The sequence below is a fragment of the Shewanella sp. BC20 genome (assembly GCF_003129585.1).
Taxonomy (GTDB): domain Bacteria; phylum Pseudomonadota; class Gammaproteobacteria; order Enterobacterales; family Shewanellaceae; genus Shewanella; species Shewanella seohaensis.
On sequence record NZ_NHRI01000015.1, the window covers coordinates 57672 to 115342 of the forward strand.

Below are 57671 nucleotides of genomic sequence, written 5' to 3' on the forward strand. Positions count from 1 at the left end.
GCGCATGGCCACTGCATCTAACCAACCTGGACGACGCTTACGACCGGTAGTTGCACCAAATTCATGGCCTTTAGTCCCTAAATGATCACCCACTTCACATAAGAGTTCAGTTGGGAAAGGACCAGCACCCACGCGAGTGGTATATGCCTTCATGATACCTAAAACATAGTCTAAATGACGTGGACCAAAACCGCTGCCTGTCGCCACACCACCTGCGGTAGTGTTTGACGAAGTCACAAACGGATAAGTACCGTGGTCGATGTCTAACAGTGTACCTTGTGCACCTTCGAACAGAATCGGTTCACCCGCTTTACGCGCGTTATCCAATAGTTCGGTTACGTCAACACACATGCTCTTCAGGTAGTCAGCTAAGGCCAACGCGTCGCTCAGTGTTTGCTCGTAATCTACGGCGTCAACTTTGTAGTACTCTGTCAGCATAAAGTTATGATATGCCATAACTTCTTTCAGCTTTTCAGCAAATAGTTCAGCATTGAACAGATCGCCAACACGCAGACCGCGACGGGAAATCTTGTCTTCATACGCAGGACCAATACCACGACCCGTAGTACCAATAGCTTTGTTACCGCGCGCTTTTTCGCGAGCGATGTCTAAGGCACAGTGGAATGGTAGGATCAGCGGACATGCTTCAGAGATCAGCAGACGTTCCTCAACTGGAATGCCGCGCTCTTTGAGCATTTTGATCTCTTTCATCAGGGCGTCAGGTGCAAGCACCACACCGTTACCGATAATGCATTTCACATTGTCGCGTAGGATGCCTGATGGGATCAGATGAAGTACGGTTTTATCGCCATTGATCACAAGAGTGTGACCCGCGTTGTGACCGCCTTGGTAGCGAACTACATATTTTGCCTGTTCTGTTAGAAGGTCGACAATCTTACCTTTTCCTTCGTCACCCCATTGGGTGCCGAGAACAACTACGTTTTTGCCCATTGTTTGCTGCAAGGTTGTGGTTAAAAATGGATTCTAACAGATTTTAAACCGCAAGTGGTAAGGCATTTATGAAAAAATAATCAAAATGACAAGCCCTGCGGTGACTAAAGAACCGCCAATTCGGCGTAAAACTTGCTGATTTTGATGGGAAAGTTCGTTTAAATATCGGCGCCATTTATTGGGAAATAACAAAGGCCCCACGCCCTCTAAAATCAGCACCAAGGCCACGGCCAGCATAAATAACTGTAAGCTCATCTTCCCCTCTCTTCGAACAGCCAGCAAAAAACACTTTCATTAACGCGAGCATAGCCAATTTTAGGCAATAAAAAACCCAGCATAAGCTGGGTTTTTTGAGATTCCAAAACGTATTAACGCTTAGAGAATTGTGGCTTACGACGTGCTTTACGTAGACCCACTTTCTTACGCTCAACTTTACGAGCGTCACGGGTTACGAAACCAGCAGAACGTAATGATGGACGCAGAGCTTCATCTAATTGCATCAGAGCACGAGTGATACCGTGACGGATTGCACCTGCTTGGCCAGTGATACCACCGCCCTTAACAGTTACATAGATGTCCAGCTTGTCAGTCATTTCAACTAGTTCTAATGGTTGACGAACAACCATACGAGCAGTTTCACGACCAAAGTATTGGTCCAAAGGACGTTGATTTACAACGATGTTGCCACTACCAGCTTTAGCGAATACGCGTGCTGTAGAGGTTTTGCGACGGCCAGTGCCGTAGTACTGAGTTGCAGCCATTTGCTTAATCCCGTTTAGATATCAAGAACTTGAGGTTGTTGTGCAGCGTGGTTATGTTCTGCGCCAGCGTAAACTTTCAGTTTACGGAACATGGCACGGCCCAGAGGACCTTTTGGTAACATACCCTTAACTGCTTTCTCGATGATCATTTCTGGCTTGTGAGCTTGCAGCTTTTCAAAGCTGATTTGCTTGATGCCACCAGGGAAGCCTGAGTGCGAGTAGTACGTCTTGCCTTGCGCTTTGTTACCAGTAACAGTAACTTTCTCAGCGTTGATAACGATGATGTAATCACCAGTGTCAACGTGAGGAGTGTATTCTGGCTTGTGCTTACCGCGTAAACGCAGAGCGATTTCGGTAGCGATACGACCTAAAGTTTTGCCGTCAGCATCAACGACGAACCAGTCACGAGTTACAGTTTCTGGTGTAGCAGTAAAAGTCTTCATTATTACAAAAACCCAAAGTTAATTTCTGTCTCACATGTTGCCTACAATGGTAAACAACACAAAATTGCCTTTCAGTACCCCTTCGAGTACTTAACTCGGCGTACAACTTCCACCTAGTTTGGTGGAGTAACGTGGGCAGGTGGCGGATTATAGACAAACGTGAGCTAAAAATCACCTGATATTTTGACAAAAATCATAAAAAATCGATCGGTGAGGCCGATTTTCACTGGGATGGATGGGGCACAGGAGGTTTGCGCAAAAAACGCGCTAACCTCCGATAAAACTCACTCGCTAACTTATGGTAAATGTTCTGATTTTAAGTAATCGTGGGATTGCATTTCGATTAAGCGAGAGCGGCAGCGTCTAAATTCAAAACTCAATAAGCCATCTGCATAAATCTCTTCCAGCGGCACCTGCGCGGAAACAATCAACTTAACGTTGCGCTCGTAAAACTCATCCACCATAGCTAAGAAACGTCTGGCGATATCATCCCCCGTTAAAAACGCGCCCATTTGTTCGATGCCACTCACCAACACGGTATGATAAATCCGCGCCAGCTCCATATAATCCCGCTGACTACGGGGACCATCACATAAGGCTCTGAAATCAGCGAGCAGCACGCCTTGCGCCTGTTGACGTATGCTGATTGCGCGTCCTTCAATCTCAATCGCGTCGGTTGATACTTCGGCCTCGGGAGCTAACTGACGGAAATAACGCAGCAAGTTAGTATCGGCCTCTTCATCGAGTGGATGGTGATAAATCTCGGCCTGCTCCAGAGTGCGCAGACGATAGTCGATGCCCGAATCCACATTGAGCACTTCACAATGTTGATTGATCAAGGCGATCGCAGGAAGGAATCGTGCCCGTTGCAATCCGTTTTTATACAAATCATCGGGAATGATGTTTGAAGTCGCCACTAAGACCACGCCTTCTTTAAAGAGGGCTTGGAATAAGGTGCCAAGTAGCATGGCATCAGTGATATCAGAAACAAAAAATTCATCAAAACAAATGACTCGGTATTTCGCGGCCATTTGTTTGGCAATCACTAATAAAGGATCGCGGGTGCCTTTAAGCGCATCCAGATCCAAATGCAGTTGATGCATAAAACGGTGAAAGTGTGCCCTTAATTTTTGATTACCTGGCAGCGCATCAAAAAAGGTGTCCATCAGATAGGTTTTGCCGCGACCAACACCGCCCCACAGATACAACCCCTTAGGCGCGACAGGTGCAGACTTAAGGCCGAAGGAGGTCAATAACTTGCCTAATAGTGAGCTTGGCGCTTCGGCAGCGGTTAAATCTTCGTAGACGCGTTGCAGCGCCTTTACGGCCATTTCCTGAGCGGGATCATGGGAAAAACCATCACGAGTAAGATCTTTTTGGTAATGCTGCCAAGGGCTTAACTGGGGCACGTTATAATTCTCTTTTATCCTTTGGAAAAACTGCGTCGATATTACCACGGCCTCCCACACAGGGCATATATTTATCCCCCAACAAGCTAAGGATGCTGGATTCCATTTTTAGACACTCGACGACGGAAAAGCCAAATTGGGCACGAAAGGATAAAAACTTATTTAGAAAGCGCTATGCTGTTAACTTATTTCACGCGACGATTGAAACATTTTAAGACTTGAAAAAGGCCTTAAAAGCCCACAGGTTTCACTTAAGTTACAGCCCATAAAATGCTGATAAAATAACCGTTAAGATATTAACCTTTGTTAATATTGATGAACTTTTTCAATGAGGTGCGTGTCCGAATGGTTACCTAGGCAAATAGCCGGTACCGATACAGATTCGATCTGGTGCGGACACAACTCACGACGCATTACATCCAGATCCTTGATCCCTTATTTGGAGTTATGAATAGATGAAAACGAAACTATCTGTACTTTCAGCCGCAATGTTAGCCGCAACTCTGACAATGATGCCCGCTGTCTCACAGGCCGCTATTCCGCAATCTGTTGAGGGTCAATCCATTCCAAGTCTTGCGCCTATGTTAGAGCGCACGACGCCCGCCGTGGTTTCCGTGGCGGTATCTGGCACGCACGTCTCTAAACAACGTGTACCCGATGTGTTCCGTTATTTCTTCGGCCCCAATGCACCACAGGAACAAGTGCAAGAGCGTCCTTTTAGAGGCTTAGGCTCAGGTGTGATTATCGACGCAGATAAAGGCTATATTGTCACCAACAACCATGTGATCGACGGTGCCGATGATATCCAAGTCGGTCTGCACGATGGTCGCGAAGTCAAAGCCAAGCTGATTGGTACCGACTCAGAGTCCGACATTGCCTTGCTGCAAATTGAAGCGAAAAATCTAGTCGCGATCAAAACCTCAGATTCTGATGAACTGCGTGTGGGTGACTTTGCCGTCGCCATAGGTAACCCCTTTGGTTTAGGTCAAACCGTCACCTCAGGGATCGTCAGCGCCCTAGGCCGTAGCGGTTTAGGCATTGAAATGCTTGAAAACTTTATCCAAACCGATGCGGCGATTAACAGCGGTAACTCGGGCGGCGCGCTGGTTAACCTTAAAGGTGAGCTGATTGGTATTAACACGGCTATCGTCGCACCAAACGGTGGTAACGTGGGTATCGGTTTTGCGATTCCCGCCAACATGGTGAAAAACCTCGTGGCTCAAATTGCCGAACACGGTGAAGTTCGCCGTGGCGTGCTGGGGATTTCAGGCCGTGATTTAGATAGCCAACTTGCCCAAGGCTTTGGGTTAGACACTCAGCACGGGGGCTTTGTGAATGAAGTCACTGCGGGCAGTGCTGCCGAAAAAGCAGGTATTAAAGCGGGCGATATTATTGTCAGCGTGGATGGACGAGCAATTAAGTCGTTCCAAGAACTGCGGGCGAAAGTCGCGACTATGGGCGCGGGAGCCAAGGTTGAACTGGGACTTATCCGCGATGGCGATAAGAAAACCGTGAATGTCACCTTAGGTGAAGCAAGCCAAACCACTGAAAAAGCTGCTGGCGCAGTGCACCCAATGCTCCAAGGTGCCTCGTTAGAAAACGCTTCTAAAGGGGTGGAAATCACCGAAATAGCCCAAGGCTCGCCTGCGGCAATGAGCGGCTTACAAAAAGGCGATGTGATTGTCGGCATTAACCGTTCGGCGGTGAAAGATCTGAAATCACTCAAGGAGCAGCTCAAAGATCAAGAAGGCGCTGTCGCCCTGAAGATCCTCCGTGGTAAGAGCTTGTTATACTTAGTGCTGCGTTAATCGGTACACCGCTCTGATCTTTATCCCATTATCAGATGCGGATCAGCATAGGGAACGCGGGTTCCCTATGCTTTAACTTGTTAAACATGTTAATCTAACTCACCTTTTTCAATACTTAGCCTGCCATGACAATAAAAGAAACCCTGTTATATCTCGGTAAAGCCGTGCTCTTCGGCCTTATCATGGCGGCCATGTTTTTGTTAGTTACACACTACTTCGACAATAAGAATCTCGGCAGCTCGTTACTGCAAAACCGGGGTAATAACACAGTCGAACTCTCCTTTGCTAAGGCCGTCCGCCGCGCTGCCCCTGCCGTAGTCAATATTTATAGCTTAAGTATCGATCAGAGTCGTCCGCTGAACTCTGGTTCCCTCCAAGGCCTAGGCTCTGGGGTGATAATGAGCAAAGAAGGCTATATTCTCACGAATTATCATGTGATTAAAAAAGCCGATGAAATTGTGGTGGCTCTGCAGGATGGCCGCAAATTCACCTCGGAAGTGGTCGGTTTTGATCCCGAAACCGATCTTTCCGTGCTTAAGATCGAAGGCGATAATCTTCCAACAGTGCCAGTCAATCTCGATAGCCCACCGCAGGTTGGGGATGTAGTATTAGCGATTGGTAACCCTTATAACCTAGGCCAAACCATTACCCAAGGCATTATCAGCGCCACGGGTCGTAACGGCTTAAGTTCTGGTTATTTAGACTTTTTACAGACAGATGCCGCAATTAACGCCGGTAACTCAGGTGGCGCCTTAATCGACACTAATGGTAGCCTGATTGGTATCAACACCGCCGCCTTCCAAGTGGGCGGCGAAGGTGGCGGCCATGGGATTAACTTCGCGATCCCGATTAAACTGGCCCACAGCATTATGGGTAAACTGATTAAAAATGGTCGGGTGATCCGTGGTGCCTTAGGGATCTCTGGCGAGCCGATTAACCCGGTGGTGGCGCAAATCCTCAACCTACCCGATTTACGTGGGGTATTAGTCACTGGTGTCGATCCTAATGGCCCAGCGGCACGGGCGCAGCTACAACCAAGGGATGTGATCATCAAATACGATGGTGAAGATGTGCCTGGGGTCGAAATGCTGATGGATAGAATTGCCGAAACTACGCCCGGCAAGAAAATCATGATGACGGTTATCCGCCAAGGCAAAGAGCAAGTATTGCCGGTGATTATCGATGAAAAGGTCGTCGTCGATAATTAAGCTCAGTAACTGACCTTGTTAATCTCAGAATGAGGCATGTATAAAACCTCATTCTGAGTCATCCTAAATCAACTATTACCTTATCCTCAAATGGCAGAGCTATTTATCTCGCATTGCCATTTTTCACCGACTTTTGCCCCAAATTGTATTTCGCAGTTCAAAAGGGGAATTGGACAAGTAAAGCTCTGCCTATAGACAAGTTGATGGTTCGACTTAGAAGTTATGTATCCCATCTTTTCGTAGCTTGAATGCTTTAATCAAAATCAAAGTCGTGGGGCTTCACCCCACACCCGACCAAGGAGGACTGCTCGTCCTATCCTCCTTGGATGCTCCAAGACGCCCCTGCGGAGTTGAAAGCTCCTTGTGCTCATTGACAAATTTGCTATCGCTTCCGAAGGATGCGTCCCTGCACCTGCGAAAGCTAGCTCGCCATCCGTGGCGAGACTCACGCAATTTGTCTATTCGCCCCGCGGCAACTCCGAGGGGGAGGTGTATTCCTTGGAGTTTTGAGTCGTTAGTTAGCGATTCATCAACAAAAAATAAGTGTGAAAGAATGAGAAAGCTAAAACAATATCAAGTAATTACCCATCAGACTGTATAAAAAACTGCTACCGCAAAAAAGAAAATTCCTATAGCATCATTTATACCCCCATTTACACGGATGTGGCAGCGGCCAAGTCCAACAAGCGATTTATGCCCTGCAAACAGCGCAGCGCATAAATACTAAGACGTTATGTCTTAATACATAGGGAAATCTGATTGAAAAATATTAGTGCTCATTTACAAGTGATTAGAGAGGCTACAGTTTTTGCCAGATACAAGTGCATGAATAATGACAATTTACTGATGATTCATGATCTGATGGATGCTATTCATAATACGACTGAGCACATCGAGAAAGATTATTGGAAGGATGAAGAGTATATCGCAATGTACTACCTACCTTATGATAAACAATGGGGTTCTAAAGGGCTTGTTTTAATCGATATTTATAAAAAAGCCTGCACCCCCCAATAGACATAACAATGCGTGGCACTTTGCGGCCTTCGGCCGCTGCGACGCTCACCAAGGTTCGCGCCCGTGCGCTTATAGTTATGTGGAAATCGTTGAGTAACGAGCATGGATGAACATTCCAAAATCGAAAAGTACATTGTGGCAAGTGATGTTGGCTCAGGTCGGGATGGGAGCGGAATAGAGGTTTATTCTGGCAACGACATGCTTCTGGAAGTCTTTCGCGATGACACTAAAAAGACCAGAGAAGTACCCCTTTACAAAATGGAACTCGATCTTGAGCTTGTAGAGCAAGCAATTGCGCTATTTAAAAAGGAAATCCCATGGGAATTTCAAGAATAACATCATCTTACGACTCGTAACTTAACAAGGTCCGGCAGCACGCAGCCTTTGGCTGCTGGACTCGCTACGATCGCCGCTGCGGGCAACGTTATCTCCACAGAAATTTTAATCCGAAACCTACAAATTAGAGCTTAGATTCTAGCTAGCTTCTGTCCCATTCCCTTTTACCTAAACAAATTGCGCTCAATAAAAAACCAGCACTAGGCTGGTTTTTTATTGGGAGCGAATCCTAAGCAAATGTTATTGCACACGCTCTACATGCGCGCCCAATCCTTGGAACTTCTGCTCGATATGCTCATAACCGCGATCTAAGTGATAGATGCGATCGACGATGGTTTTACCATCGGCAACTAAGCCTGCGATCACTAAACTTGCTGAAGCACGTAAATCGGTCGCCATCACCTGCGCACCACTCAAAGACTCAATGCCTTGGATGATGCAGGTATTGCCTTCAAGCTCCATGTTCGCGCCCATACGGATGAGCTCTGGCACGTGCATAAAGCGGTTTTCGAAGATGGTTTCGGTAATGGTCGCCGTGCCCTGAGCTAATACGTTGAGCACGCAGAACTGCGCTTGCATATCGGTTGGAAAACCTGGGTATGGCGCCGTCTTGATATTTACCGCTTTTGGACGTTTACCTTCCATATCGAGCTCAATCCAATCTTCACCTGTGGTGATCTTGGCGCCCGCATCTTCAAGTTTCGCAATAACAGACTCTAACGAAGCTGGATCGGCCTTTAAGCAACGGATACGACCACGGGTCACAGCTGCAGCAACAAGGAAGGAGCCAGTTTCAATACGGTCTGGCATCACGCGATACTCACAGCCCTGTAGACGCTCAACGCCTTGAATACGCAGTGTGGCACTGCCAACACCGGTGATCTTCGCGCCCATAGCAATCAGACAGTTAGCCAAGTCAATTACTTCTGGTTCACGGGCCGCGTTTTCAATCACGGTTTCGCCATCGGCAAGTGCCGCGGCCATCAATAGGTTTTCGGTCGCGCCCACGCTCACCATGTCCATGAAAATATGGGCGCCCTTTAAGCGACCATCGACACGGGCCTTGATATAACCTTCTTTCACTTCAATCTTGGCGCCCATCATTTCGAGGCCATGTAAGTGAAGGTTTACTGGACGAGCACCAATGGCGCAGCCACCGGGTAATGACACATCTGCGGTGCCATAACGGGCTAATAACGGGCCAAGGATCAGAATAGAGGCACGCATGGTCTTAACGAGATCGTAAGGTGCGCAGAACTCGTTGAGGTTCTTGGTCGAAATACGGATTTGGCCATTGCCTAATTCATCCACATCGGCGCCTAGGCAGCGCAGCAATTTGCAGCTGGTGCTTACATCGCGCAAATTGGGGACATTCGACACAATAAAATCAGTCTCGGCTAACACGCCTGCCATCAGAATCGGCAGCGCAGCGTTTTTAGCACCGGAAATAATCACATCACCAGCAAGCGGAGGGCTTGCTTGAATCGCTAATTTATCCACTTTTCCTCACTACTAGCTGTTGAAAATTTTCTCGCGTTTCCATTGAGTCGGCGTGAAAGTTTTAATCGTTAATGCATGTAACTCACCGCTGGCGATATAGCTCATCAGGGGTGCATAAATGGCTTGTTGTTGTTTTACGCGGCTCATGCCGTCAAAACATTCACCGACGGCGATCACTTTGTAGTGGCTGCCATCGGAGCTGGCGTGCACTTCATCCAGTGCTAACGCATCACGTAAAATTTGTTCTATTAAGCTGCATTCCATGAAATTCGGTACCTTTTCAATTCGCTTCTTCGATGAAGAAGGACTGTAAATCATATAAATCGATTAATTTTTTTAGCTGATCCGACGCTGAGCATAGCTGCAGTGGCGTGCCATGCTGGCGCACTAACGCCAGCAAAAAAGCCACGCCAGCACTATCGCTGTACTCCAGCTCAGTGAGCGACAAGATTTGGGTTTCTTGGCTTAACAGGCTTTGCCTTTGCGGCCATAGCGCGACCACTTGCTCCTGTGATAAACGCCCTTTTAGGTGGCAAATGTTACCCTGTTGCACAAATTCAACCACGGCGCTTACTTCCCTGCTTTAGGCTGTTTAGTCACTTTGTCTTTAGTGCGTTCTTCCAGCATCTTGATCACGGGATCAATCCCCTGTTGGCGGATAAGATTCGAGATTTCAGATTGCTTAGAGGACAGCAAACTCACGCCTTCGGCAACTAAGTCAAACGCCTTCCAAGAGTCATCCTTGAGGCGACGCACTTTAAACAACAGCTTAATCGGCGGACGACCCGCTTCGATAATCTGCACGTTTACATCGACAATTTTCTCATTGCTGAAATCACTACCGGGAGAAAACTCCACTTTTTGGTTAGTGTATTCGGTAAAAGCTTGGGCATAGGTTGAGACCAGGTAGCCTTCGAAGGCATCGACGAAGCGATTGCGCTGATCTTCGGTCGACTCTCTTAAATACTGGCCTAACACTTTATAAGAGGCGTATTTATAGTCGATATAAGGCATTAATTCTTCACGCACGATCACCTTTAAATGATCCGCATCGGCGTCGATCAAGGCTTTATCTTGATGAAAACGGTCGAAGGTTTTGTTGGCAACGGATTTCACCATGGCATACGGGTCCATAGTGTTAACAGTGGCATCATCCGCCAGTGCGGTCGTTGCAGTAAATATCCATACTAACGGCAGTAAAAAGCGCGATAAGCGTTTCAACATAGCGGTAACCCCTATTTATCCTTTGAACCCATACTATATAAGAACTGACCAATCAGATCTTCTAACACTAATGCGGAGCGAGTATCGTCAATCTTGTCGCCATCTTTAAGCATACTCACATCATCATCGACAAAGCCCGGTGTTAATCCGAGGAACTGCTCACCGAGTAAACCTGAAGTTAAAATAGCTAAGCTACTGGTTTCAGGGAATTTATCGTAACGTTTATCCATCACAATGGTGACCACAGCCACCAGTTTGACTGGGTCTAAGTCAATCTTACTCACGCGGCCAACCACTACGCCGCCGACCTTGACTGGCGAGCGTACCTTCAAGCCACCGATATTGGTGAAGTTGGCAGTGAGGGTATAACTGCTGTCGCTGGTCTGGACTTCGATGTTGGCGACTTTAAACACCAATACCAAAAAGGCGGCTAAGCCCGCTAAGAGAAACACACCCACTAATAATTCAATTTTTCGTGTCAACATGCTCAGTTACCACTCTGTTAATCCCTCTATCTGTATCCTTGGCGCTGCAATCCGTTAGCGGCCAAACATCAGGGCTGTTAGTAAAAAGTCCAATGCCAGTACGGCGAGGCTCGATTGCACCACGGTTGAGGTGGTTGCACGGCTGATCCCTTCAGGATTGGGCACCACTTGATAGCCGCGGTATAAGGCAATCCAAGTCACCACCACGGCAAATACGCCGCTCTTAATCAGGCAGTTCACTATGTCTTGGCGCCATTCGACCGAAGCTTGCAGAATCGACCAGAAAGCCCCGCTATCGATACCTTTCCATTCCACGCCCACTAAATGGCCGCCATAAATGCCTACCGCGGTAAACATCAGCGCCAACAGCGGCATGCTGATCACCCCAGCCCAAAAACGTGGCGCAATGATTTGCCTGAGCGGGTCAATCGCCATCATCTCTAAGCTGGATAACTGTTCGGTACTCTTCATCAAACCGATTTCAGCGGTCAGCGCCGAGCCGGCGCGGCCCGCAAATAATAGCGCTGTGACCACAGGACCGAGTTCACGCAGTAAGCTCAGGGCCACCATAGGGCCTAAGCTCTCCTCAGTACCGAAACCGACTAAGATGTTGTAGCCCTGCAGCGCCAACACCATGCCGATAAACAAGCCTGAGACCACAATAATGACCATAGATTGTACGCCGACCACATAGATTTGGCGCACTAATAATGGAAACCCCTTACGTACCCGAGGCCAGCGAACAATCGCGCCCCAGAGCATCAGGCCCGCACGGCCAAAACCGAGCACTAACTCGATAGCGCTGCGGCCGAGGTCGGCAATACTGTCGAATAACTTCACTTGCCAACTCCTTTAGCCATTAATTCTTGCTGATAATCCTTTGCTGGATAGTGGAAAGGCACGGGACCATCAGGCGCGCCCTGAATAAACTGTTTAAGTTGCGGATTATCCGCATGCTTTAGCTCCTCAGGCGTGCCATGGGCGATCACTCTTTTATCGGCCACTACATACACATAATCCGCAATCCCGAGCACTTCATCCACATCGTGGGACACCACAATCGAGGTCAGATTCAGCGCATCGGAGAGTTCGCGGATAAGCTTCACCAGCACGCCCATGGAAATCGGATCTTGTCCGGCAAAAGGCTCATCGTACATCACCATTTCAGGCTCAAGGGCAATCGCCCGAGCAAGGGCGGCACGGCGCTGCATCCCACCGGATAACTCGCTTGGCATCATCTGCGCGGCGCCACGCAGGCCAACGGCTTCGAGCTTCATCAATACGATTGAGCGGATAATCTCTTCGGGTAAGCCCGAGTGCTCACGCAGCGCAAAGGCGACGTTATCGAAGACGTTGATATCGGTGAATAAGGCACCACTTTGAAACAACATGCTCATGCGCTTACGCAGTTCGAATAATTGGCTACGACTCGCGGCGTGCACATCCTGACCATCGAACAACACTTGGCCGCTATCGGGCGTTAATTGACCACCGATAAGCTTAAGCAAAGTGGTTTTACCTATACCACTGGGGCCCATAATGGCGGTCACTTTGCCCCGAGGGATAGACAGGCTAATATCTTCATATATGACACGCTGGCCACGGCTGAAGCCCAAATGACGGATCTCAACCAACGGCGTTTGTTCTTGAGTCATGCTTGATTCCGATATTTGAAAAGAGGTGGCCTACGCTTCCTGCCCAGACCAATCGAAGAGCCGCAAATTGTACGTAATTGCGCTTTAACCTACAACAGAATCGACACTATCGTCCTGCGATACTTTCAATTTGCCTCATTTCCAGCGAGAATGCGCCCTAAGTTTTCGCTCTGTGAAGCTAAAGTGTTACTTAATGTTTTCACCCTTGTTGATAAATCAACAATATTGTTTAGCCAAGGCTAATAAAATAAGCGAAATAACACTGAACTAGGCAAGACAACTTAACTCAAAAACCGTATTGAATGCCAAAGTCGTTATCATGCTTACCATAGCAACCAAAATGGTGGTGGAAAACGACTAAGACGATGATATTGCTCAAAGCATTCAATCGCTGAACAAGTTATCCTGCCCTATTGCCTCAACCCTCATGGGCTGAGACTGAATAATAAGACGCTACTCAAGAACGAAGCCGTTAATTTTATCATCTTTATCGCGTACCAAATTGTGCTATTCCAATCCCAGAACGGGGCGACAAAGACAATGCAAGAAGAGAGATAGACATGGTAGACCAATCACAATTGCGCCAGTGGGGCTGTAAAGTCATCGATATTGAAAAATCGGCCCTCGACAATCTTTATCAATATGTCGATTCCGTTGAATTTGCCCAAGCCTGCGAGTTAATTCTCAACTGCACCGGCAAAGTGATCGTGATGGGGATGGGGAAATCAGGCCACATTGGCAATAAAATCTCGGCCACCCTCGCCAGCACAGGCACCCCAGCGTTTTTTGTCCATCCAGGCGAAGCCAGCCATGGTGATCTAGGCGTGCTCTCTGACAATGATGTGATTCTTGCGATTTCAAACTCGGGCGAGTCGAGCGAAATCCTCGCGCTGATGCCAGTTATCCAGCGTAAAGCCATCCCTGTGATTGCCATGACTGGCAAGCCAGAATCCACCATGGCGCGTCTATCTAAAATTCATTTATGTATTGAGGTGCCAGAGGAAGCCTGCCCGCTTGGGCTTGCGCCAACCTCAAGCACCACGGCAACCTTAGTCATGGGCGATGCCATTGCCATTGCGCTGCTGCAAGCCAAAGGCTTTACCCGGGAAGATTTCGCCATGTCCCATCCGGGCGGAGCCTTAGGTCGTAAGCTGCTGCTTAAAGTCAGCAACGTGATGCACAGCGGCGATGATTTACCACTGGTTAAACACGATATCTGCATCACCGATGCCCTGTATGAGATCTCCAAGAAAGGCCTTGGCATGACCGCGGTTATCGATGAGCAAAACAAACTCGTGGGTATTTTTACCGACGGCGACCTGCGCCGCGTTATCGATGCCCAAGTCAACCTACGCACCACGCCGATTGCCGATGTGATGACGCGAAACTGTGTCACAATTACAGAAAACGTTTTAGCGGCGCAGGCGCTGCAAGTAATGGATTCCAAAAATATCAACGGCCTGATAGTGATAGATAAAGAACATCATCCTGTCGGAGCCCTCAATATGCTCGATATGGTTAAAGCGGGAGTGATTTAATGCCACAGCAAGGTTTTTATGGCCCCATCAGCGACGATGTTTGGCAAAGGGCGCAAAAAATTAAACTGCTGATCTGCGATGTGGACGGGGTGTTTTCCGACGGCCGCATTTATTTGAGCAACTCAGGAGAAGAACTCAAAGCCTTCCACACCCGCGATGGTTATGGCGTGCGCTCATTATTGACCAGTGGTTTTAATCTGGCGGTCATCACTGGCCGTCAGTCTAAAATTGTCGAAAACCGCATGACGGCTCTGGGTGTAACGCATATTTATCAGGGCGTGGATAATAAATTCGTTCCCTATGAAGAACTGCTGTCGCTCTACAATGTCACCCCAGAAGAAGTCGCCTATATTGGTGATGATATTGTCGACTTGCCAGTGATGAATGTGGTCGGCTTGGCCGTCTGTGTTGCCGATGGTCATCCCTATGTCCGCCAACATGCCCATTTTGTGACCCACTTAAATGGTGGACATGGCGCACTCAGGGAACTCACGGATCTGCTCTTACTGAGCCAAAATAAGTTCACTTCCGCCCATGGGATGAGCATATGAGTCGTGTGACCCTCGCCATTATCGCCTTTTTTGGTACTGCGCTGGTGCTATATTGGCAAGTGCAGCAAAAACGCGGTGGCGATACGGATGACAGCTTGAACGTCAGTGACAGACCCGATTACATTATCGAAGATCTGCGCAGCATTGAGTTTAATGAGCAAGGGCAAGTTAACAGTCGCGTCACGGCAAAGCACATGGAACACTATGAGCTGAAAAACCAAACCGACTTTACTGAGCCCGTTTATCTTGTCTATCCCGACCAAGGTAAAGCAAAATGGCAGATCCGAGCCGATCAAGGTCGACTCAACAAAGATACCGGCAAGGTTGTATTAGAAAATAATGTTATTATCGATGCCATCAGCCCTGGTGAACCCATACAGACATTGTCCACCAGTTTTTTAGAACTCGATCTCAACACTATGATAATGACCTCTGACCGCATCATTTACGTCACAGGGAAAGATTTTAATATTCAAGGGCAAGGCCTTTATGCCGACCTTAACGCGCAGGAAGTGCAATTGACCAGTCAGGTAGTAGGAACCTATGAAGCAAAATAACATATTACTTGCCGGCCTAATGCTAATCACCAGCATGAGCGCCTTCGCCAAGGTTGGTGACTTACAGCAAGAAGTGAAAATTAAAGCCGTTAGCCAAACTGCGGACATTAAAAACAACCAGATCATTTTCTTCGGTCCGGTTGAAGTCACCCAAGGATCGATCAAAATCCATGCAGATCAACTACGTGCATTTTCTGCCGAAGGGGAAAACAGCAAGATTTTAGTGGCAACCGGTAATCCTGCGACGTATAGCCAGATCCTCGACGATGGACGCCCAGCTTCAGCGAGCGCGAAAGAAATTCGCTACGAAATGGCGACCCGCACCCTAACTTTGACGGGCTCAGCGAGCCTAGACCAAGCGGGTAGCCAAGTGACGGGTAACCTCATCCGTTACGATATTATTCAGCAAAAATTGATCGCTGAGAGTACGGGTAGCGGTGATGATCGCGTGATTACCATTATTCAACCTGATAACTATCAGGAAGAGATCAAGAACCAGCCCGCGGACAAACCTGTGAAAAAACAGGACTCTAAATGACCCAAATCACCTTAAAAGCACAGAATCTCGCTAAGAGTTATAAGAGTCGTCAGGTTGTGAAAGATGTCAGCCTGACGGTGAAAACGGGTCAAGTCGTCGGCTTACTCGGCCCAAACGGCGCAGGTAAAACCACCACCTTTTACATGGTCGTGGGCTTAGTCAAAAGCGATAAAGGCCATATCTTTATCGACGATGATGATTTAACCGCCGATCCCATGCACCTGCGCGCCCGTAAAGGCATTGGTTACCTGCCACAGGAAGCCAGTATCTTTCGCAAGCTGACCGTGCACGACAATATCATGGCGGTACTGCAAACCCGTAAAGAGCTCAATCGCGATCAACGCGAAGAAGAGCTGGAACATCTGCTCGAAGAGTTCCATATCACCCATATTCGCGATAGCCAAGGCATGTCGTTATCGGGCGGTGAACGTCGCCGTGTCGAAATTGCCCGCGCTTTAGCGGCCAATCCTAAGTTTATTCTGCTCGATGAACCCTTCGCCGGTGTCGACCCGATTTCGGTTATCGATATCAAGAAAATCATCGAACAACTCAAGAGCCGAGGCCTTGGGGTACTGATCACAGACCACAATGTGCGCGAGACCTTAGACGTCTGTGAACATGCCTACATTGTCAGTCACGGAAACCTGATTGCCGAAGGAACTCCCGCAGAGATCTTAGACAATCAGCAAGTTAGGGCTGTGTACTTAGGTGAACAATTCAGGCTATAGTTACTTAAACAGAGCCAATTAGCCTTGAATTTTGGCTTATAAGCGCCATCAATATGATACAAGCGGCCTAAATTCAAAATAATAACGTAGGGATCAGCGGTAACATGAAAGCGTCACTCCAGCTCAAACTGGGTCAACAGTTAACCATGACGCCACAACTCCAACAGGCCATTCGTCTGTTGCAATTGTCGTCATTGGAACTGCAGCAAGAGATCCAGCAAGCCTTAGACTCTAATCCTCTTCTCGAGCTGGAAGAGGAGCAATTCGACGCGCCTACCGAACGTAAGCAAGATATCGCCGATACCGACTTTAGCGAAACGACGGCCCAGCCACAGGAACAAGACAATTCCACCGTGGACATTGCCGAGTCGTTGACCAAAGAATCCCTGCCCGAAGAACTGCCCATGGACACCACTTGGGATGAAGTCTTTACCGCCTCGCCAAACTCAGGTTCTGGTGCCAGCCGTGAAGATGACATGCCCTTCCAAGGGGAAACTAGTGAAGGCCTGTACGAACATTTAGAATGGCAGAAAAACCTCACGCCCTTCTCTGAAACCGATTTAGCCATTGCCACCGCGATTATTGATGCCATCGACGATCAAGGTTATCTCACTCAAAGTACTGAAGATATCCTCGAAGCCATGGGCAATCCTGAGATAGAACTGGATGAAGTCGAAGCCGTACTCAAGCGAATTCAACACTTCGATCCCGTTGGTGTCGCCGCAAGGGATTTAAGCGAATGTCTGCTTATCCAACTCTCCCATTTTTCGCCGGATACCCCACACCTCGAAAACGCCCGAATGTTGATCAAAGATCATTTAGATCTGATCGCTACCCGCGACTTTAGGTTGTTGATGCGTAAGACCAAACTTAAAGAGGACGAGTTAAGGGACAGCATAGCGCTGATCCAAACCTTAAACCCTCGCCCAGGTTTGCTCATCACCCCTGTTGATGAAGAATATGTCATCCCCGATGTATCGGTGTCGAAGAAAAACGGTCGCTGGGTGGTCGAGTTAAATCCAGATTGCATGCCAAAAATCAATGTTAATCAGCAATATGCAGCCATGGCGCGCAGCACTAAAAGCCAAGCCGATAGCCAATTTATCCGCGGGCATCTGCAAGAAGCCAAGTGGTTTATCAAAAGCCTTGAAAGCCGTAACGAAACACTGCTCAAGGTGGCAAACTGCATAGTGCAATATCAACAGGGTTTCTTCGAATACGGTGAAGAAGCCATGAAACCTATGGTCCTGAACGATATCGCCGAGGCGGTAGAGATGCATGAGTCCACCATTTCACGGGTGACCACACAAAAATACATGCATACCCCAAAGGGACTTTTTGAACTAAAATATTTCTTCTCAAGCCACGTCGGGACTGATGATGGCGGTGAGTGCTCATCCACGGCAATCAGAGCCTTCATTAAGAAACTGGTTGCAGCGGAAAACCAGAAAAAACCATTAAGCGACAGCAAGATGGCACAGCTTCTGGCAGAACAGGGAATTAACGTTGCGCGCAGAACCATTGCGAAGTACCGAGAAGCGATGCTTATTCCCCCTTCCAATCAGCGTAAAAGTTTATAGCCTAAAGTGGAAATCGGAGGACGTTTATATGCAAATAAACCTGAGTGGACACCATATCGAGATTACTGAATCGTTACGGGCTTATGTTGAGGAAAAGTTTTCAAAACTTGAACGTCATTTCGAACAGATCAATAATGTGCACGTTGTGCTCAATGTTGAGAAAATGCAACAAATTGCCGAAGCGAGAATCAACCTCACCGGTGGTGAAGTCTTCGCGACTTCAGAGCATGCAGATATGTATGCTGCCATAGACGTCCTGATCGACAAGCTTGATCGTCAGGTTATTAAACACAAAGAGAAGTTAACAAAACACTAGCAATGGAACTTCGTACCATACTGCGGCCGGAATGCACGACCTGCGCCACTCCGGGCAGTAAGAAAAAGGTACTGGAACTTATCAGCGACTTAGCCGCTGCCCAGTACCCCACCCTCTCATCTCAAGAGATCTTCGAAAGCCTAGTGGCGCGCGAAAAGATGGGGAGCACAGGTATAGGTAACGGCATCGCCATTCCACATGGTCGATTAACCGATATAACACAACCCATAGCCATATTGGTGAAATGTGAGGAGCCGATAGCCTTTGATGCTATCGATAAACAACCTGTCGACATTTTATTTGCGCTGCTGGTGCCTGCTGACCAATGTCAACAGCACTTAAGCACTTTGTCCTGCATGGCTGAAAAGCTCAGCGACAAACAAATATTGAAGCAATTGCGCAAGACGCATGATGAAACGGAACTCTATCAGGTAATCACTGGATGAAACTGGTCATAGTGTCAGGGCGCTCAGGCTCAGGCAAATCGGTCGCACTAAGAGTGCTTGAAGATCTCGGCTATTATTGTGTCGATAATCTTCCGTTGCCGCTGATTGGCAGCTTACTCGAACAGCTCAAGGGCAGTAACGATCTCGTCGCCATCAGCGTTGACGTGCGTAACCTGCCGGAGCAAGACAAGGTACTCGTCAAACAGCTCGCAAGCCTGCCAGAGGGCACTGAACTTACCAGCTTCTTCTTAAATTCCAGCGATAAAGTACTGCTAAAGCGCTACAGCGAGACTCGGCGCTTACATCCCTTATCTAAGAGCCGAGTATCACTGCAAGAAGCCATCAAACTTGAAGGCAAATTGCTCGAGCCCCTGTCACAGCAGATGGATCACTACATAGATACCTCAAATCTGAATATCTATGAACTCAGCGACCAAGTACGGCAAATCCTGCTTGGCAGTGTCGATAAGGAACTGGTGATCAACTTCGAGTCCTTCGGTTTTAAGCATGGTATGCCAACCGAAGCCGACTTTATGTTTGATGTGCGCTTTTTACCCAATCCCCATTGGGAACCCGAGCTGCGCCCTCTCACCGGCTTAGATGAACCCGTTACCGAGTTTTTAAATCGCCAGCCGCTGGTTAACAAGTTCATCTGGCAAATTGAGAATTTACTCGAGACTTGGTTGCCCCACTTAGAGCGTAATAACCGCAGCTATCTGACCATCGCCATCGGCTGTACTGGCGGCCAACACAGATCAGTTTACGTGGCCGAACAACTGGCTAAACGCTTTAGCAACGGCAAACACAAAGTGAATGCCCGTCACCGAGAGTTAAACCATGCCAAAGCTTGAGCGCCAAGTCACCATCTGCAATAAACTCGGCTTACATGCCCGCGCCGCGACAAAGCTCGTGGTGTTGGCCTCAGAGTTTGATGCCAGCATTACGCTGATCCAAGGTGAAAAACAGGCCTCTGCCGCCAGTGTTTTAGGGCTACTCATGCTGGAAACGGGTATGGGTAAAACCATTACTCTGATTGCCGAAGGCCCAGATGCGGAGCCCGCGCTCAATGCCATTTGCGCGCTTATCGACGCTAAGTTCGACGAAGCCTGCTAATTGCCTCGACATCTCATCTCGATGCTCCCTACCGTTATTCTGTACCTTGTTTGGTTTTGATTTCAGCACCTTATACCAGTAAAACACATTTGTGACTCGACGCCCTCCCGTGCGCTCAATTACAATATACTGCTGCGCTTTGGCTTAAGTTCTCAACAGCCAAACGCCCCATCCACGTCGCCACTTTGGAGGAAACATGCCTGTAGAAGCCTCAGACAGTTTACAAGTCGAACAACGTCTCGACCAACTGAGCCATGCCCTCAATAGCGGTATGTTTGTGCATGTCAGGCAAATGCTGCAAAACATGGCGGCGTCGGATATCGCATTGATTCTAGAGTCCTCGCCCCCTAAAGCGCGGCAAGTGCTATGGCAACTTATCGATCAAGATCAGCTCGGGGATATTCTCGATGAACTCAGTGAAGAGCTAAAAGATCCGTTGATCCGCGCCATGAGCCCTGAACGGGTCGCCAAGGCGACCGCCAGTATGGATACGGACGATCTCGCTTATATCCTGCGAAGCTTGCCTGATACCGTCTATAAGCAAGTATTGCAGTCTATGAGCCTGCAAAACCGCCAGCGGGTGGAGCAAGCGCTCTCCTACCCCGATGAAACCGCGGGCAGCCTAATGAACACAGATACTGTGACCTTAAGGCCCGATGTGAATATCGATGTGGTACTGCGTTATTTGCGCCAACGGGGCAATCTGCCCGACACCACTGACACCTTATACGTGGTGGATAAGCACGATCGCGTACTCGGCGGGGTAAAACTTGCGGATCTGCTCACCTGCGATCCCAATACTCATATCAGCAGCATTATCGATACCGATATCGAGAGCATTCCCGTGGGCATGTCCGACAGCGAAGTAGCGCAGCTGTTCGAGCGCCATGACTGGGTATCTGCGCCAGTGGTCGACAGTGAGGGCAAATTACTCGGGCGTATCACCATCGATGACGTGGTGGATGTTATCCGTGAAGACGCCGAGCACTCCATGATGGGGATGGCGGGGATGGACGATGATGAAGACACCTTCGCCCCTGTGGTAAAGAGTACTTTCCGCCGCTCACTCTGGCTGACGATTAACCTGTTTGCCGCCCTGCTGGCGGCCTCTGTCAGCAATATGTTTGAAGGCACAATCGAACAATTCGCCACTATTGCGATTTTAATGACGATTGTACCGAGCATGGGCGGGGTCGCGGGTAATCAAACCTTAGCACTAGTGATCCGCGGGATTGCCCTGGGCCATATTGGCCAGAGCAATGCCCGCTGGCTGATTGGCAAAGAACTCGCCATTGGCTTTTTGAACGGCCTTATGTGGTCGATTTTGGTGTTTATCGCGGTATTAGTTTGGAAAGATGATATGGCACTTGCCAGCCTGATTGGCGGCGCAATGCTCATCAATATGACTGTCGCAGGACTGGCTGGCGCCAGTATTCCGCTGATCTTAAAACGCTTGAAAGTAGATCCGGCGTTAGCGGGCGGTATGGTGCTCACCACAGTCACCGATGTCATTGGCCTGTTTGCCTTCTTAGGATTAGCGACTTTATATTTAATGCACTAGCACTGGCCCAAGCCTTGCTAAAGCGAGCAACAAAAATGGCGCTATTTCGCGCCATTTTTAATGAGTCCATTAGACATTATTTTTTAGGCGGCTGAAAGCCATAGCCCGTTAAAATCGCTTGTCCCTCAGGGGATAAAATAAACTCGGCCAGAGGCGCGGCCGCACTATTGGCATCCTTTAACACCAATAGGCCATAGTCGGCACCAACGGCTAACTCTGGCGGTAAATCGACAATCTTAAGGCTCGGCACTTCTTTTTGTGCCAGCACCGCATTGGTGCAATAGGTTAAGAACACATCCGCCTGCTTATTTTCCATCACCCAAGCATAGGGATTACGATCTTTGGGCGGTTTAGCACTCTCTGGCCCACCCGTTAGCTGCAATGCTTTGGTTTCTAATGTGGTTTTTGCATTGGCTTTTAAGGCCTCGGCTTTCGCAAACACGGCCCAAGCATAATCCCCCGCGGGATCGGCTTTTGGCGTTGACGTACCAAGCTTTATTTGCGGCGCGAGCAGGGTGTCTAATAAGTTCGCACTGGTGAGTGGTACATCCGCCTGGGCAATGGCACAGAGCTGGTTACGGGCAAACATTTGCACCTGTTGACCCGCTCCCGCATCGACTAAGGCCTGCGGATGTTTCATATTCGCCGAAGCGAAAATATCCACTCGCTCACCCTCTTGGATCCGCTTGAGTAATAAGCCCGAAGGCGCATACTGCGCCGCGACTTTAGCGTCGGATTTCGCTTGATAAGCGGCAATAATATCGTTCATTGCCGCCTTTAAACTACCTGCTGCCCTCAGTTCAATAGGGGCTGTCGCTTCAGTGCTCGTTGGCGCGCCTTGTACCATTCCCGCCATCAATGTCGCCCCTAAACTGATTGCTAACACTAAACCCTGTTTTGTCATGCTGTTATCTCCGTTTGCACAGGAAAATGTCCTAGTGCATACAAGACGGCAAAACCTTTAGCGGATCAAGTATTACCGCTGCTGGATAAATTCAAATCGGGACGATTGTGGCCAAGATCACTTAAGTCTTTTAGGTGAATGGACAAATTGTCCCCGAATGCAAATTGTTGCCTAATGCAAAGAATCAGCGAATGCAGAGAGTAAAAAGTCGCCCGTAGGCGACTCTTATTTTATGGAAATTATTGCCCCGTTGGGGTTAACACAATTTCCACTCGACGGTTTTGCGCACGCCCCGCGGCATTCGCATTCGATGCGATAGGACTCGCCTCACCCATGCCCTTAGATTTAACGCGAGCAGAAGCCACACCTTTGCTCATCAGGTAATTGCCCACTTCGCTGGCGCGGACTTGTGATAAACGTAGGTTGTAAGAATCTGAGCCGCTGCTATCGGTGTAACCTAATACGTTCAGTTGAGTCTTGCTGTATTCCTTGGCCACCAGCGCCACTGAGTTAAGTACACGCTTTGCACCATCACTCAGCTCAGTTTGGTCGACACCAAAGGTCACTTCGTTTGGCATATTGAGAATAATATTGTCACCGTCGCGGGTCACACTCACGCCTGTCGAGGCCAGTTGTTGACGCAGTTTGGTTTCTTGCACATCCATGTAGTAACCAATCCCACCGCCGACGGCCGCGCCTGAGGCTGCACCAATTAAGGCACCTTTACCACGGTCGCTCTTGCTTGAGGACGCAACCCCAACAGCCGCGCCAGCAACCGCACCAATTAAGGCGCCCGTAGTTGCTTTTGCCGTTTGTTGCTCATTGGTATAGGGATTGACTGTAGAACAGCCAGACGCAATCAAGGCGCCTGTCACCACAACAATCGCAAGCTTAGATACTGGCAGTGATTTGATCAGAGAAGGCTTCATCATTTATGACCTCATAACATGATTGATGATGGTATTTGCCCGCCAAAAGGCAAAGGGCGTGGCAAGTCGCCAAAGGACACCATAAAAATCGCAGTATATAAGCATTCTCTTTTGAGACAATCTTTAATCGCTTCTTTGCTCAGTTTATGACTGATTCAATCGAAAACAACACTAAATAAAAACATCTTAAGATCATCTATACAACAGTTAGAGTAAAAGCACTGAAATAGTGCAAGTTGCACCGTTTCAGACATGGCTTAAAAAAGTCACCGTTTGAAACATTTTAATAAGTTTATGATTTTTAATATAAATATAAATTTATAAATGTTGGCACGGATTTTACATACTAATAAATAGGTAGAAGAGCAGAGGCGCTCAAAGCCACTCACTCAACACCTTATGTAAGCTGTTTGACATCAATGGACGTTAATCTAAGTGCCCGTTGTGAGGCATGTAATCGAAGCACAATCCCTAAGTGGATTGAGGAGAATAGAGATGAAACATCTGATGAAACTTATTAGTCATTGTCGCCACGAATGGTTGTCCCTGCGCCACCTAGGACATAGCCAGTGGGATATAGAACAGCGTCATTAATCACCAAGGAAAGCACCGAAAGAACCAGCAAGCAGACAGAACATAGAGTAAGAGGGATAACCCATGGGAATCGCCAATCATAGTCTTAAACCTGACGTTATTTTTGAAGTGAAAGTCAAAGGCAGATTACTCTCTGATGTCGCACGACAGTACGGTATTTCGGCTAAAGCGGTTTACCAATGGGTAAGAGAAAGTGAGCAACAGCCGCAGCAAAGGGAGTGCGCTTTAATCTCTGAAATTGCGCAGTTGCAGAAACGTATTAAACAGCTAAACAGTGAATTACGCACTATAGGTTGAGGTAACCTCGCCCAGTGCCCTTATCGACAAGGCCGGACCCCATTGCATATTGCCCTGTAGGTCTAACGCGGTATGAAAGTTGTGCTAAAAACAATAATAACAGCGCCCTTTTACGTCCGGCCTTGTCATCCAATGAAGAGAATGCGTGATCAATAACAGTTTAGACAGGGTCGGATGGGTATCTATTATCGCTCCCCAACGACCTAAGATATAAATCGTACAAATAACAATAATAACTGTGCAGTTTACTATCCGGCTCTGTCAACTTAATGCTTAAAGGGTATGCAATAGCAAAAGAGGAAAGGTTTTGACAAGGCTTTAGAGGGAGCTATCTCCCCCAAAGATCAAATATGTGAATTGTGCTCCCCCAAGTCACGAACATATTACCCTCTTGGGTCTTGTCCTTTTATTCACGGATCAAAGACGATCCAGCGCTAGACTAGGATAGCGCGCCATGGATGGCTGTGTTGCTTGCAACACCAAAGGTTTCGGCAAGGCTCGAGGGAGTTGTCTCCCCCAAAGATTAATATGTCGATAGGGCTCTGTGACCCATCAATATATTTCACCCTTAGGTCTTGTCCTTTTATTGAGTGGTTCAATGGAAAGGAAGGGGCTGAGTGCCCATGCCAAGGACGGCAATGCCACAGGCTTTAAAACCAGTCCCAAAATAATTAATTCCAATAAAAAAGACGCTCATAAGGCGTCTATTTTATTGAAGAATATTTCACTAATAATCTTCATTGGCTTCTTGAAGTCGCAGCTTACGTTCCTGTGCTTCATCGTAGGCAGCTTGGATCTCATCCAATACAGAATTCACATCGGCATCGACTAAGACCTCGGTGAACTTGCCTGTTAATTGGGTGTCAGGTTTCAATTCACCCGCTTCAAATAACGCCCACATTTCTTTGGCATATTGGGTCTTAAGTAGCTCAGGGGCGTACTGACCGTAATATTGCGTCATGTTGTTAACATCACGCTCCAGCATCCATTTCGCATGGTTGTTGGCCGCGGCATCGACAGCTTGAGGCAAATCGATAATCACAGGGCCATTAGCATCCACTAGGACGTTAAACTCGGATAAGTCGCCGTGAACTAAACCAGCACAAAGCATACGTTTAACATAGGTCATCACCAAAGCGTGATCACGCATGGCCTGCTTGGCGCTGAGGCTCACGTCATTAAGACGGGGCGCAACATGGCCTTCGCTGTCGGTGACGAGTTCCATCAACAATACGCCATCGAAACAGCCAAAGGGCGTAGGTACTCTAACGCCCGCATCGGCTAAACGAAACAACGCATCGACCTCAGCGCTCTGCCAGGCCTCTTCCATTTGTTCGCGGCCAAACTTAGAGCCTTTTTCCATCGCTCTGGCTCGGCGGCTATTACGGACTTTACGTCCCTCTTGGTAAACCACCGCCTGCTTAAAACTGCGTTTCTCTGCTTCTTTATACACCTTGGCGCAGCGAATATCCTCACCACAGCGTACCACGTACACTGTAGCCTCTTTACCGCTCATCAGTTGGCTAATGACTTCGTCAACCAGCCCTTCATCAACCAGAGGTTGGATTCGTTTAGGAGTTTTCATACCGACCTTATACCTTACTTAGGCGTAAGATGGAATGTGCCGGGCAAATCTTCATATAAAAGCAGCCTTATAAAGAGGATAGATAAAAAGATTCAGTTAAAGATACCTGACTTCAGTAAAAACTAAAGCACCTCGTGCAGGAACACAATAGCAAAACGCAGTGGATTTACCGTCAGTAAAGCTGCTGAAAATTAACCCTGATTGCCTGTACCTTGGCTTAACGAGCGCATCGATTGACTCAAGCAACAAGGCTATGAAATCCATTGAGATTTATACGAAGAGCGCAATCACACTGCCAACCGTTGCCGCAGCTTTGAGCAATTGTCCGGCTTTGTAATAGCCTTGAACATTCTCTTGGGACGATGCTTTCGGCTCATGGACTGATTCACGCCCCTGCGGCTCAGCCAGACCAAGCGCGCCATGGGCAAAGGATTGCAGAGCGCCGACCTCAGTCTGAGTCTTGTTATCGCTCGACTCTTGAGGTCCTGTACTACTCTTCAGTTCCGCCTTCAGCTCTTTTGCTGGCACAGAAGCCGTCTCATTGTGTGGTACAGACCGTTTTGTTCCCAAGAGCGAGCTATCTGATGAAGGTGGCAAAACCTGCATAAGCATATCCAATACAATGGGTTAAAAATTAAAACTAACATTAACTCAATGCCTTAGCATTATTGCATCACGCGAGTTGTGACTCAGATAGGAAAAGCCTGCCAAAGCGCTGTGCCAGATAACCGTATTGCGGGCGCAATATAGCACTGGCTCTCCCCTCCCCTAAGCTTTATGCTGATGCCCTTTTGTGACTGATCTGATTTTTAAATGCGCTATCTTAACCTTGCTTTGGCTCTTACCGCCCTCTCCCTCACCCAATGCACGAGTCTCTCACTCGAGGAATGCCGAGATAATGACTGGTACGCCACGGGCTTAGCCGATGGTAATCGAGGCGCCAACGCGAGTCTGCTCAATCAATATCAGCAGGATTGTCATGAGTTTAACCTCAAGGTGGATGCTGCCCAGTGGCAACAGGGATATCAGCAGGGTCTTATCAGCTATTGTCTGCCCGAAAATGGCTACCGCGTAGGTTTGGCAGGAGAAAGTTACTACGGCGTGTGTAACAATAATCAGTTTGTTGAGCGTTATAACCAAGGACACGAGCAATATTTAGTGAATAAACGTCTGGCTGAAATTGCCGACCGCCTAAATGCCATCGATATCGAAATCGGCAGCATCAACAACAAGCTGAACAATCTCACCGATAAAGCCGATCTGCTGCGGCAGAAGAACATCCTATTGAACGAGAAAAACCATCTCCTCGACGAAAGGCTCAGATTGCGTCAAGGCGATATCCGCTTTGAGTTTCGCTTCTAAGCTTTCGCCTCAGACTAGTTTGAGGGATAACAATGGCTTGAGGGATCAGCCATCACTTAGAGATGGCTTCTTTGGTATTGATAATACTGATTTTGTTGGCAACTTTAATCTTTTTAACCTTAGGCACACGAAGAAAGAAGCCATAGTAGAGCAAGCTTGCGGATGTCCAAGCGATGGCCAAACTCCAAAGGTCATGACTCAAGAAATGGGCACCACGCAGCTCCTGCGCAAAACCAAATACCGCACCTAATACAATCCCAAAGATGAGTCCCGCTTTGGCATAAGCTGGGCGGTATTCCTTCAGCACATAATAGCTTGCGACCCAAGCAAAACCGCCGCTCGAATGTCCACCGGGAAAACACTGACCAAACTCGGCACCCTCTGGCAAGCGAGCAAACAGGGATGAATGCATCATGCGACCGCCAAACTCAAGCACATCCCAAGGGCAAGTCATATGAGTAAGACTCTTACCAAGGCGCACTAAAACCACGCTGGCCAGCACACTGCAGAATAAATAGATAAAGCCTTTACGGTAGGGGCGCAGTTTGTCGATGCGAAAACTTAAACCAATGCAGCTAACTACGACAACGGCAAGCAAAATAACCAAGTTTCGCCCAGTGACATGCAGCAAATTCTCAGTCAACCAATGGCCGCGCAGTGGCCAAGAATCGACACCACCCTGCCAGTGAAATAATAAGCTGGCAAAGCGCATATCGGCATGGGTCTGTTCGAGCCAAAAAATAATCACCGCAAACACGAGCCAAGGTGCAAGCAAATGTCCCTTTGCGAAGCTGAAAAATGTCGTCCTAACGTCGCTTTTGTTATTGTGATGCACTTAATTATCCACTCGCCAAAAATACCCAGCACCAGACTACGGTCGAATTCTTATCAAAAGCTTAAGAAATACAAAACATGGGAATTAACATACCATTTACAAAGTAAAGCAAACTTAATTGTTTGGGTAAACTCGCGCTGAGAGAAAAAGACTATAGTTTATAAACAACAATCTGCTTTCGGATGAGCCTCAAATGCCCTACAAGTTTGCCCTCCAACAATCTCAAAAAGAGCGTATATTCGCCGATATGGCAATTGAGACAGGAAAAATTACCGTACCACCTGAGATGCTAGAGAATTGGCAACAAACCTTAGATCTGCTCTCCGAAATTGTGGATACACCTGCCGCGCTTATCATGCGTGTCCACCCCACCGAGATAGAGGTGTTTGCTTCGAGCCATAGTCAGGGGAATCCCTACAAACCCCACGATAAAGAACATTTAGGGCATGGTCTCTATTGCGAGACAGTGATGAAAGAGTGCCGTGAACTTCACATCCCCAATGCCTTAAAGGATGCTAATTGGGATAAAAATCCCGACATAAAGCTAGGAATGATTGCCTACTGCGGCCTGCCATTGCATTGGCCCGATAACAGCACCTTCGGCACCATTTGTATGCTCGATAGCAAGGAGCGTAACTACAGTCAGCAATTTCGCAGTTTGTTAGCGCGGTTTCAAAATGCCATCGAAACCAATCTAATCACTCTGTATCAACAGGCTAAATTGCAGCTCCATAACCAGCAACTCGAGCAAAAAGTCCAGCAACGCACCCACGAGTTGGCCGAGCTGAGTGCCAAATTAATCCGTGAAATCGAAACGCGCACCACCACCGAAAGCTCACTTGAGTACCATAAGAGTTACGATCCGCTGACAGGCCTCCCCAACCGGCTCAATCTTCTCAATACGTTGGCGAAAATGCTGGAAGATATTAATCGTAAAGAAAAAATCTCAGTGTTTTACCTCGGACTACGTAACTTTAAGTCCATTAATGACAGCTATGGTTATCTTATAGGCGATAAGATACTCACCATCTTGAGCCAGCGGTTACAACATTGCACAGACGGCCATACCTTTATTGCCCGCATTGCGGGGGCGGAGTTTGTGCTAGTGCAAGCCCATAAGCCCTCGCAGCGCGAGACCCACAAACTGCTGAATCAGATCATCAACTGCTGCAACTCCCCCTTTGGTATCGCAGACTTCGTGATCACTATTCCCTCGTCAATCGGCATAGCACAGGCGCCAAGCGACGGCATCGATGCCGCAACCCTGCTGCAAAAAGCCGGAGCCGCCATGACCATTAGCAAGGCCGAAGGCATTCCCTATAGTTTTTTCAATCAAGACACCCAAATCGCACTGAGCCAGCGCTATCAACTCGAGTCGCACTTAGTCGATGCCCTGAGAAACAATGAATTAAGCCTGCATTACCAACCCTTTATCGAACTCAAGACCCACAAAGTCATTGGCGCTGAAGCCTTACTACGTTGGCACAATCCGGTGTTAGGACAGGTTTCACCCGACCGATTTATCGCCTTGGCCGAGCGCAATGGACAAATCATGGAGATAGGTAACTTCGTGCTCCACAGCGCCATTAAGCAAGCGGCCGACTGGTGCCAAATGTTGCAGCGGGACTTTAAAATCGCCATCAATATCTCCCCCGTACAAATGCGTAATCCCCGCTTTGTCGAACATATTGCCGAGCTATTAACCCTGTACCAATTACCCGCCACGGCGCTGGAGCTGGAAATCACCGAGGGCATGTTGCTACAGGACGAACACTTGGCCCACAAGGCCATTATGCAGTTGCAGGAACTGGGGATCCGCATCTCACTCGATGACTTTGGCACTGGCTACTCTTCATTAAGCTATCTACAGAAATATTCCTTCGATACTCTAAAAATCGACCGCTGCTTTATCAGTAAGCTCGAAAACAGCGAGCAGGATAGGGAGTTAACTAAGGCCATTATCGCCATAGGCAAAAAGCTCAAACTGAAGGTGATTGCCGAAGGCGTCGAAAACCCAAATCAGGACAGTTTTATCCGCAATGAAGAATGCGATTTAGGACAGGGATATCTCTATGGCAAACCCGTGACACCCGCGCAGTTCGAACGTGACTTTATTCGCCCATCCAAGCGCTAAAAGCGTGATGTAGATAAAGTCCGCATAGATGCGGCAAGTTGTTTGCACCTAAAGCAAAAGAGTCAGAACTGACGTGATATTGGCCTCGCCCTTAAACAACAAGCTCGAAAGCCGCCAAAAATAAAGCCCCCGCAACCTAAGTTGCGGGGGCTTTTACATGAGGGGTTAGCTCATATTCAACAGGAATTACTTATAAGTTGCTTCGCGTTTTTTCGCTTCGGCATCCCACTTAGGTAAAGTGTCTTTCTTGAATGCTTCTTTCTCTGCATTCATCTTGTCCATATCCATACCTAGTGCTGCTTGAGCTTTCGCTTTGGTAGAGATATCTGGGATAGCAACAGCGTCAGTCACGCCTTTCTTCGCCAGTAATTGGGCTAATTTCACACGGGCATCGGCCGCTTTATCAACCGCAGTACCTAGGATACGCAGTGCTTCTTCTGGCGCGTGAGCCGCAACACCGTGAGAAGCAATCGCGAAGTCCCAGCGCCATTGAGCGTGGCGGATATCCGTTAGGATTGGCTTCATTTCTGCTTCAGTAGCACCCACTTCCCACGCTTTAGCAGCTTCGAAGTGCGCTTTCACTAATTGACCCTCGGCGCGAGCTTTAAGCTCTTTCACTTTGGCATAACGTTCTTTGGTGATGCCTTCTAAGAACTCTTTGCTTTGGCTATGGCAAGTCGCACAGGTTTCTTCGAAGCGATCGAATGGGTTACCCACTTTATGATCTGTGTACTTACGACCTTTGTCGTTAGTCACTTTAGGCATGTGACAGTCAACACAGCTCACATCGTTCTTACCGTGTACGCCCAGTTTCCAAGTTTCATAACCTGGGTGTTGTGCTTTCAGCATTGGAGTCTTAGACAGTGCATGAGTCCAGTCAGAGAACTCGATTGCATCGTAGTAAGCTTCCATTTGTTCAACAGTGGTACCTGAATCCCAAGGGAATTTTACGAAACCTTTGCGGTCGTCTTTCTTCTCAAAATAGTATTCAACGTGACACTGACCGCAAACCATAGATTGCTTGTCTTTCTTCGAAGCTTTGTCGAATGGCGTGCCAATAGTTTCCATTGCGCGCTCAGCGAATGGACGTGAAATGCGTAGTTTTGGGGTGCCTTTTTCGTGGCAGTCGCTACAACCGATAGTGTTAACGACTTCTGGGCCACCTTTAGCCCACTTGCCTTTGAAGTAACCGTCTTCGCCTTGTTCTTCGATCAGGCGAGGTACGTCAGGGCTCTTACAGCTCCAACATGCCATTGGCATTGGGCCGTCTTCAGCATTGGCTGGTGCGCCAGTACGTAGCGTGTTACGTACGTCAGTCACGGCATACATGTGGCCACGAGGTGCGTTGTAGTCTTTTGCGAAACCATAACCGGCCCACAGAATGACTAAGCTAGGATCGCCCGCTAATGCGTCGGTGATCTCTTCACTTTTTGCGGTGTCATGCCAGCTATTGTATTGATTAGCAAACTTATCTTTGTATACTTCGTTGCGTGGCTCGGTCTTATCGCTCGCCATCGCACCCGCCGCCATGAAGCTCGCGGCAACCAATGCACTGAGTGCAAAGGACTTACCTGTCATCTTCTTCATCATCTCATCTCCGTGTTGCATTATTTTAATAAATCACGACATCTCCAAGGCCAAAGTTAGTGGCTTAAACCCTCCAAAGACATACCTCTTAGGGGGTATCTAGAGCGAAGTTTGCGCTAGATCAAAATGTAATAGTGTTGTTGTTCACACTTTTATGTTTTCGTTAATGTAGTACATTATTTTCTAATGTAAAACACGACTAAAGTGCCATTAAATCAACGGCCATATATTAGGTAATGGACATATGAAACGAGGCAGCCTTACCTCAAAAATTCTGGGTTTAATGTTAGTACTGATTTTGCTTTCCAGCAGCCTAGCCATCTTCGCAATCATCAATTTGTCTTACAGTTTAGGCGATGCAAAGGCCATCAACGCCTCGGGTTCACTGCGGATGCAAAGTTACCGGCTGATGTTTTATGCCAATTCGGGCAGTGACGCCGCCCAAGAGAAAATTACCGAGTTTGAAAACACCTTGCATTCCGAGGCATTGCAGCCCTCCACGGGTTGGCTTAGCCCGAAAAAGATCGCCGAACAGTATCAACTCGTTATCGATAAATGGCTGGTGATGAAGTACTACATTGAGCAGGAAAACTCCCGCGATTACGCCGCCTCGCTCAAGGACTTTGTCGATACCATTGATTTGTTGGTGTTAGAAATGGAGCACCATGCCGCCTTTAAGCTGCGCCTGCTCGCCGCGAGCCAGATTTTTGGACTCGGGCTGATGCTCGCCATCGCCTTTTTAGCGGTACGTTTTACCAAGCGAAAAGTCGTGGTGCCCTTGCAGCAGTTAATGGAATCGGCCAACACCATTTCAAAGGGTAACTTCGAGATAGAAATGCCCGAGACCGAATATATTGAACTCACCGCCCTAACCCATGCGCTGCAAAAAACCGCCCGCGAGCTCGCAACCCTGTATGGCAACTTAGAATCCCAAGTCGCCGAAAAGACTCTTGCGCTCACCAGAGCAAACAATGAACTCGCTTTTTTATACGATAACCTATTGACTCTTAATGCGAAAAAGCTGGACTACAAGGCGCTCAAGGCGGCGTTGAATCAGTTAAAGGATTATGAGTCTATCGACTATTTAAGGCTGATTATTCAGTACCCAGAGCAGGAACTCGAAGTCGTCGAAGCCGATGGTGGCTGGCCAGAAGATGCCCAGCACAGCACCCGTTTTCCGCTGCAATTTGAACAGGCCGACTTAGGTTACTTAGAACTGATTTCGGCGCAGGATACCAATACGCCGCTATTTAAAAACTTCGCCATCATGCTCACTCGCTCCATCGTTATCCATAACGCCACCGAGCAGCGACAACAACTGGCCTTGATGGAGGAGCGCGGAGTCATTGCCAGGGAATTACACGACTCCCTCGGCCAAGTACTGTCATTCCTCAAAATCCAAATTAGTTTGCTGCGCAAAAACTTAGACCATAGTTGCCGCAGCCCCGCAGTGGAGAGTCAACTGACGGAAATTAATGAAGGCGTCAGTACAGCCTATGTACAGCTCAGGGAGTTATTATCCACTTTCAGATTAACCATCAAAGAACCGAATCTGAAGAACGCGATGGAAGCCATGCTCGAGCAACTCAGGGCCAATACCGATATCAAGATCCATCTCGATTACAAACTCGCGCCCCAATGGCTCGAGGCGAAGCAGCATATTCACATTCTGCAGATCACCCGTGAGGCCACACTCAACGCCATCAAACATGCCAATGCCAGCCTGATCAATATTCGGTGTTATAAAGATGACAATGGCATGGTCAATATCAGTGTGAGCGATAACGGCATAGGAATTGGTTATCTTAAGGAGCGAGATCAACACTTTGGCATAGGGATCATGCACGAGCGCGCCAGTAAATTAGCGGGCACTGTTGTATTTAGCAGTAATGATACGCACACTAATAGCAAGGGAATTGCAGAACAATATCAACAAATCCTAGGCACTCCCTCAGAGTCCAATAACGCATCACATTTGTCACAGGGAACCAAAGTTACTTTAGTTTTCCCTTCCCAACAGGAGCCTACACATGGGTAAGCCTTATTCAGTCCTCGTGGTCGATGACCATCCTCTCCTTCGCAAAGGGATCTGCCAACTGATCACCTCCGATCCGGATTTTAGTCTCTTCGGTGAAGTCGGCGGTGGCTTGGATGCCTTAAGCGCCGTCGCCACCGATGAGCCCGATATTGTACTGCTCGATCTGAATATGAAGGGAATGACAGGACTCGATACCCTCAACGCTATGCGACAAGAAGGCGTTACCTCACGGATAGTGATCCTCACCGTTTCGGATGCCAAACAAGATGTCATCCGACTACTGCGTGCGGGCGCCGACGGTTACTTACTGAAAGATACCGAGCCGGATCTGCTGCTCGATAAGCTCAAAAATGCCATGTTGGGCCACAGAGTGATCAGCGATGAGGTTGAAGAATATCTGTACGAGCTTAAAAATGCCGCCGATGAGCAGGAATGGATTTCAAGCCTCACGCCAAGGGAGCTACAGATCCTGCAACAGCTGGCAGAAGGGTTAAGCAACCGGATGATTTCAGAGCACTTACATATCAGTGAAGGTACGGTAAAAGTACACGTGAAAAACCTGCTGCGTAAGGCCAATGCCAAGTCGAGAACCGAAATGGCAGTCAGGTATCTGAATAACTGATACAGCAACCTCAGTTAAAATCTAAAAAATAAAGGCAATCAATAGATTGCCTTTATTTTATGCTTAGATTAAATCGGTATTATCGCCCTTTTTGCACAAACTCATACCAACTTAGCAGGGCTTCCTCTAAGTCTTCTAAGCCGCAATAAGCTTCCGATTCCGCATCGTAGAGGGACATTGCCTCTTCGAGTTCATATTCCTGCTCAAACCCTAAGGCATTGGCATAAATGCGCGCCTGCTCTTCATCCAGATCTAGGGTGAGATCGCCACCGATTAACCGCCAGGAATCACGCTTACCCGCTTGAATATCTTTGATAATATCGAGCACTTGTTGAATTTTGGCTAACTCTGGCCCCAACTCTTCCGAAAACCATTGGCCCAGCACTTCATGGTCCATACTAAAGCTGGCTAAATAAGTGCCCGTCAAACTGTTACGCCGAAATTCATATTCCATTTTATCTTCTCAATGCATCACAACTATGGCTAATTTTAATCTATTTCATCATAAGTTGCTTGACCAGCAATTTAGGCCCGAGAAGTGAGGCAATTATCAGCACAAACGACGCCTATACTTCATTTTCGCAACGAAATCAGTTAGCTTGAATCCATGATTGAGTAAGAGATGGAATGCGATATGCACGATGGATTTATCTACAGCTTAGTGCTTAGTGGCGCTCAGGCAGGTTCAACCTTAAGCCCAGAAGAGCTTGAAAACTGGGATCCTAAGGATGGACTGATCTGGATACACCTACGTTATCGCCATAAAAAAGCCCGTCATTGGGTGCTAAACAGCGGCCTAAATAAAGTCGAAACCGATGCCCTTCTGGCCCAAGATACCCGCCCACGGGCCGTGTTTGCAGGTGAAGGCGTCTTGCTGGCCCTGCGCGGGGTAAACTTAAACCCCAATTCGGCCCCCGAAGACATGGTTGCAGTGCGTATTTACGCCGACAAACAACGGATTATCTCAACCTGTGATCGCGAGCTACTCTCGGTTAAAGATGTCGCCGAACTCATTATGGAAGGTGCCGGTCCCACCACCACAGGGGACTTTATCCTTGCGGTTTGCGAAAGACTCACCACCCGTAAAGTAGATTTTATCGACACCCTTGAAGAGCAACTTTCTGAGTTAGAAGAACAAGTTGTCTCTGGCAATGTAAAAGATTTACGCACAGATATCGCCGAGCTACGCAGGCAAACCGTGGCGCTGCGCCGTTATTTAGGCCCGCAGAAAGAAGCTTACGCCAAGATGCTCTCGGAACAATTTGTGCTGTTTAATGAATCCGAAAGACTCAAGATGCGCGAAACCACGGATAAGCTGATCCGCACGATTGAAGACTTAGACGCCCTGCGTGACAGAGCCAATGTGACCCAGGAAGAATTACTCAGCCAGCAATCGGAGCAGCTAAACAAGCGCTTGTATTTCTTATCCTTAGTCTCGGCAATTTTCTTACCGCTGGGTTTTTTAACCGGATTGCTAGGGGTGAATATTGGTGGTATTCCCGGTGCGGATAACACTTGGGCCTTTGCGACCTTCTGCGGCATTCTTATCTCGCTGGTCGCCCTGCAAATGGCACTCTTCTATCGCTTTAAGTGGTTGTAGACTGGAATAAAAACGCCAATCTTATGATTGGCGTTTTGTTTTCCCCATTGCCGTTACTGTGGCAACTCAAATAGATTTGTCATGACTTTATAAAGCTCAGTGCCTTGATGCACTGACGCCGAGGCAAAATGGAGTATGGGCACACAATCCTGCGGCAAGCTTAGCGCCGTCAACTCCTGCTCACTACCATATAAGTCGAGCCGCAGCAGATTAACTAAGGTCTCACCCGCCGCCAGAGGCTCTCCCACGGACGCCACATATTCCACCAATCCCGCCATGGGCGCATGGTACTTTTTGTAATCCTTAAGATAACAGCCAAAACGTAGCATCTTTGCGGGTGCGACTCGCTCGGCGATCACCCCACGATAACTCAAGTAGGCCAAAATCCCCTGAGCATCGACTAAAGCATCCTCAAGGCAAATGCGTTCTTGGCTCGCCAGTTCCAAGGTAAAGGCCGAAACGGCAATCTTAAGTTCTCGCCCCTGTGCTTTGGCGACTTCACTCAATTGCCACCAAGGGCAAAATGCCGCTTCATCCATAGCCCCGCCAAAACTATTGGGGATCACTAAGGTGTAAGGAATCGAGAAAAACTGCGCCGCCGCAACATCATATTCTGGGCAATACAAGTGTTTACAGGATTTAGGCCCGGTATGCAGATCCAATACTATATCCGCCTCGTGGGCCATGGCCTGCAGGTTAACCGCTAATCTGTGGCCCGTGGTCACGCCCCACTCGTTGCGCAAACGCTGCTGACACGCCTCAACTAAGGTACTGCGGTAAGCTTGGATAAGCGCACTATCACTAAGCTCGGCATGTTCACGGTACCAAGCGGGTAAATCAATCGAATGATTTAAGTACTCGCGGTTCCAGTTTGCCCCTGTAATAGGGTCAAAACGCCCCAGCGTAAACTCACCACTCTTTTGATTTATCCCCAGCGGATTAGCCAAGGGCACTAAGGTAATTTCCCCTAAGATGTCGCAGCGCTCGAGCTGCTTCATCAACTGAAAAATCACCGCATTCCCCTGCACTTCGGCGCCGTGGACATTGGCCTGAATATACACTTTAGGGCCAGAAACATGACCACTTGGCTTAAAGTGGTAAATCGGCAGAGTGAGTGCTTGCCCTGCGGCAAGCTCCCCAATGGTTAAAGACGACGCAGTCGGTTGCATATTACGCGCCTTCGAACAGGTTTTCGTGTAGGGCTTTAACCACTTGCGCCGCTTCTGATTCGGCGACCAATACGCACAAGTTATGCGGGCTGGCACCTTGGCAGATCATACGCACATTATGGGGCTCGAGTACTTCAAACACCCGGCGGCAAATGCCCGCTGTGGTGGCAATACGGTTACCGATAATCGCCACCAGTGCTAAACCATCTTCAACACGTACACGGCAATGCTGTGATAATTCCTGCAGCAACGCCTCGCTCAACAGCCCTTGGCCGCTTGAATCAGAGCCGGTTTTATCTAGGGTCAGTGATACGTTAACTTCTGAAGTGGTGATCAAATCCACACTGATCTTATGCCTTGCCAGTGTGGCAAAGGTTTCTGCCAAGAAGCCCTGAGCATGCAACATTTGCAGGCTGTGTAAATTGAGTAGCGTTTGGTCGCGGCGCAGTGCAACAGCACGAAACACGGGCGCATCTTCAACCTGATGACGGATCCAAGTGCCGCCCTTTTCAGGCTCCTTACTCGAGCCGACAAACACTTGAATTTGTTGGCGCACCGCAGGCAGAATCGTCGCAGGGTGCAGCACTTTAGCACCAAAAGTCGCCATTTCGGCGGCTTCGTTAAAACTGATTTCGGCAATGGGATGGGCGTTTGGCGCAAGACGCGGATCGGTCGTGTAAATCCCAGCCACATCGGTCCAAATCTCAACCGCAGAGGCTTTTAAGGCTTCGGCTAACAGTGCCGCGGAATAGTCGCTACCGCCACGGCCAAGCGTGGTGGTTTGTCCGGCCTCATTTGAACCAATAAAGCCTTGAGTCACAATCACTTGCTCAGATAACAGCGGCAGTAAATGCTCAGAAGAGAGAAGCGCAATTTGCTCAACCTGTGGCTCAGCACGGCCAAAATGACTGTCGGTGCGCAGCACTCGGCGCACATCGAAGGCACTCGAGTTGGCGCCTTTTTCGCGCAATACCGCCGCAAATAATGCCGACGAACACTGCTCACCAAGGGACAATAACTCATCCATGGTGGCCTTGCTGCGTTGGGATGCTAGCGCTTCGCTCAATACCGCCATACGACTTAACAGTTTATCCAATGCCGCGGCTACGTCGTTGGGGCGACCCAGTTTATCTAAGATAGCGTATTGAATTTGCGCGATTTGCTTTAAGCGCTGTAAACGACCATCGTCGTTCATCGACTCTTGAGTAAGTTCAACCAAGAGGTTAGTCACGCCACTGGAGGCGCTAACCACCACTAAACGGCAATCGGGATTGCCCAGTACGATATCGGCGCAGCGATTCATTGCACCGTAATCGGCGACTGAGGTACCACCAAATTTTGCGACAACAAGAGACATTATCGTACCTCCGCAGAAGCAGAAGACACGGCACAAACTAGGATAAGATCTTGATTAACTAACATGATTACGCTCCGAACCAACTTCGTTCGAAGAGCCTGGTGCTCAATGATACGCACCCCAATAGAAGGGAAACAGCAATCGTCACCAGAAGCTCTCCACCAATTACAGGTGACAATCGTTAGGATTCAGCCTAAGCGACCGACATAAACATGCAGCAACCACATCTATGCCTCGGCGTTAATCTCCCTCATCAATCATCGCTGGAGTTTGTGCTCCTCTGACTGACTACCTAGTTAACGCTCCTCTTCTGTTCCTTTCCGCCGGAAAGGGACGAAAAAAGTAGCAATAAACCCCTAATGAAGTCAATGCTAATTTCACATCGCATAAACAAATTCAATAAACGCTTTTAAAAACAATGAGCAATTTAGCGGTAAAGCCAAAGCAAAAATGGTGGCGAGGTATCATGCAGGCATTAACATGATTAAAAAATAACCGACCTAGCCTTGCCCTTTACAGGCAAAGCCGGATAAGAAAAATAGCAATAAACTCGCGCGGCTTAGGTCGCTAGATCCGGCAGTTCGTAAACCAAACGCACGTGATCATTAAACAGGCCTAAACACACTTCATCATGCCCGGTGATGGTGCAAGGCACTAAACTCACCTCGCCCTTTTCCACCATGTAGATGGCATATTGATTAAACTTTTTCCCCAACTGCAGCGCCATGCTTCTATCGACAAATACGGCCCAGCTCTTTTCCATATGTGATAAATCTGGCGATGCGCCCACCATTGCACGATAGGGGCTGCCGATTAATTCAATATCACGGAGAAGTTGGCGGTCGAGTAAACGGTTTTGGCTGGGACTGAGGAGGGTTGAAGCGGGATTATGGGCGGTAATTACAGCAAAGGAAAAATCACAGGATAATGCTTGAGTAAGCAAAAACAACGGCTTCTGGTAATGCTGCCACAAATCTTGAGTCATGTTGTCCATTGGTAGTCTAGTCGAAAAATGAACCCGAGTTAGTGTAGCAGAGCGCCTCCAAAATCCAAAGAGGCGTGAACTAGGTCACAAGAATTAAAAATACATTAGTTATACTAATCAATGACTAAAGTAAATATCATGGTAAATCAGGGCCTCATCCAGAAATTTGTTAACATTTCATTTGTTAACAAATGCCTAAAACGAGTACAATGACGCCATTGGCTAGTTGAGCAGATAACATTAAGTTTGCTTAATCTTGACAAGGGTTTGTTAGATTCCTCTGTGAAATCACCCAAGGCTAGCCAGACATCTTTTAAAATGTGTTCTACATTTGAGTTATCATTTAAACATTTTAAAAAAAACAATAGTTAAGGAACTATTTATAACTATTGCTTATCGAAGTTGATACTGGTTACGTTTTATCGTATTACACTTTAAACGTGCACTTTATATACATCCTGATGTGTCGCCGTAAAGATCTTTCCTTTGAAGCACAGAGCAGTTAGAGGAAGTATCAACATTTTATGAATATAAGGATCCGATGTAAGCGGTCCTTATGGTTAGAATAAAATTGGTTAAAATTTAGGTAATTAATATGCAAAATCCGCACATTCTGATCGTTGAAGATGAAGCCGTTACCCGTAACACGCTGAGAAGTATTTTCGAGGCAGAAGGGTATGTGGTAACTGAGGCCAATGATGGCGCAGAAATGCATAAGGCTATGCAGGAAAACAAAATTAACCTAGTGGTTATGGACATTAACCTACCAGGTAAAAACGGTCTGTTGTTGGCACGTGAATTACGTGAAATCAACAACATCGGTCTGATCTTCCTGACAGGCCGTGACAACGAAGTCGACAAAATCCTTGGACTTGAAATTGGCGCGGACGATTATATTACCAAGCCGTTCAACCCACGTGAATTGACGATTCGTGCTCGCAACCTTCTGACTCGTGTGAATAGCGCTGGTAACGAAGTCGAAGAAAAGAGCTCTGTCGAATACTACCGTTTCAACGATTGGAGCCTAGAGATCAATAGCCGTTCTCTGGTGAGCCCACAGGGTGAATCTTACAAACTGCCACGTAGCGAATTCCGCGCTATGCTGCACTTTGTTGAAAACCCAGGCAAAATCTTAACTCGTGCCGATCTGCTGATGAAGATGACTGGCCGTGAGTTAAAGCCACACGACCGTACTGTTGACGTGACTATCCGTCGTATCCGTAAGCACTTCGAGAGCTTGCCAGATACGCCAGAAATCATCGCGACTATCCACGGTGAAGGCTACCGTTTCTGCGGTAACTTAGAAGACTAATCTTCGAAGTCCGTTTGAATAATAAAAAACCAGATCCTCGGATCTGGTTTTTTTATCTCTGCAATATGGCAAATCCTCTGCCCCGCTTTATCACCCCGCCAAACTTGAATAACCGAGCTTAAATAGCCATCGTAAACCTTAAGCGCATCGATTGGGATGGGAGTTGCTCACGACCAAGTGCTATCCACAGCCTAAACTCAGGTGTTAGCTAAGGTGGTAGTTAAGGTATTAGCCAAATACCGAGTATAAAAAAGAGTGAGGTGTTAGCCTCACTCTTGGATAACGGCAATCGCTTGGTTAAACAGCACCCTGCTGTGGGTTATTTGCCGCTTTTAAGCTGTCTATCGAGGAAATCCGCCAGTGAGCGATATAAGTGATTACGCACTTTCTCACCGCGCATCGAATGCTTAGAACCTGGATAATCAATCATCTGGAACAGTTTGCCTTCGTCCTGTAACGCCTTATACACGCGAGTACTGTTTTCAAACAACACGTTATCGTCGGCCATGCCGTGGTACATCAATAGCCCAGACTGATAGTTTTTCACATAGGGGAACACGCTACTGGCTTCGTAACCTTGTTCATTATTCGCGGGATGGGCGAGATAACGCTCGGTGTAGTGAGTATCGTACAAACGCCAATCGGTGACGGGCGCGCCCGAAATCGCCGCCTTAAAGTAATCTGGCGCCTTAAACAGACTCATCAAGGCCATATAACCGCCGTAGCTGTGGCCATAAATCGCCACATTATCGCTATCGACAAAGGGCAAGCTGCGCAGATAATCGACGCCAACCTTTTGGTCGTTCACTTCCGCCTCACCCAAGTGACGGTAAATTACCTGTTCGAACTGAGTGCCTCTGTGGGCGCTGCCGCGGTTATCCAGTTGAAATACCACATAACCTTGCTGCACTAAGTATTGGGTAAAGTAATCCTGCTCACTCCAGCTATTGGTTACCAATTGCGCATGTGGGCCGCCATAAACGCGCACGACTACGGGGTACTTTTTGCTCGCATCGAAGGGCACAGGTTTAAAGAGACGCGTTTGTAAGATTTGACCATCTTCCGCCTTAAGCTCTTTAAACTCAGGCAGTTGCCAAAGGCCAGCATAGTCATACAGAGGATGACCTGCTTTGACTTGGTTCTGCTCGACCCACGCCAAATGTTGGCCCTTATCGCCGTGTAAACTGATCTGTGGTGGCTGAGATAAGCTATTGAAATAATCCAGATACACGCTTTGACTATCGGCAAATACCGGATTGTGCATCCCCGCCTCGCCGCTCACGCGCTCAACCTTGCCACCGGCTAACGGCACACGGTAGAGATGCTTTTCGATAGGGGTATCTTTACGGCCGGTGAAATACACCCAACCTGCGGTTTCATCAATATATTCCAGCTCATCGACCGCCCAATTGCCCTTGGTCAGTTGCGTCTTCAGCTTACCTTTTAGGTCAAACAAATACAGATGATTAAAGCCGTCACGCTCTGAAGCCCAGATAAACGCCGATTGCTGCTTTAAGAAGTGCAGGTCGTTGTTAAGATTCACCCAAGCATCGCTACGCTCTTTGACTAAGGTTTTCGGCTTGGTCAGCGCATCGAGCGCCACCAGTTGAAGGTCTAATTTTTGTTGATCGCGGCTCTGCCATTGAAAGGATAAATGCTTGCTATCCGGCAACCAATCGACGCGAGGCAGGTAAATATCTTTATTTTTATCATCGCTTAAGGTGACCCAATTGATGACTTTATTATTAAGGGTCACAACACCCAGTTGGATCTCGACATTGTTTTTACCCGCAGCAGGATAACGCTGCTCGGTAAGCTTAATGCCATCGGCGTAGATTTCATTGCGGGTGACTAACTCAACGCCAGACTCATCGATACGGGTAAAGGCGATGGCCGACTCATCGGGCGCCCACCAGTAACCCGTCATGCGATCCATTTCTTCCTGGGCGACAAATTCCGCCATGGCATTTTTAATCGCGCCGCCACCGTCTGTGGTCATGGCCTCAAGCTTTTTAGTCGCTAAATTGAGCACATACAGATTTTGGTCCCGCACGAAGGACACAAAATTGCCCTTGGGCGATAGGCGCGCATCGGTGGCAAAGCCCTCGCCTATCGGCAGTTGGCTGACGCTGTTATCCGCTAAGGAGAAGTAATACAGATTACCCGAGGCAGGGATCAACAGCGCCTTGCTATCGTCCGCCCAGAAATATTCCATAATGCCTTCGCCATAAATACGTTGGCGCTCGCGACGGGCCTTTTCTTCATCGGATAACTCATTGCTCGCCAGTTTATCGGCGTTTAGCAACAGGCTAGATTCGCCCGTCTTCACGTCCATCTGCCAAAGATCGTAAAAATTCTGGTTGTCTTTACGTCCCGCAAGATAGGTCACCCTTTGACCATCTGGGGATAACTTTAATCCACGGGGACTCGTGCCCGCCAAGGCAGGCGAAGCATTCATGCGCTCGATAGTCAGCGGCGTTGTGCCGCCTTCAAGCGCATAGGCGGGGGTCAATATCGCGCTAGAAACCATGGCCAGTTGACTCGCTATCAGTAGGGATGAGGCGCCCAATGTCACCGAGCGCAGGGAAGAAGCTAACCCATTTTTAGTCATTATTATTCCTTGGAAGCATACTCGCCTTAAGGTGGCGATCAAAAACTGCCGTCATTGTGCCAAGGCAAAGCCTAAATAAAAAGCGCAGGCAATATACAGATACAAATTAGCTGGCGAACTCCTGCGGTTAGCTCAATTTTCAAGATAACCAACACCGCCTTGCGATAAGAGATAATGCTAACAACCTAAATTGCGCAAAACCCACAGCAACATCGCTGAAATTGTCGACTAACTGAGTTATTATTCGCGGCAAATAATGAAATTGACCTCAATGTTGAACCCCTAAAGGACCTAACATGCAGACTCTTGCCCAGCACTTAACCTCAAAGGCAGTGAACGAATCCCTCGCGCAACTGATTTTGACCTTAGCCGACACCTCCAAAGCCATCAGCCATGCCGTGCGCCACGGTGCCTTAGCTGGCGTGTTAGGCGCGACCGAGCAGGAAAACGTGCAAGGTGAAACCCAGAAAAAACTGGATATCATCACCAACGATATGCTCAAAGATGCATTAAAAGCCGACGGCACAGTGCGCGGCTTAGCCTCAGAGGAAGAAGATCATGTGGTGGAAGTCAGCGCCAATGGTCAATATCTGGTATGTTTCGACCCTTTAGATGGTTCATCGAATATCGATATCAACTCGCTGGTCGGCACGATTTTCTCTGTTCTTCCCGCACCACAGGGCGAGTTGACTGAAACAAGCTTTTTGCAATCGGGCCGCAATCAGTTAGCCGCTGGTTATGTGCTCTACGGCCCATCAACCATGCTCGCGCTCACCACAGGCCAAGGCGTGCAACTCTTTACCCTGCACCCAGAAACCAACGAATTTTTACTGACCAATGCGGCCATGAGCATCAGCCCTGACACCCAAGAGTTCGCCATTAACATGTCGAACCAACGTTTTTGGGAAGCGCCAATGCAGACCTATATCGCCGATTTACTGCTAGGCAAAATTGGCCCACGCGAAAAATCCTTCAACATGCGCTGGATTGCCGCCATGGTGGGTGACGTACACCGCGTACTTTCTCGCGGCGGTATTTTTACTTATCCAACCGACAATAAAGATCCGAAAAAGCCATACAAGCTGCGTTTAATGTACGAAGCCAACCCAATGGCCTTGTTAGTCGAGCAAGCTGGCGGTAAAGCCTCTACTGGTTATGAAACCATTTTGGATATTCAACCGACGCAAATTCACCAACGCGTTGCGGTTATCCTAGGTAGCGCCAATGAAGTGGACGCTTGCCTAAGCTACCATGGTTTGGATTACAGCGAAGAACCAAGTCTAGACTAAGCCGAATCGCTTAAGCTTTGATTTTTTTTCAGATGAAAGCCACTGACCACAGTGGCTTTTTTGTTGTCGCGTAATGCGACATTTGGGTTTTAGGCGGCTTCACCGCCGGAGTCATTGCGGCCTAACGGCCGAGGTAAGTCAAAGTCGTGGGGCTTCACCCCTCTGCCTGATATTCGTGCTGTTTAGCACAATGCTATATTGATTGCGGCCTAGCGGCCGAGATAAATCAAGATCGTGGGGCTTCCCCCCACACCCGACCAAGGAGGACTGCTCGTCCTATCCTCCTTGGATGCTCCAAGACGCCCCTAACGGAGTTGAAAACCCCTTGTGCTCATTGACAAATTTGCTATCGCTTCCGAAGGATGCGTCCCTGCACCTGCGAAAGCTAGCTTGCCATCCATGGCAAGACTCACGCAATTTGTCTATTCGCCCTGCGGCAACTCCGAGGGGATGGTGAACTTCTGGTGTATTGGTGTTAGGTGCAATTGACTGAAAAAGATATGCATGTCCCATCTTTGTATTCGTTCTGTTTAGCACAATGCTATATTGATTTCGGCCTAATGGCCGAGGTAAGTCAAAGTCGTGGGTCTTCAACCCACACCCGACCAAGAGGGGATCAACAGCAATTCCCTCTTGGATCTCCCTTGCCGCCCCTAGCGAAGTTACATGCATTGGTTAGTGGCTTCGTGCTTATTCAAAAATCGCTAACGCTTCCGATGGGGCGTCCCTTCCCCCCGAAAGCTACGCAGACGTCCTGTCTGCGTCACGCGATTTTCTTCAACGCCCTTCAGCAACTTCGCAGGGGAAGGTGAAGTTCTGTAACTTCTGTGTTGGCGGTGAATCCCCAAAAATTTGTACTTTCCCATCTTTGAGCTACGTTAACGTTTAGCGATTTTTGTCTTTATCTTTCAATGGTAAAGTGGGTATTATGAGGCTGATTATTATCAAGTTATGAATGGACGCTGTTGATAAATGATTCTAAAAACTAAAACACTTCAAAATACTCAAACACCACAAACGATTGCGGGACAAAAACAAGAACAGGATGTTGCCTTCTATTTGCGCCGAGCCTTCAAAGATCATCCAGAAGTGTTAGTCATCAATGATTTTCGATTCACCTTTAACGGCGAAACCGCGCAAATTGATCATTTAATTATTTATCCCTATGGTTTTGTTTTAATTGAGTCTAAAAGCATAAAAGGTCATGTGGATGTAAAGCAACATGGCGAATGGACTCGCAGTCACGGCAATAACTGGTTTGGTATGCCATCACCAATTAAGCAAGTTGAACTACAACAATCGCTGCTTAAAGAGATGCTAAAACAGCATCGAAGTGAAATTCTCGGTAAGTTACTCGGGATAAAACAGCAAGGTTTCGGTATGCGGTGTTGGGATCATTTATGCGCGGTCTCAAGCGACGCGGTTATAAATAGAGAAACTATGCCTACGGCAGTTTCAGAACTGTTGGTTAAGACAGAGTTTTTAGTCGAGAAGCTTGAAAAGGTCATGAATCTTAAAAGCAAATTCTTACGACTGATAAATGTGAGTGATACCCGTCCAGACTTTAATCAAGAAGAACTGAATTCAATCGCTAAGTTCTTAATCGAACGCCATATAGACCCATCTCAAGCTACGACCGAAATAACGTCCGTACAAACACCACAAGTCAAAGAACCTGTTGCCTCCTTTGACGTTAACAAGGTGGCAGAAGTAAAAAACCAAGCAATAGAGCAACCCACAATAAACAGTATCCTTCGCTGCAAACATTGCGGCGAATCAACAAACTACACTCCGATGTACGGTAAGTTTGGTTACTACATAAAATGCAATCAATGCACCAAAAACACGCCAATGAAACAAGCATGCCCACAGTGCCAAAGTACACAAACGAAAATAACTAAAGCTAAAGAAACCTACACATTACATTGTAATGATTGTGATAACCATTATAGGGTTATCTAAACGAAATCAATTAGGATACTCATAATTTTGTCTACTACAGCGAACATGAAGCCCTATCAAATTAAGTTGAGGTACTTTTTATTACCAGTGCTACTGCATATGAGCGGTATTACGCTATTGTTTTTCTTATTATCTATATTATTCACAAAGTATCTATCCGATTTAATTGGTCACAATCACTTTTATCAAACCTATCTAACTAGCATTGAATGGAATGGGATTGTAAGCCTATTCTGCATTTCTGGATTTGTGTCATACCTCTCAGTTCGATTGATAAAAAAGCCATTTTCATTTATTGAATTTAAAAAACCAAGATATAAAAATTCAATGTATTTATCACTTTTATCACTGCAGTCACTTTTATTAATATCTGCTTTTTTATTAAGTTCATTTGGTTTATCAAGGTTATCAGAATTAGATAGTCCAACCGAATGGAAAGAAAAAGGAATGCCTGTATATTTCTCTGTCAAAACGGCTGATTTATCAGGGCAAAAATCAGTACATATCCAATTAAGTCCATCACAAAGATACAGTAAAGCGATAGATGTCTTCTGCGTTATTAGCCTTGATAGCAGTGGCCAATTTTGGGCAGGTTTCAACTACCCATTTTCGGTTGAAAAAACAGAAAAATACCCAAGTGAAAAAATAGACAAGCTAATCAGTGATAGTGTTAATAAGTGTAAAAACACATCAAATAGTGATATCAAATACTTCAAAAAAAGTAGTTTCGCCTTTGAAAACAGCGGTTATTTAAATGCTTTAAAACGGATAGTTAGCAGCGATATACTAGAGAATAATAACATCACTTTATTTATAGCATCACAACATCTCGAATTTAATAGTTTCAAAATAGACCTATTAAATGGTTTCTTAATGATGTTCGCTACTATTATGACATTTTTGGCTTATGATCTCTGGCAAGCTAAAATACACTGGGAAACTTATTGGGCCCTTAAGAAAATAGAATCAGGAAAGGCATAAGTCTTTTGCGATTGACAACCGACACCGTGGGAAAGATAGGACAGGCACAAATCTTTAGGACTAACAGCTAACACCAAGGCAACAAGAGTTCACCTTCCCCTGCGAAGTTGCTGAAGGGCGTTGAAGACTCTTTATTAAAAGGATAGCGCGTGACGCAGACAGGACGTCTGCATAGCTTTCGGGGAAGGGAAAGATGAGACAGGCGCAACTCTTTCGAGACTAACAGCAAACGCCGAGTTCACAGAAGTTCACCCTCCCCTCGGAGTTGCCGCAGGGCGAATAGACAAATTGCGTGAGTCTCGCCATGGATGGCGAGCTAGCTTTCGCAGGTGCAGGGATGCATCCTTCGGAAGCGATAGCAAATTTGGCTATGAGCACAAGGGGCTTTCAACTCCGTTGGGGGCGGCAAGGGAGATCCAAGAGGGAATTGCTGTTGATCCCCTCTTGGTCGGGTGTGGGGTGAAGCCCCACGACTTTCTCGGCCGTAAGGCCGCAATTACCCACAGTAAAAACCAACTAACTTGCAACACAAAGATTTTGCTGAATCTTCCAACGACGTTCCATGAGTGGAATCGAGAATCCATAACATACCACCACAATCAAAGGTTGAAGCTGAAAACTCAACTCAGGCCACAACATAAAGGCTGCCACGCAAGCCACAGTGCGCACAATCGCATGTACAATCGCCACCTTTTGCGCCGCTAACACGCCGAAAACTAACCACATTAATCCTGTTTGCACTGCAAGGGCGAAGGGCAAGGCTAAATAGTTTTCCATAAAAAAGGGAATACTGATGCTAAAGGTTAAAAAACTCATCCCCATCGCAGCCAAAAACACAGTCTCAAACCAATTACGATCAGCGCTTTTCTTGAAGGAGATATTTTCACCTGTGAGACGAGAGACTCCCATAGCAAGATAGACAATAGAACCCGTGCCGATAAATGTTGCCATCACCATTTGCGATGCTGGCAGAATAAAACTCAAGATAAACAATAGCGTCCATACAATCATGCCTGATACAGGCATAGCTAAAGCACGTTTTTGGCGGTATTCGATAAGTTGTTGATCCAGTGTTTGATGTTGCATGATTAAGCCTCCTTGTTGGTATGGCTTAAGTATCCCTGCATCCGCTAAATCACGGCAGTGTGAGTTGTCAGCAATTACGGATGACAAATGTCATCAGTGGGAATTAACAATGGAACAATTGCTGGTAAGCCCAGATTGGAACATTGCAATATGCCAGTGGAATTACCCCTCAATATCACCAAGGCGAAGCGCAATACGAATCGCCTCTGCTGTGGTCGCTACGCCCAGTTTTATCCGAATATTGCGAAGATGGTTTTCAATTGTTCTTGTCGAAAGGCCGAGTGCAAGGGCGATATCGCCTTGTCGTTTACCTAATGCGGTCCATGACAGTACTTGCTTTTCACGTTTTGAGAGCGTTTGAGTTTGCGGTTCTTGAGCCTCTAATAGACGACGAGCGGCGGCAAAAGCGGCGCTAGACAACAGTGTTAGCTCGAAGCGAGCCTTGGCGGAGCTGTCGATGGATTTGCCGCCAAGGCTCATTGCGCCCTCTAGGCCAAGGGGACCAAAAAAGGGAATTTGTAAGCCGTGTATACCCGCCCCTTTTGGTGTTTTAACGATATGATATTCTTCGTTTTTACCATCAATGGCCTTGGTCCAAAAAAAGGGTTGGGCAGTTTCCAAAATATGGTGAGTCACGGGGCACTGACGGATATAACTGGTAGCATCGACGGTTTTACCATTGTCAAACCAATCACCTTCAATCCAATAAATACGCTCTATGATGCCATCGAGACTCGAATAGGCTGAGAACAGGACAATTCTATCGTAACCATACAGGTGAGCACGCTGTCTAAGCCCTTGTTGAATAGTTGAAAAATGGCGACAAGTTTCAAATTCTAATAACAAGCGGGTTATATCATCAGCGGGCATCTTGTTTTACCCTTTTTCAACAGAATTGAGTAAGGCCTTGGCCGCGAGTTGGCCTAGGGAGTTACCAGCCAAAGGACTATCTCCTGTCAGTAACTTACGATCCTGATGAGTTTGCCCTGAAATCCCTTCATTAAGGATTTCAAACCCAATGGCTTTAAGCTTTTCGCCAAACTTCCAAGTGAGGTGTCCTGGCATATAACCAATGTCTGGTGTTTGGGCATCCATAGCATCAGGGAAAGCAACAATTTGGTAGCCCGCAAACAAAGGGTCATCGCCAACAGCAAGAAATGCAGCAGGCCCATGGCACAATGAAATGATAAATTTATCTTGCTCCATTGCCCATTTGATTACCGCTTTCATATCTTCACTCTCAGGCAAACCGATAAGCGCTCCATGGCCACCAGGTATAAATACCCCTATATAATCAGAGTCTTCACTAAGGGCATTTTGTACAACGTCGGCTAATTTAAGCGGCTGCCTAAAAGATGAGTGATATTTTTGGTATAAACCTTTGACCTCTTCATCCTCCGATGGCATAGCCCACCATTCAAATTTAACGGGATTACCTGACAGGGTGGCTATATCAAATGAAAAGCCTGCTTTATCAAGATGGTACATAGGAAGTAATGTTTCAACAGGATGATTACCAGTTGAGAAAAACGTCCCATTATCCGTCAATAAATAGCGCTCATCGGCGCCAACAAGCAGAATTTTCCAGCGCCCGCCTTTATACGGGTTGGGGTAATCTGCACCACTGAGATCAGATTTCGCTGCCGTAAATTGACTTAATGAATAAGGTGAAGGGAAAAAAGCATTATCTTCTGCGGGGTCAAGGGTGGGACGCTTATCGTCATGCACTGCCGTCATAGTCATTTCCTCAGCTATGTTAAATTAGGTTTCCATTATAGAGACTGATGTTAAATGCAAAATAAGGGATTTCCCCTAAAAATACAGAATATTTATAACAGTTCATCCATTTCTATAGCATGTCAGACCAAATCAACAGATTTATTTCCATGTTTTCAACATATTTCTATGTTCATCCTACAATGATTCACTTGAAAAATTTTTTACTAGCCATATCTTTTAGCTACATTTTTCAGCATCGAATTGTCTGCCATTCGACTAAAAGCTGGAAAATTATTGCGTCCAACTCACGCTATATACTGTGGCGCATAGCGCAGCGTTAACCCAGTATGTTATTGTTTTGGCTTCATTGATTTGATTTTTACGCTTTAACCACTAAGGGTTTACTCCATATGGAACAAATATTTGAAAAGCTCATGTATGCATCACGCTGGATTATGGCGCCCATCTACTTGGGGCTCAGCCTAGTGCTATTGGGCTTAGGCATTAAATTCTTCCAAGAAATCTTCCATATTCTGCCGATCATTTTTGAAATGAGTGAAGTGGATTTAGTGCTGGTCACCCTGTCCTTGATTGATATCACCCTTGTTGGTGGTTTGATTGTGATGGTGATGTTTTCAGGCTATGAGAATTTTGTCTCACAGCTAGATGTGGGCGAAGACAGTGAGAAGCTCAGTTGGTTGGGTAAATTAGATTCAGGCTCACTCAAAAACAAAGTGGCGGCCTCGATTGTGGCGATTTCGTCTATCCACCTGCTAAAAATCTTTATGGATGTGAAGAATATCGATAACGACAAAATCATGTGGTACTTGCTGATCCATATCACCTTTGTGTTATCGGCCTTTGCTATGGGCTACTTGGATAAGCTGACACGCAAATAATCAATAAAAAAGCCACTGTAATCAGTGGCTTTTTTATTCTGTTGCTTAAGACTCGCTATCGACCAACTCGACTTGATGGGCCTTTTCGGTTTGATCGACTATGGTCAATACCGCGGTATCGCCAACTACGTTGCAGGAGGTCAGCACCATGTCGATGATGCGATCCAGCGCGGCCACAATCGCAAAGGCTTCAATCGGCAGACCCATTTGATGGATTAACACCCCAATCATCACCATGCCGCCACCAGGCACACCACCCGCGCCAACAGATAACAAAAAGATACTAAACAGTAGCGATGGCAGTTGCTCGCTGGTGATTGGCATTCCGAAGGCATTGGCAACAAAGAAAATCGCAATCGTGATATAAATCGCCACACCGCCCATATTCATGGTTGCCCCAAGCGGCACACCAAAACCTGCGACGGCGCGATTCACCCCAAGCTTTTCGGTTAGGGTGCGCATAGTCACAGGAATCGTGGCATTAGAGCTGGCGGTAGACAGGGAAAACAGTACTTGCTCTTGGGTTTTCTCGCGAAAGCGCTTGGCCGAAATCGGTGTGAACATACCGACCGCCAGCGGATAGACCACAAAAATCCACAGTAATAACAGCGCCAGAATGATCACGACATATTCGAGCACACTGATAAATACCGCCGCATCTAAGGTGGCGCCTAACTTAAACATCAGCGCAAACACCCCATAAGGCGCAAGGCTCATCACCACAGAAATCAGTTTCATCATGATTTTATTGGCGGTTTGAAAACCTTGTACCGCGCCAGCCACATGCTCGCCGAGGGATTTAATCACCCCGCCCAGCATCAGTGCCATAAAGATCACTTGCAGCATATTGCCCGACATAAAAGCCGCCACTGGGTTACGCGGCACTATATCAATTAGCAGCGCCATTAAGCTGGGGAGTTCAGTCGCGGTAATAGCAACCCCATCTGTGCTACTCATATCGACGCCTTTACCAGGGTCGAGCAGTAATACGACTAATAGGGCGGTAGAGATAGCGACCAGGGTATTAACGATATAAAAGCCGAAGGTTTTGCCGCCAAGGCGGCCAAAGCTTTTTAAGTCCTGCAGCTCACACACGCCGCAAACGATACTGACAAATACCAGCGGCACGACCAACATCATGATCATATTGACGAACATGGTGCCGACGCCGCCAGCCAGTTCGACTAAATTGCCAGAAAAGAAGCCAATATCGTTTAGAAAATATTGCACTAAGGTGCCAAGAATAAGTCCCGCAAACAGACCGATAAAGATCCGTGTCGAAAGTGATTTAATCATGCTTGTGGTTTCCCCAAATAGCTCATCTTTTATTCTTCATCTTCCTTGATGAGCAAAATCGCCATTCCCTTTTAAGTTCAGGCGGGGATAGTGAAACATGCTGGCAGTAAATTCAATGAATAAATTTACTTATTTCATTTTCAATTAAGCCAAACTCATCACAAAAATTTTGTATTATTCTGATTTATAACAAAAATAAAATCATAGATTAATAATCACGCTATTAATACATAAGTTAAAAAATCAAAAATTAAACACTATTTAAACCAAATAAACACAATTAATCGATTCAGCTTGAATAACGCTAGATTTAAAAACCAAATAAACAGCTTAATTAGAATTAAAAACTATCGATTGTGATATTTACAGAGAGATGGGGAAGGATAACGACTAACAATATGCCAGTAGCACTAGCTCAAGCCGATGCGCCAGCAGGTGCTGCTGTTTAATGCTAATACGTTGCTGAGTTAACCAAAGGCTTAATTGCTGCCAATTTTTTAAGTCGGCTGACTGTAAGTATTTAGCCTGAGGCGCTTGCTTGGCAAAGTCATCCGCGGCATTAATTTGTGGGATAGCGAGTAACTCGTTGGGCGCAAAAAGCGCTAACTGCGGCACGATACAATGGGTCATGCCCGTTAAGGTATGGGCAATTTGTAGCCCTGCGGGGTCGAGATCGGTAAAGGCAATAATCGGTATTTTACCTACCATCGCCTGTAAAAACTGTCGCACACCAATGGGTGAATGGTGGCCGCTACCACGGTAAATCACCATAACGCGGCTAAGTTCGGCAGGTAAGCGCGCTTGAGTGATTGCATCAAATATATCTAGGTTTTCAACCACTAAGATGGCGTTAACATGAAGTTCATGGCAAAGCTGTTGCGCTTCATCTATGGGGATACGTAACGAAGAACGCGCAGACATCCCCATGGGAGGCGATTCAAAACCGAGATACTTCAACAAAACATACTCGGCTTCGGGGCGGATGTTCGCCAGCTTTTCATTCTGGCTTTGGGCGGACATGGTGATGCGGTCTAGATTAAAGTCCAGTGCCTGTAAATCCACGCCCTCTTTTGCCAATACACCTTGGCGCAGCAACTCAAAATCCCTTGGCGCAAAACACAAATATTTTTCCGCACCATCCAGCTCGCCTACTTCTAACTCGCGGTAAATCGTTCGCCAATTCGGGCTAAGTTTTACCCTTGGAGCGCGATTAAGATAAACGCTCTCCAAGAGTTGCAACTGCTGCTTGCCTAGGCGAGCCATAATTCCACATCGCGGATAATAAAGTTACCGCTGTAGATCGGATGGGGTTCGCCTAAAGGTTCTAACTCGAAATAGGCTTTATGCTCATCGGGCAGGCCTTCGTAGCCGCCAATCACTTGATAAATCCAGCTTTCGGCATCCCACGGCAGGGCTTTTTCGACTAAGTAATCGAGCGCCGATTGACGTAAGCCCGATTCAATCACATCGACAAAGTAAGTATCAACCGCTTGCTTGAGTGGATTATCAGGAATATCAAAGTCTTCACTCTGAGTAAGCGACACGCTCACATCCTGCTCACGCACTGTTTCTATCACGCCCTGACGGCTAATCGCCTTGATATGGGCGACGATGTTCATCAGCTCAAACTCTTGGCTGGCGTTATGCACATCCACAGACGCTGGGGCCAACAGCACTTCGGCGCGATTGAAAAGGCTTGGGATTTCCTTGTGGGACACATGGTCTGCAGGGCGATAATCCGGATGCAAATCTGTGTATAGCAACCAGCCCTTAAGCAAGCGGGTACGGCCGCGAATTTGCCTAAAGCGGCCGAGTAGTTCCAGCAACCTGCCCTGCACCACACTGAGCTCCTGGGCGCAGTCGCTCATGGTTTCCTGCAAGGTGGTCACCAGCAACTTACGCAACTCACGAATATCACCGGCGATTTCGCCTAATTCGCTAAACTGGAACATCTCCAAGCCATTCAGCAATTCAGACACTTGGCTCTGGGCGAGTTCGTTTTCACGGATCTTAGCGTTAATGGTACCGACATAACCGAACTCGTTGTTGATGCGTCCCCACAACACACGGATGGAGTAACGTAAACTGTCGGCAAAGCTATACACATGCTCACTTAAATCAGACAGATATGCCTCGGCGGCACTGTAATCTGAGCTGTGGCGCGCTTCTTTATAATGGTCGGCCAAGGTCTTAATGGTGGCGAGCGCCGAGCCGACGTTGGAGTCGATTTGGCGATTGCGCTCATCACTTAGGCCCTCTTCGAGCAAGGCACGCACCGAGCGTTTAAGGCGCAGCTCTTGGTCAGGCTCTGGGCGCCATAAAATCCCCGCCTGTTTGAGTTTTTCAACTACGGCGGGATCATGGGCATCCTCGTTTAAGGAACCCGCTAAATAGGCGTCCATAATGATGTCAGCATGGCGACCTAACTGCTTGAGCAGCTTCACCCCAGCCTGATGTAAGTTACTGCTCATCACGGCCTCCTTGGTTGATGCTGTGCGTTATCGTCCAAGGCATCATAGTAAATCCCGCTGCGTCGCCGTTTCCGCCTGCGCTTCTAGGCTTAGGCCTTCGGTCTCGTCGATAAAGCGGATCACTTCATACAGGTAATCCAGCTTGCCAGTGGCGATATAAATTTGTTTTTCCACGTTAGGGCGCACCAGATAACCAAGCTCTACTAAGCGCTTGAACACTAGCTTAATTTGCGCATCGCTATTGGTACTGGTTGAACCGAATAAACGGTATTGGCTGAGTTTGGCCAACTGCTCACGAAACGCGGGCGTATCTTCAATTCGGCTTTGCAACTCGGTTAAGCGCACTGGCGCGCCTTCGCTTAAGGGCGCATCTTGGCCGCTGGCTTCCTGCACTAATACCAGCCACTCCACCATAGGAATAAGTGCCTGACAAATATCCTTAAACTGCGATGAAATCACCTTGCGTTCGCTCTCGCCTAACTGCAAATAACCGCAGAAAAACACATCGCCCTCGGCGGCCGAGGCCACGGTGCGGTTGATTTGGTTCAGATAAGCCTCGACCCGCTCGCGGGTACTGTTATTTTTCAATGCGCGCCAGCCATCTTCATTGGTGGTGCGGCAAATAAACTCACCTTTTAGCAAGAGTTCGATAATGGCGCCCGTGCCGACTAATACGGTTTGGTTTGACTCATTCATGGCAGCACTCATTAGATGGCCTCCTTGCTCAGGCGTTTACTCAACATATCGGCAATCGGATTGGCTTTGGGCTTCACCACCTGCAACTTCTTGGTTTGTTTATTGATAATGTAACGGTTCTCGAACAGGTTCAGCACTTCTGACTCTGGGTTCGGGAAGGCGCCTAACACGCTGATATTGTTGTTACCACAGGCATCGAAAATCTTCTTCACGTTGGTGTGGTGCAGCGTGCCCAGCTCGTCGATCGGCCAGTGAATGGTGACGTCGGCACGGCCACGTAACAAGCGCGTGAATGCCAACAGGAACTTACACAGGATCAAATAAGCCATACCGTGGCTCGAGGATTCGTTCAGCTGTCTGTCGGTGCGGATAATCAGGTCGCTATTGCCCTCTTTGAGGCGCAGCTCGATTTCAAGCAACTTAGCAATGCCGCCAGTTAAGGCCGCGCGGCCAATAATATCCAAGGCGCGGCGCATGCTGTTGGTGTATTCCTCATCGGGCAGACCATTAAAGCCGTCGGCCTTCCACTGTTTGAAGGCTTTAACGAACTGTTCAAGCTCAGGCCAAAACTCTAATTCACTGATCTTAGAGCGAATACGTACCGCAGACTCGGATACGCCATCGAGGAATAACTCCTCGCCCACTTCGCGGGTAATGCGCGCACTCTGGGAGGCGATGCGACGGTCGATATCGGCAAGTACATCGTAGAAGGCAGTTAAGTCGACCCCGAAGATCCGTCCCTGTTCACGCAGCGCCATAATCGATTGCGGCACAATCACATTGAGTAACTGTTCAAGCTGCGGCACTAGCTTGCGGTAATCCAGCAGGCGAATACCTTTATCGTTGATAAAGCTCGACTCTTCGCGGGCGCGCTCCCAAGTCTCGGCTAAACCTGAGCCTGACTTGCTGGCAATTACAGAGTCGAAATGCTCCACATATTGCTTAACCGAGCCCATCAAATAATCGCGTTTTAACAGTAAATCTTCACCCTGACGCAAACGCTCACCTAGGCTACCTTGAGCTTCTTCATTGTTGGCGGGCAGTTTCAGCTCGGCCAACTTACGCATCACGGCGCGCAGTTTGGTTAAGTTTTCAGAAGCTTCAATCTGCGCCGCATCCGAGGCCTTACGGTCGGTCTCGAGTTGTTGGCGGCGAGTCTTCACTTCTTGAGTCTTGGCTTTAAGCTGCTGATCGATTTCCGAGGCGGCACGTTTCACGTCGCTCAATTGAGTCTGCAACTTAGGCTTACGCAGCAACCAAGTGTGTTGATACCAATCGTCGAAGCGCAATACTTCGCTGCGACGCTGCTCGGCGCGGCTGATTTTGGTTTCAAACTCACGGATTTGTTGCTTGAGTTTAAGGATATTGTCCTCATCCACACCGCGGGACTTAAGCTCGTTTTTGTACCAAGTTTCGCAGGCTTTCTGCTCGGCCTTAGCGCTTTCGCGGCGAGCGTCGATAGTCGCCTTGATTTGCCCGAGTTGATTGTCGAGCGCACCAATAACTTCCTGCCAGTAGGCTTGTTTTTCCATCCGCGCTTCGAGCGCCTGCTCTTTTTGCTCTTCGAGCCAGAGCTGATGTTGATGCTTAAGCTGTTTCAACTCGCCATCAAGTTGAGTTAAGCGC

Annotated in this window: 57 protein-coding genes and 1 riboswitch (2 of these 58 cut by a window edge); of the genes, 26 read left to right on the forward strand and 31 right to left on the reverse strand. The window is 47.6% G+C overall.

Annotated features, from left to right (window positions below; all coding sequences use genetic code 11):
* The 5 genes from CBX96_RS15490 to zapE all read right to left on the reverse strand — a co-directional run.
* Positions 1-951: the 5' portion of an adenylosuccinate synthase gene (locus CBX96_RS15490; protein ID WP_086901986.1), read on the reverse strand. 345 nt of this gene lie to the left of the window's left edge; only the first 951 of its 1296 coding nucleotides appear in the window; it begins with the start codon at positions 949-951; the stop codon falls past the left edge of the window.
* 66 nt (positions 952-1017) lie between these two features.
* Entirely contained in the window at positions 1018-1206 is a 189-nt protein-coding gene (locus CBX96_RS15495; RefSeq protein ID WP_011715861.1) for a DUF2065 domain-containing protein, read from the reverse strand.
* A gap of 113 nt (positions 1207-1319) precedes the next feature.
* On the reverse strand, positions 1320-1712 hold the full coding sequence (gene rpsI, locus CBX96_RS15500; RefSeq protein ID WP_006083052.1) for a 30S ribosomal protein S9: 393 nt from the start codon (positions 1710-1712) through the stop codon (positions 1320-1322).
* Between the two features lie 14 nt (positions 1713-1726).
* The gene (gene rplM / locus CBX96_RS15505) at positions 1727-2155 is read right to left on the reverse strand and encodes a 50S ribosomal protein L13 (protein WP_011073682.1); all 429 of its coding nucleotides are present in this window, start codon (positions 2153-2155) and stop codon (positions 1727-1729) included.
* A 296-nt stretch (positions 2156-2451) separates the two neighbouring features.
* Positions 2452-3564: a cell division protein ZapE gene (gene zapE, locus CBX96_RS15510; RefSeq protein WP_086901985.1), complete on the reverse strand. Its 1113-nt coding sequence runs from the start codon at positions 3562-3564 to the stop codon at positions 2452-2454.
* 455 nt (positions 3565-4019) lie between these two features.
* On the opposite strand from zapE, the gene degQ reads away from it, so the two are divergent.
* From degQ to CBX96_RS15530, 4 genes are all read left to right on the forward strand, one after another.
* Positions 4020-5372 (forward strand): Do family serine endopeptidase DegQ, encoded by a 1353-nt coding sequence (degQ, locus tag CBX96_RS15515; RefSeq protein ID WP_069454265.1) that lies wholly within the window; start codon positions 4020-4022, stop codon positions 5370-5372.
* A gap of 125 nt (positions 5373-5497) precedes the next feature.
* Entirely contained in the window at positions 5498-6580 is a 1083-nt protein-coding gene (degS, locus tag CBX96_RS15520) for an outer membrane-stress sensor serine endopeptidase DegS (RefSeq protein ID WP_011625166.1), read from the forward strand.
* A gap of 759 nt (positions 6581-7339) precedes the next feature.
* Positions 7340-7597, forward strand: a complete 258-nt coding sequence (locus CBX96_RS15525; RefSeq protein ID WP_146194348.1) for a hypothetical protein — start codon at positions 7340-7342, stop codon at positions 7595-7597.
* A 102-nt stretch (positions 7598-7699) separates the two neighbouring features.
* Positions 7700-7933: a hypothetical protein gene (locus CBX96_RS15530; RefSeq protein ID WP_109287303.1), complete on the forward strand. Its 234-nt coding sequence runs from the start codon at positions 7700-7702 to the stop codon at positions 7931-7933.
* A 240-nt stretch (positions 7934-8173) separates the two neighbouring features.
* On the opposite strand, the gene murA is transcribed toward CBX96_RS15530, so the two are convergent.
* From murA to mlaF, 7 genes are read right to left on the reverse strand one after another with little or no spacing between them, the layout of a single operon-like run.
* Positions 8174-9433, reverse strand: coding sequence for a UDP-N-acetylglucosamine 1-carboxyvinyltransferase (murA, locus tag CBX96_RS15535; protein ID WP_011621482.1), 1260 nt, complete (start codon positions 9431-9433; stop codon positions 8174-8176).
* Positions 9434-9445: 12 nt separating this feature from the next.
* Positions 9446-9697, reverse strand: coding sequence for a BolA family protein (locus tag CBX96_RS15540; RefSeq protein WP_011621481.1), 252 nt, complete (start codon positions 9695-9697; stop codon positions 9446-9448).
* A 16-nt stretch (positions 9698-9713) separates the two neighbouring features.
* Positions 9714-9998, reverse strand: a complete 285-nt coding sequence (locus CBX96_RS15545; protein ID WP_109287304.1) for a lipid asymmetry maintenance protein MlaB — start codon at positions 9996-9998, stop codon at positions 9714-9716.
* A 5-nt stretch (positions 9999-10003) separates the two neighbouring features.
* Entirely contained in the window at positions 10004-10657 is a 654-nt protein-coding gene (locus CBX96_RS15550) for a phospholipid-binding protein MlaC (protein ID WP_109287305.1), read from the reverse strand.
* An 11-nt stretch (positions 10658-10668) separates the two neighbouring features.
* On the reverse strand, positions 10669-11142 hold the full coding sequence (gene mlaD, locus CBX96_RS15555; protein ID WP_011621478.1) for an outer membrane lipid asymmetry maintenance protein MlaD: 474 nt from the start codon (positions 11140-11142) through the stop codon (positions 10669-10671).
* Positions 11143-11196: 54 nt separating this feature from the next.
* Positions 11197-11982 (reverse strand): lipid asymmetry maintenance ABC transporter permease subunit MlaE, encoded by a 786-nt coding sequence (gene mlaE / locus CBX96_RS15560; RefSeq protein ID WP_109287306.1) that lies wholly within the window; start codon positions 11980-11982, stop codon positions 11197-11199.
* Positions 11979-12797, reverse strand: a complete 819-nt coding sequence (mlaF, locus tag CBX96_RS15565; RefSeq protein WP_109287307.1) for a phospholipid ABC transporter ATP-binding protein MlaF — start codon at positions 12795-12797, stop codon at positions 11979-11981. The genes mlaE and mlaF overlap by 4 nt, the downstream gene beginning before the upstream one ends.
* Positions 12798-13357: 560 nt before the next feature.
* On the opposite strand from mlaF, the gene CBX96_RS15570 reads away from it, so the two are divergent.
* The 11 genes from CBX96_RS15570 to mgtE all read left to right on the forward strand — a co-directional run bounded on the left by CBX96_RS15570 (position 13358) and on the right by mgtE (position 21725).
* Positions 13358-14335 carry a KpsF/GutQ family sugar-phosphate isomerase gene (locus CBX96_RS15570; protein ID WP_011715849.1) on the forward strand — a complete coding sequence of 326 codons (978 nt, stop codon included), beginning with the start codon at positions 13358-13360 and terminating at the stop codon, positions 14333-14335.
* Positions 14335-14886, forward strand: a complete 552-nt coding sequence (gene kdsC / locus CBX96_RS15575) for a 3-deoxy-manno-octulosonate-8-phosphatase KdsC (RefSeq protein ID WP_023268678.1) — start codon at positions 14335-14337, stop codon at positions 14884-14886. The genes CBX96_RS15570 and kdsC overlap by 1 nt, the downstream gene beginning before the upstream one ends.
* Positions 14883-15443: an LPS export ABC transporter periplasmic protein LptC gene (gene lptC / locus CBX96_RS15580; RefSeq protein WP_011715847.1), complete on the forward strand. Its 561-nt coding sequence runs from the start codon at positions 14883-14885 to the stop codon at positions 15441-15443. Before kdsC ends, lptC begins: the two co-directional genes overlap by 4 nt.
* Positions 15430-15981 carry a lipopolysaccharide transport periplasmic protein LptA gene (gene lptA / locus CBX96_RS15585; RefSeq protein WP_088211738.1) on the forward strand — a complete coding sequence of 184 codons (552 nt, stop codon included), beginning with the start codon at positions 15430-15432 and terminating at the stop codon, positions 15979-15981. The genes lptC and lptA overlap by 14 nt, the downstream gene beginning before the upstream one ends.
* Positions 15978-16709 carry an LPS export ABC transporter ATP-binding protein gene (gene lptB / locus CBX96_RS15590; RefSeq protein WP_011621471.1) on the forward strand — a complete coding sequence of 244 codons (732 nt, stop codon included), beginning with the start codon at positions 15978-15980 and terminating at the stop codon, positions 16707-16709. The genes lptA and lptB overlap by 4 nt, the downstream gene beginning before the upstream one ends.
* A 104-nt stretch (positions 16710-16813) precedes the next feature.
* On the forward strand, positions 16814-18289 hold the full coding sequence (locus tag CBX96_RS15595; protein ID WP_109287308.1) for an RNA polymerase factor sigma-54: 1476 nt from the start codon (positions 16814-16816) through the stop codon (positions 18287-18289).
* Positions 18290-18317: 28 nt separating this feature from the next.
* Entirely contained in the window at positions 18318-18605 is a 288-nt protein-coding gene (gene hpf, locus CBX96_RS15600) for a ribosome hibernation promoting factor (RefSeq protein WP_007650503.1), read from the forward strand.
* Between the two features lie 2 nt (positions 18606-18607).
* On the forward strand, positions 18608-19051 hold the full coding sequence (gene ptsN, locus CBX96_RS15605; RefSeq protein WP_011621469.1) for a PTS IIA-like nitrogen regulatory protein PtsN: 444 nt from the start codon (positions 18608-18610) through the stop codon (positions 19049-19051).
* Entirely contained in the window at positions 19048-19902 is an 855-nt protein-coding gene (gene rapZ / locus CBX96_RS15610; protein ID WP_109287309.1) for an RNase adapter RapZ, read from the forward strand. The genes ptsN and rapZ overlap by 4 nt, the downstream gene beginning before the upstream one ends.
* On the forward strand, positions 19889-20164 hold the full coding sequence (locus CBX96_RS15615) for an HPr family phosphocarrier protein (RefSeq protein WP_011627201.1): 276 nt from the start codon (positions 19889-19891) through the stop codon (positions 20162-20164). Before rapZ ends, CBX96_RS15615 begins: the two co-directional genes overlap by 14 nt.
* A 196-nt stretch (positions 20165-20360) precedes the next feature.
* The gene (gene mgtE / locus CBX96_RS15620) at positions 20361-21725 is read left to right on the forward strand and encodes a magnesium transporter (RefSeq protein ID WP_011627202.1); all 1365 of its coding nucleotides are present in this window, start codon (positions 20361-20363) and stop codon (positions 21723-21725) included.
* A gap of 76 nt (positions 21726-21801) precedes the next feature.
* Here the strand turns inward: mgtE and CBX96_RS15625 are convergent, their stop codons facing one another.
* Together CBX96_RS15625 and CBX96_RS15630 are read right to left on the reverse strand one after the other, a co-directional pair.
* Positions 21802-22629: a molybdate ABC transporter substrate-binding protein gene (locus CBX96_RS15625; protein ID WP_109287310.1), complete on the reverse strand. Its 828-nt coding sequence runs from the start codon at positions 22627-22629 to the stop codon at positions 21802-21804.
* A gap of 239 nt (positions 22630-22868) precedes the next feature.
* Complete coding sequence (locus CBX96_RS15630) at positions 22869-23561, reverse strand: OmpA family protein (RefSeq protein ID WP_109287311.1); 693 nt, start codon at positions 23559-23561, stop codon at positions 22869-22871.
* Positions 23562-24215: 654 nt separating this feature from the next.
* Here CBX96_RS15630 and CBX96_RS15635 point away from each other — a divergent pair.
* Positions 24216-24449 (forward strand): transposase, encoded by a 234-nt coding sequence (locus CBX96_RS15635; protein WP_011621463.1) that lies wholly within the window; start codon positions 24216-24218, stop codon positions 24447-24449.
* Between the two features lie 727 nt (positions 24450-25176).
* On the opposite strand, the gene CBX96_RS15640 is transcribed toward CBX96_RS15635, so the two are convergent.
* The gene (locus CBX96_RS15640) at positions 25177-26034 is read right to left on the reverse strand and encodes a PA4780 family RIO1-like protein kinase (RefSeq protein ID WP_109287312.1); all 858 of its coding nucleotides are present in this window, start codon (positions 26032-26034) and stop codon (positions 25177-25179) included.
* 270 nt (positions 26035-26304) lie between these two features.
* Positions 26305-26640, reverse strand: a complete 336-nt coding sequence (locus CBX96_RS15645; protein ID WP_258294747.1) for a hypothetical protein — start codon at positions 26638-26640, stop codon at positions 26305-26307.
* 207 nt (positions 26641-26847) lie between these two features.
* Between CBX96_RS15645 and CBX96_RS15650 the strand changes: the two genes are divergently transcribed.
* Complete coding sequence (locus tag CBX96_RS15650; RefSeq protein WP_088211744.1) at positions 26848-27396, forward strand: DUF2799 domain-containing protein; 549 nt, start codon at positions 26848-26850, stop codon at positions 27394-27396.
* A 52-nt stretch (positions 27397-27448) separates the two neighbouring features.
* Here the strand turns inward: CBX96_RS15650 and CBX96_RS15655 are convergent, their stop codons facing one another.
* A complete protein-coding gene (locus tag CBX96_RS15655) occupies positions 27449-28171 on the reverse strand; it encodes a phosphatase PAP2 family protein (protein ID WP_258294750.1) in 723 nt (240 codons plus the stop codon).
* A gap of 253 nt (positions 28172-28424) precedes the next feature.
* Here CBX96_RS15655 and CBX96_RS15660 point away from each other — a divergent pair, with 253 nt between their 5' ends.
* Entirely contained in the window at positions 28425-30365 is a 1941-nt protein-coding gene (locus CBX96_RS15660) for a GGDEF domain-containing protein (RefSeq protein WP_109287315.1), read from the forward strand.
* 186 nt (positions 30366-30551) lie between these two features.
* On the opposite strand, the gene nrfA is transcribed toward CBX96_RS15660, so the two are convergent.
* Positions 30552-31955 (reverse strand): ammonia-forming nitrite reductase cytochrome c552 subunit, encoded by a 1404-nt coding sequence (gene nrfA, locus CBX96_RS15665; protein WP_086901970.1) that lies wholly within the window; start codon positions 31953-31955, stop codon positions 30552-30554.
* A gap of 241 nt (positions 31956-32196) precedes the next feature.
* Between nrfA and narQ the strand changes: the two genes are divergently transcribed.
* Both narQ and CBX96_RS15675 read left to right on the forward strand, forming a co-directional pair.
* Entirely contained in the window at positions 32197-33990 is a 1794-nt protein-coding gene (gene narQ / locus CBX96_RS15670) for a nitrate/nitrite two-component system sensor histidine kinase NarQ (protein ID WP_109287316.1), read from the forward strand.
* Positions 33983-34612, forward strand: coding sequence for a response regulator (locus CBX96_RS15675; RefSeq protein WP_109287317.1), 630 nt, complete (start codon positions 33983-33985; stop codon positions 34610-34612). Before narQ ends, CBX96_RS15675 begins: the two co-directional genes overlap by 8 nt.
* Positions 34613-34691: 79 nt before the next feature.
* Here the strand turns inward: CBX96_RS15675 and CBX96_RS15680 are convergent, their stop codons facing one another.
* Positions 34692-35066, reverse strand: a complete 375-nt coding sequence (locus CBX96_RS15680; RefSeq protein ID WP_086901968.1) for a YacL family protein — start codon at positions 35064-35066, stop codon at positions 34692-34694.
* A gap of 180 nt (positions 35067-35246) precedes the next feature.
* Between CBX96_RS15680 and CBX96_RS15685 the strand changes: the two genes are divergently transcribed.
* Positions 35247-36212, forward strand: coding sequence for a zinc transporter ZntB (locus tag CBX96_RS15685; protein ID WP_109287318.1), 966 nt, complete (start codon positions 35247-35249; stop codon positions 36210-36212).
* 53 nt (positions 36213-36265) lie between these two features.
* On the opposite strand, the gene CBX96_RS15690 is transcribed toward CBX96_RS15685, so the two are convergent.
* The 3 genes from CBX96_RS15690 to CBX96_RS15700 all read right to left on the reverse strand — a co-directional run bounded on the left by CBX96_RS15690 (position 36266) and on the right by CBX96_RS15700 (position 39732).
* On the reverse strand, positions 36266-37381 hold the full coding sequence (locus CBX96_RS15690; RefSeq protein WP_109287319.1) for a succinylglutamate desuccinylase/aspartoacylase family protein: 1116 nt from the start codon (positions 37379-37381) through the stop codon (positions 36266-36268).
* Position 37382: 1 nt separating this feature from the next.
* Positions 37383-38738, reverse strand: coding sequence for a lysine-sensitive aspartokinase 3 (gene lysC, locus CBX96_RS15695; RefSeq protein ID WP_109287320.1), 1356 nt, complete (start codon positions 38736-38738; stop codon positions 37383-37385).
* Positions 38739-38881: 143 nt separating this feature from the next.
* Positions 38882-39056: riboswitch (Lysine riboswitch) on the reverse strand.
* A gap of 241 nt (positions 39057-39297) precedes the next feature.
* Complete coding sequence (locus CBX96_RS15700; RefSeq protein WP_011621450.1) at positions 39298-39732, reverse strand: DUF3293 domain-containing protein; 435 nt, start codon at positions 39730-39732, stop codon at positions 39298-39300.
* Between the two features lie 586 nt (positions 39733-40318).
* Here CBX96_RS15700 and arcA point away from each other — a divergent pair.
* Complete coding sequence (arcA, locus tag CBX96_RS15705; protein ID WP_007644695.1) at positions 40319-41035, forward strand: two-component system response regulator ArcA; 717 nt, start codon at positions 40319-40321, stop codon at positions 41033-41035.
* A gap of 319 nt (positions 41036-41354) precedes the next feature.
* On the opposite strand, the gene CBX96_RS15710 is transcribed toward arcA, so the two are convergent.
* Positions 41355-43646 (reverse strand): S9 family peptidase, encoded by a 2292-nt coding sequence (locus CBX96_RS15710; protein WP_109287321.1) that lies wholly within the window; start codon positions 43644-43646, stop codon positions 41355-41357.
* 296 nt (positions 43647-43942) lie between these two features.
* Here CBX96_RS15710 and CBX96_RS15715 point away from each other — a divergent pair, with 296 nt between their 5' ends.
* The 3 genes from CBX96_RS15715 (at position 43943) to CBX96_RS15735 (ending at position 47878) form a co-directional block, all read left to right on the forward strand.
* The gene (locus tag CBX96_RS15715) at positions 43943-44935 is read left to right on the forward strand and encodes a class 1 fructose-bisphosphatase (RefSeq protein WP_109287322.1); all 993 of its coding nucleotides are present in this window, start codon (positions 43943-43945) and stop codon (positions 44933-44935) included.
* 972 nt (positions 44936-45907) lie between these two features.
* Positions 45908-46897 carry a nuclease-related domain-containing protein gene (locus CBX96_RS15730; protein WP_109287324.1) on the forward strand — a complete coding sequence of 330 codons (990 nt, stop codon included), beginning with the start codon at positions 45908-45910 and terminating at the stop codon, positions 46895-46897.
* A gap of 27 nt (positions 46898-46924) precedes the next feature.
* Entirely contained in the window at positions 46925-47878 is a 954-nt protein-coding gene (locus CBX96_RS15735; protein WP_109287325.1) for a hypothetical protein, read from the forward strand.
* A gap of 516 nt (positions 47879-48394) precedes the next feature.
* Here the strand turns inward: CBX96_RS15735 and CBX96_RS15740 are convergent.
* The 3 genes from CBX96_RS15740 to hchA all read right to left on the reverse strand — a co-directional run bounded on the left by CBX96_RS15740 (position 48395) and on the right by hchA (position 50701).
* Positions 48395-48964, reverse strand: coding sequence for a DUF7010 family protein (locus CBX96_RS15740; RefSeq protein WP_109287326.1), 570 nt, complete (start codon positions 48962-48964; stop codon positions 48395-48397).
* A gap of 162 nt (positions 48965-49126) precedes the next feature.
* Positions 49127-49834, reverse strand: coding sequence for a PA1136 family autoinducer-binding transcriptional regulator (locus CBX96_RS15745; RefSeq protein WP_109287327.1), 708 nt, complete (start codon positions 49832-49834; stop codon positions 49127-49129).
* A gap of 6 nt (positions 49835-49840) precedes the next feature.
* Positions 49841-50701 (reverse strand): glyoxalase III HchA, encoded by an 861-nt coding sequence (hchA, locus tag CBX96_RS15750; RefSeq protein ID WP_109287328.1) that lies wholly within the window; start codon positions 50699-50701, stop codon positions 49841-49843.
* A 392-nt stretch (positions 50702-51093) separates the two neighbouring features.
* Between hchA and CBX96_RS15755 the strand changes: the two genes are divergently transcribed.
* Complete coding sequence (locus CBX96_RS15755) at positions 51094-51582, forward strand: TIGR00645 family protein (RefSeq protein ID WP_023268708.1); 489 nt, start codon at positions 51094-51096, stop codon at positions 51580-51582.
* A gap of 45 nt (positions 51583-51627) precedes the next feature.
* On the opposite strand, the gene CBX96_RS15760 is transcribed toward CBX96_RS15755, so the two are convergent.
* The 5 genes from CBX96_RS15760 to CBX96_RS15780 all read right to left on the reverse strand — a co-directional run.
* Positions 51628-52878, reverse strand: coding sequence for a dicarboxylate/amino acid:cation symporter (locus CBX96_RS15760; RefSeq protein WP_109287329.1), 1251 nt, complete (start codon positions 52876-52878; stop codon positions 51628-51630).
* 390 nt (positions 52879-53268) lie between these two features.
* Complete coding sequence (locus tag CBX96_RS15765) at positions 53269-54141, reverse strand: Wadjet anti-phage system protein JetD domain-containing protein (protein WP_109287330.1); 873 nt, start codon at positions 54139-54141, stop codon at positions 53269-53271.
* Positions 54129-55349 carry a phosphoenolpyruvate carboxylase gene (locus tag CBX96_RS15770; protein WP_109287331.1) on the reverse strand — a complete coding sequence of 407 codons (1221 nt, stop codon included), beginning with the start codon at positions 55347-55349 and terminating at the stop codon, positions 54129-54131. The genes CBX96_RS15765 and CBX96_RS15770 overlap by 13 nt, the downstream gene beginning before the upstream one ends.
* A 42-nt stretch (positions 55350-55391) precedes the next feature.
* Positions 55392-56045, reverse strand: a complete 654-nt coding sequence (locus CBX96_RS15775) for a hypothetical protein (RefSeq protein ID WP_037422308.1) — start codon at positions 56043-56045, stop codon at positions 55392-55394.
* Between the two features lie 11 nt (positions 56046-56056).
* Positions 56057-57671, reverse strand: the 3' end of a protein-coding gene (locus tag CBX96_RS15780) for an ATP-binding protein (RefSeq protein WP_109287332.1). Its footprint extends 2057 nt past the window's final position; only the last 1615 of its 3672 coding nucleotides appear in the window; its start codon lies off the right edge, out of view — the gene reads right to left on this strand; it ends in the stop codon at positions 56057-56059.

Bases quoted from the DNA above. Each gene is read 5' to 3' on its own strand.
- CBX96_RS15495 (WP_011715861.1), bottom strand. From the start codon at position 1,206: ATGAGCTTACAGTTATTTATGCTGGCCGTGGCCTTGGTGCTGATTTTA.
- rpsI (WP_006083052.1), bottom strand. From the start codon at position 1,712: ATGGCTGCAACTCAGTACTACGGCACTGGCCGTCGCAAAACCTCTACA.
- rplM (WP_011073682.1), bottom strand. From the start codon at position 2,155: ATGAAGACTTTTACTGCTACACCAGAAACTGTAACTCGTGACTGGTTC.
- degQ (WP_069454265.1), top strand. From the start codon at position 4,020: ATGAAAACGAAACTATCTGTACTTTCAGCCGCAATGTTAGCCGCAACT.
- degS (WP_011625166.1), top strand. From the start codon at position 5,498: ATGACAATAAAAGAAACCCTGTTATATCTCGGTAAAGCCGTGCTCTTC.
- CBX96_RS15530 (WP_109287303.1), top strand. From the start codon at position 7,700: ATGGATGAACATTCCAAAATCGAAAAGTACATTGTGGCAAGTGATGTT.
- CBX96_RS15540 (WP_011621481.1), bottom strand. From the start codon at position 9,697: ATGGAATGCAGCTTAATAGAACAAATTTTACGTGATGCGTTAGCACTG.
- CBX96_RS15550 (WP_109287305.1), bottom strand. From the start codon at position 10,657: ATGTTGAAACGCTTATCGCGCTTTTTACTGCCGTTAGTATGGATATTT.
- mlaD (WP_011621478.1), bottom strand. From the start codon at position 11,142: ATGTTGACACGAAAAATTGAATTATTAGTGGGTGTGTTTCTCTTAGCG.
- mlaF (WP_109287307.1), bottom strand. From the start codon at position 12,797: ATGACTCAAGAACAAACGCCGTTGGTTGAGATCCGTCATTTGGGCTTC.
- CBX96_RS15570 (WP_011715849.1), top strand. From the start codon at position 13,358: ATGGTAGACCAATCACAATTGCGCCAGTGGGGCTGTAAAGTCATCGAT.
- kdsC (WP_023268678.1), top strand. From the start codon at position 14,335: ATGCCACAGCAAGGTTTTTATGGCCCCATCAGCGACGATGTTTGGCAA.
- lptC (WP_011715847.1), top strand. From the start codon at position 14,883: ATGAGTCGTGTGACCCTCGCCATTATCGCCTTTTTTGGTACTGCGCTG.
- lptA (WP_088211738.1), top strand. From the start codon at position 15,430: ATGAAGCAAAATAACATATTACTTGCCGGCCTAATGCTAATCACCAGC.
- lptB (WP_011621471.1), top strand. From the start codon at position 15,978: ATGACCCAAATCACCTTAAAAGCACAGAATCTCGCTAAGAGTTATAAG.
- CBX96_RS15595 (WP_109287308.1), top strand. From the start codon at position 16,814: ATGAAAGCGTCACTCCAGCTCAAACTGGGTCAACAGTTAACCATGACG.
- hpf (WP_007650503.1), top strand. From the start codon at position 18,318: ATGCAAATAAACCTGAGTGGACACCATATCGAGATTACTGAATCGTTA.
- ptsN (WP_011621469.1), top strand. From the start codon at position 18,608: ATGGAACTTCGTACCATACTGCGGCCGGAATGCACGACCTGCGCCACT.
- rapZ (WP_109287309.1), top strand. From the start codon at position 19,048: ATGAAACTGGTCATAGTGTCAGGGCGCTCAGGCTCAGGCAAATCGGTC.
- CBX96_RS15615 (WP_011627201.1), top strand. From the start codon at position 19,889: ATGCCAAAGCTTGAGCGCCAAGTCACCATCTGCAATAAACTCGGCTTA.
- mgtE (WP_011627202.1), top strand. From the start codon at position 20,361: ATGCCTGTAGAAGCCTCAGACAGTTTACAAGTCGAACAACGTCTCGAC.
- CBX96_RS15625 (WP_109287310.1), bottom strand. From the start codon at position 22,629: ATGACAAAACAGGGTTTAGTGTTAGCAATCAGTTTAGGGGCGACATTG.
- CBX96_RS15630 (WP_109287311.1), bottom strand. From the start codon at position 23,561: ATGATGAAGCCTTCTCTGATCAAATCACTGCCAGTATCTAAGCTTGCG.
- CBX96_RS15635 (WP_011621463.1), top strand. From the start codon at position 24,216: ATGGGAATCGCCAATCATAGTCTTAAACCTGACGTTATTTTTGAAGTG.
- CBX96_RS15640 (WP_109287312.1), bottom strand. From the start codon at position 26,034: ATGAAAACTCCTAAACGAATCCAACCTCTGGTTGATGAAGGGCTGGTT.
- CBX96_RS15645 (WP_258294747.1), bottom strand. From the start codon at position 26,640: ATGCAGGTTTTGCCACCTTCATCAGATAGCTCGCTCTTGGGAACAAAA.
- CBX96_RS15650 (WP_088211744.1), top strand. From the start codon at position 26,848: ATGCGCTATCTTAACCTTGCTTTGGCTCTTACCGCCCTCTCCCTCACC.
- CBX96_RS15660 (WP_109287315.1), top strand. From the start codon at position 28,425: ATGCCCTACAAGTTTGCCCTCCAACAATCTCAAAAAGAGCGTATATTC.
- nrfA (WP_086901970.1), bottom strand. From the start codon at position 31,955: ATGATGAAGAAGATGACAGGTAAGTCCTTTGCACTCAGTGCATTGGTT.
- narQ (WP_109287316.1), top strand. From the start codon at position 32,197: ATGAAACGAGGCAGCCTTACCTCAAAAATTCTGGGTTTAATGTTAGTA.
- CBX96_RS15675 (WP_109287317.1), top strand. From the start codon at position 33,983: ATGGGTAAGCCTTATTCAGTCCTCGTGGTCGATGACCATCCTCTCCTT.
- CBX96_RS15680 (WP_086901968.1), bottom strand. From the start codon at position 35,066: ATGGAATATGAATTTCGGCGTAACAGTTTGACGGGCACTTATTTAGCC.
- CBX96_RS15685 (WP_109287318.1), top strand. From the start codon at position 35,247: ATGCACGATGGATTTATCTACAGCTTAGTGCTTAGTGGCGCTCAGGCA.
- CBX96_RS15690 (WP_109287319.1), bottom strand. From the start codon at position 37,381: ATGCAACCGACTGCGTCGTCTTTAACCATTGGGGAGCTTGCCGCAGGG.
- lysC (WP_109287320.1), bottom strand. From the start codon at position 38,738: ATGTCTCTTGTTGTCGCAAAATTTGGTGGTACCTCAGTCGCCGATTAC.
- CBX96_RS15700 (WP_011621450.1), bottom strand. From the start codon at position 39,732: ATGGACAACATGACTCAAGATTTGTGGCAGCATTACCAGAAGCCGTTG.
- arcA (WP_007644695.1), top strand. From the start codon at position 40,319: ATGCAAAATCCGCACATTCTGATCGTTGAAGATGAAGCCGTTACCCGT.
- CBX96_RS15710 (WP_109287321.1), bottom strand. From the start codon at position 43,646: ATGACTAAAAATGGGTTAGCTTCTTCCCTGCGCTCGGTGACATTGGGC.
- CBX96_RS15715 (WP_109287322.1), top strand. From the start codon at position 43,943: ATGCAGACTCTTGCCCAGCACTTAACCTCAAAGGCAGTGAACGAATCC.
- CBX96_RS15730 (WP_109287324.1), top strand. From the start codon at position 45,908: ATGATTCTAAAAACTAAAACACTTCAAAATACTCAAACACCACAAACG.
- CBX96_RS15740 (WP_109287326.1), bottom strand. From the start codon at position 48,964: ATGCAACATCAAACACTGGATCAACAACTTATCGAATACCGCCAAAAA.
- CBX96_RS15745 (WP_109287327.1), bottom strand. From the start codon at position 49,834: ATGCCCGCTGATGATATAACCCGCTTGTTATTAGAATTTGAAACTTGT.
- hchA (WP_109287328.1), bottom strand. From the start codon at position 50,701: ATGACGGCAGTGCATGACGATAAGCGTCCCACCCTTGACCCCGCAGAA.
- CBX96_RS15755 (WP_023268708.1), top strand. From the start codon at position 51,094: ATGGAACAAATATTTGAAAAGCTCATGTATGCATCACGCTGGATTATG.
- CBX96_RS15760 (WP_109287329.1), bottom strand. From the start codon at position 52,878: ATGATTAAATCACTTTCGACACGGATCTTTATCGGTCTGTTTGCGGGA.
- CBX96_RS15765 (WP_109287330.1), bottom strand. From the start codon at position 54,141: ATGGCTCGCCTAGGCAAGCAGCAGTTGCAACTCTTGGAGAGCGTTTAT.
- CBX96_RS15770 (WP_109287331.1), bottom strand. From the start codon at position 55,349: ATGAGCAGTAACTTACATCAGGCTGGGGTGAAGCTGCTCAAGCAGTTA.
- CBX96_RS15775 (WP_037422308.1), bottom strand. From the start codon at position 56,045: ATGAATGAGTCAAACCAAACCGTATTAGTCGGCACGGGCGCCATTATC.